We start from the raw sequence: 55,838 nt of genomic DNA, 5'->3' as shown, positions 1-55,838 counted from the left end.
CGATCGTCGCCGGTCTCGGGGCGGTCATCTTGGCCGCACTCGCACCGGCGATCTGGGCGGCGGTCGTGGCGACGGCCGCGTGGACCGTGGCGCTGCTCGCCAACCCGATCACCTGGATTGTGTTGGCTATCGGGGCGCTCGTCGCGGCGATCGTCTGGCTGATCATGAACTGGGACACGGCCGTCGCCTGGATCTCCGAGGTCTGGGGCGGCTTCCTCTCGTGGGTCACCGGAGTGGTCGAGGGCTTCGTCGCCTGGTGGAATTCGATCTGGGCAGCGGTGGGTCAGTGGATCTCCGACGTCTGGAATGGCTTCATCGGGTGGATCCAGGGCGTGTGGTCGGGCTTCGTCGGTTGGCTGATGGGGATCGTCAACGGCATCGCTTCGTGGTGGAACGGACTGTGGTCCGCGATCGGCAACTTCATCCAGGCGGTGTGGTCGGGGTTCGTCGCCTATGTGCGAGGCATCTTCCAGGGGTGGGTCTCCTGGATCATGGGTGCGCTGAATGGCTTCATCGGTTTCTGGTCGGGCATCTGGAACAACGTGAAGAACACTGCGGTGGCTATTTGGAATGGCACGATCGCGTGGTTCCAGTCGATCCCGGACAAGATCATGGCGGTGTTCACCGGGGCGGCGACCTGGCTCTACAACATCGGCCGTGACGTTGTGCAGGGCCTGTGGAACGGCCTCAAGTCGATCTGGCAGTCGGTCTCGGCGTGGTTCCAGGACACGTTCGGCGGAATCGTCGACACCGTGGCGGGGATCTTCGGTATCGCCTCCCCGTCCCGGGTTTTCCGCGAGTTCGGTATCTACATCGGTGAGGGCCTGATCGACGGCCTGGACCGCATGTCGGGTCCGGTCGAGGATGCGTTCGCCGATACGTTCCGCGTGCCTGACCTGGGCGTGGTCGGTTCGGGTGGCGGCGGTGCCGTGGTGAACAACTACTCGAAGGAGATCACCTACGTGGCCGAGCCGAACGCCTCGTTCAGCGCTCAGGAGGAGTTCTTTGCCGCGATGGGCTCGCCGAGGGTTCGCGACTGATGGGCAGGCTTGCAGCAGGGATGTCCGTCCTGCTTCCGGCTGGCGCTTCTGTGACCTCGGAGGAGCTCGCCCCGCTCGGGCCCGTCCTGGCACCCGCGAGTTCGCGGGAGACCCCACCGGACCCCAGGGAGCTGTACTCCAGTCTGATCGAGCAGGTGCATGTCGCAGTCGATAACGGCGCGAATGTGCCGTGTGTCGGATCGGATGCGGGGGAGTGGACTTCTGACGATCCTGCGGACCAGGAGCGCGCAGCTGACCGCTGCTGGGACTGCCCGCTCGTGTTCCAGTGTCGCGCCTACGCGATCGAGGCGGGCGAGCGGGCGGGGGTCTGGGGCGGCTTCGCGCCGGAGCTGGAACGCGCGCAGAATCGCCGAGCGTATCGACCGAGCGAAGAGGCGAAGCAGCGCGCGAAGGAACGGAGGCGTGCCCTCCGTGCTGCTCGGAAAGCTGAGGCGGAGGAGGGGAATTGTGCGGACGCATATGCGTACATTTTGATGGAAGGTGGGGCAGATAAAGCCCAGATCAAACCAGAGATTGGATACCCCACCATGAGTGCCAGAGCCACCGCCACCGAGATCCCCGTCAACACCTGCGCCTGTGGCAACTGCCACGAGCAGGTCGGACCCAAGGCTATCTACAGGCCCGGACATGATGCCGCCCACGTGAGCTACCTGCTCCAGGCGCTCGTGAACTCGTACGCGGACGGGCAACCCGTCACCAAGGCGGTCATCAACGGCCTCGCGAAGGAGCTCCCGAGCGAGCCGCTCCGCGCCAAGTTCCACCGTGCCGCCGCCCGCCTCGTCGCCAAGCACGAGGCCAACGCCAGGGAAACCAAGTGACCCAGCCTGGCGACCACATCGCCTTCGTCAGCACCACCGACGAGTACACCCGCCTCCGTGCGGGTGATACCGGCGTGGTGACCTCGGTCGACGACCTCGGGACGGTGCATGTTGCCTGGGATCCGGACGGCCACGTCCTTGGGCTCGTCCCTGGCATCGACGTGTGGCGACCGCTGCATCCACGTTGGGACGGCGAGCACGCCCCCATGACCGGAGGTGCGAAGTGAGCGCCGTTGTCACCAAGGTCTGTCGTCGGTGCGATCGGAACCTGCCCGTTGGCGCGTTCTCTCGGGTCCGGTCGGACCGGCCGTGGCTTCGATCGAAGTGCAAGGACTGTGAAGCCGCGCGGAAGCGCAACAGCCGAAAGGAGGCACGCCGTGGCGATGCCTGAGCGCCTAACCCTGGACGAGTTCATCGTGGCCACGATGGTCTCCCAAGGACCCGTGGACCCCGGCCAGACGATCCGGAACCTCCGAGAGCTCCGGATGCACCTGTCCCGGGCGGCGGAACTACATGACCCCGACCTCACCCTGGACGACGAGATCCCGCTCGCTCAGGCACTCTCGATCACCCACGACGCGAACGACCTCGAAAGGCTCCGCCATGACCGCTAAGCGCGCCGCCTACTACGCTCGGGTCAGCACCGACCTCCAGATCGACAACACGTCGCTCCCGGAGCAGCGCGAGATCTGCGAAGCAGCGATCAGGGTCCGGGGCTGGGAACTCGTCGGGGCCTACGTCGACGAGGGCCTGTCGGGCACGGACGCGAACCGTCCGCAGTGGCGGCAGATGCTCCAGGATGCTCGCGACGGCAAGATCGACGCGATCGTGGTGTCCAAGCTCGACCGATTCGCCCGCAAGGCAGGTGACGCGATCCGGGAGACCGACCGCTTCGCCGAGATGGGCGTCGACCTGGTGCTGGTCAAAGAGCAGATCGACATGAGTACTCCGCAGGGCAAGATGATGCGGACTGTCATGGCGGGGTTCGCGGAGATGGAACGTGACACCATCGTCGCGCGCACTGCCGCAGGTCAGCGAGCCAAGGGGCGCGCTGGCGGCTGGGCGGGTTCGAAGCCGCCGTTCGGTTGGAAGCTCGAAGGGCTCAAGCGGGAAGCGCGTCCCGTACCGGACGAGCGCGAACGCGAGGTGCTGCGCGCTATACACCGCCTGTTCGTCAAGGAGCGGCTGTCGACTGCTGAGGTTGCCGAGCGGCTCAACCAGATGGGGATGCACCCGCGCCAGGCGGCGCAGTGGCAGTACCAGACCGTCCGCCAGACCGCCACGAACCCCTCGCTGTGGACGGGCGAGACGGAGTGGGGTTCGGCCACCACTGGCAACTATCGACCTCACCGCAAGGTCACCAAGATGAACCGCGACGGGACCCCGAAGTACGGCGACACCGTGAAGGTGCCACTCGGTGACCCGGTTTTCACCCGGCAGGAGTGGCTGGCCCTACAGCGGGCGGTCAACCGCAAGGCATCGATCACGCCCTCAGCACCCCAGCGGCAGATGCTCACCGGTCGTCTGTTCGGCCCGTGCGACATGGACAAGCACTACGACGGCGTGACCACGAAGTCTCGTCCGAACCCGTACTACGTGTGCTCGGGGCGGCGGTATCGGTCGAAGGAGCAGCCGCGCTGCTCGTGCCCGCAGATCAAGGGACCAGCGATCGACGAGCCCGTATGGGCGGAGATCGCGGCGATGCTGGCCGACCCTGAGCGTCTGGAGCGTCTGGCGCGGCAGTGGCTCGAACTGGACGACTCCGCCGACCTGACCGACGAGGCTCCGATGATTGCGGCCCTGCGCAAGCAGGAGGCGACCTTGGAGCGGGCGATGGGCCGCGCGAAGGATCTGTACCTCATGGCCGATGACCCCGAGGAGCACCGGCAGACGATGGAGCGCCTTCGCAGCGAGCTTGCGGACGTCCGGGAGCGACTGGAGGGGCTTGCCTCGATGCGGGCCGTGCGGGGCGAACAGGCCCAGCGAATCACGGATGTGGCGGCGCTCGCGGAGCGTGCCCGTGGCCGTCTGGAGAACGCGTCAGCGGCGATGCGACGTGAGGTCGTGGAACTGCTCGACGTGCGGGTGATCGTGTCGGACATCGTGCAGGGACGACCCCAGGCGATCACCATTCACGGAGTGCTCGACCCGTCGATGTTCCTGCCCGCCGACACCGCAGAACGCAAGCCAACGGAAGCGGCACGCTCCTCCCGCTCGTCTTCCTCATCCTCCCGTTGTCGGTGCTGTTCGCCGTGTACCCGGGACTGTTCATCCTCCGGCTCGGCATCGGCTGAACCCCACGAAAGGACGACCATGACATCACGATCTCTTGCCACCTGGAAGACCCTTCGATCCCTGGCGGCCGCGCGCCTTCGCGCTCTGTTCCACGACGAGGACGGGGACGTTCCGGGCTGGGTGCTCGTCACACTCATGACAGCGGGGCTGGTGGTGCTGATCTGGGCCGTCGCGGGCCCTGCGCTGACCTCGCTGTTCGAGCAGGCGATCCAGCGGGTCTCGGGGCTCTGAGGTGCGCAGGGAGCGCCGTTTCGTCGACGATCGCGGTTCCAGCGCGGTGGAGTTCCTCCTGGTCGGAACGCTCCTCACGGCGTTGACGCTCGCGGTCCTTCAACTCGCCCTCGCGGTGTACGTGCGCAACGTCGTGCACGACGCCGCAGCGGAAGGGGCGTATCACGCGGCGCTCGCTGACACCAGCGAAGAAGAAGGGGTCGAGCGCACGAGAGACGTGATCACGCGTGCTGTCGGTGCGAGCTATGCGGAGGACATCCGCATCGCCACCTCCGGCCCCGAGCGGCAGGCGACGGTCGATGTGCAAGTGCGCTCGACGTTTCCGTTGATCGGCCTGATCGGGATCCCGTTCGCGATGGAGGTGGAGGCGCATGCACCCGTCGAGGCGTTCGGGGATGGATGACGACGGGTCGGCCGCACTCGAGTTCATCGCGGTCGGTGTGATCCTCCTGGTGCCGCTGATCTATCTCGTCATCGCGCTGGGGACCATCCAGGAGCAGACGCTGGGAGCGGAAGCGGCCGCGCGGCATGTGGCGCGCGCGGTCGCGCAGGCTCCGGACGCGGCTGCAGCCGCCGCGTATGGCGACTCGGTGCTCGCGGGAGTCGTCGACGAGTACGGTCTCGACCCCGATGCGGTCGACCTGTCGTTCTCGTGCACTCCCGCGGGCGTCGCGTGCCCGTCACCAGGAGCGGTGTTGACCGTGGAGGTCGACACGCGGGTGCGACTTCCTCTCGTACCCGACCTGTTCGGGCTCGCGCGTTCGGCTGCCGTGCCTGTTCACGCCGAGGCGGTGCAGAAGGTGTCGCGGCTGTGGGGTGCGCGATGAGGGCGAGCAGGACCTGCCTTCCGCGGGGTGCCGCGCATGACGAGGGGAGCGTGATGCTGTTGACACTCGGGTATGTCGTGCTCGCCCTGGCGGTGATCTTCGTCTGCGTCTGCGCGACCGACCTCTACATCGAGCAGAAGCGGTTGGATGCGCTCGCCGACGCCGCCGCGCTCGCCGGAGCCGACGGCTTCACGGTCGTGGTGGACGGCGCCGATCACGCCAGGGCGCAGCTCACGGACGACGGTGTCGAGGAACAGGCATCCGCGCTCCTGGACGAGGTCCCGGGGGAGGCCGCCCTCGTGACGGCGCGCACGCCGGACGGGGTCTCGGCACGCGTCACGGTCGCCGTGGAGTGGCATCCACCGCTGCTCTCCTCGTTCGTCCCGGACGGGGTGTACCTCGAGTCCACGGCGACGAGTCGCACCGTGCTGCGGTGACGCGCGATCAGTCGATGGGTGTCGCTCGCGCGCTGCGCGTCAGGGGGACTCCTCCGCAACCGGGGCGTCGTCCGGCCGCTGCCGCGGGACGAACCGCGGGATCCATCGCAGGAATCCCGCTGCGCCGACGAGCCCGATCACGCCCATCGCCGCAGCGGCGAAGGGGAGTGCGGCGATCGCGGTGATCGCCGACACGAGGAGGGGAGCGACAGCACCGCCGGCATCCGTCAGGGTCCGCCACGATCCGAGGAACGCCGCGGGTTCACGCTTCGGGGCGACGTCCGCGCCGAGCGTCAGGAGGATCCCGCTGGAGAGGCCATTCCCCACGCCCAGGACCGCGGCGAACATGCCGAACCACAGCACCGCGGCGTCGAGATCGTGTGTGAGCGACAGGGCGAGGAATCCTGCGCCCATGAGCACCATCGCGGGCATCGCCGCCCAGAGCCTGCCGAAACGGTCCATCACCTGGCCGCTCGCATAGAAGAGGGCGAAGTCGATGGCGCCGGAGACGCCGACGACGAGGGCGATGGTCGAGGCGTCCAACCCCAGTGACAGTCCCCACAGCGGAAGCACCACCTGCCGCGCAGAGCGGACGGCGGACAGCGACGCGGCGGCGAGTCCGAGGCGCCCCAGCACCGCGCGCTGGCGCCACATGGTCTGGAAGATCCCGACGCGTTCGACCGTGGGGATCGACCCGCTGACGGCCTCGCCCGAGTCCTCCAGGTAGCGCTCGTGGGTGGTCGACGCGACAGGGGGGATCGTCTTCTCCGGGTCGGGACCGAACAGGACCAGCACGACCATGACCACGAGGCAACCCAGGAAGAACCAGATCGCCGCATTCTCGCTGCCGAAGAGCTGCAGGAGTCCCGCGGCGACGAAAGGCCCGATGAAGATGCCGAGCCGGAAGCTCCCGCCGAGCAGCGAGAGCGAGCGCGCCCGGAATGCGACCGGCACCCGGGTGGTCATGAAAGCGTGCCGTGCGAGTCCGAAAGCCGCCGCGCATATTCCGAGGAGGAAGACCGCGGCCGCCAGCACCGCGAGCGACGGCGCGAACACCATCCCGACGCCGGCGACGATCGCGACCACACCGGCGATCACCATCGTGAGCCGTTCGCCGATCCTGCCCACCGCCCATCCGGCCGGCAGGTTGCCGCACAGCTGGCCGATGACGAGCGCTGACGCCACGAGCGCGGCGAACGCCACGTCGGCGCCCATGGATGCGGCGATGACGGGGATGAGGGGGATGACGGCGCCCTCGCCGAGTGCGAAGAGGATCGTCGGCAGGTACACCATGGGTCCGAACTGCCGGAGGACCGTCGATGCACTGCTCACACCTTCACGCTACTCCCGCTGATCACGAGTCCCGGACGACGGGTCCCCGCGTAGGCAGGCGGCACGTTAGGCTGAGGTGTCATGCTCGAACTAGATCTCTCCGCCGAAATCCAGGCGCTCAGGCACACCTTCGGCGACATCAGCGAGGTCGTCGATGTCTCCCGTCTCCGCGACGACATCGCGCGTCTCAGTGAGGAGGCCGGTGCCCCCGACCTCTGGGACGACACCGAGAACGCGCAGAAGGTGACCAGCGCGCTCAGCCACCGTCAGTCCGAGCTCGCCCGCATCACCGGCATCGCTCAGCGTCTCGACGACCTCGAAGTCCTCGTCGGCCTCGCCAACGAGATGGGTGACGAGGAGTCCGCTCAGGAGGCGCGCACCGAGCTCGCCGCGCTGACCGACCAGATCAACCAGCTCGAGGTGCAGACCCTCCTCGACGGCGAATACGACGAGCGGAGCGCGATCATCACGATCCGCTCCGGCGCGGGCGGCGACGACGCCACCGACTTCGCCGAGATGCTCATGCGGATGTACCTGCGCTGGGCGGAGCGGCACAAGTATCCGGTCAAGGTCATGGACACGTCCTACGCGGAAGGCGCGGGGATCAAGTCAGCGACCTTCGAGATCGACGCCCCCTATGCGTTCGGCACGATCTCGGTCGAGGCGGGCACGCACCGCCTCGCCCGCATCAGCCCGTTCGGGTCGGCCGACAAGAGGCAGACGTCGTTCGCCGCCGTCGAGGTGATCCCGCTCATGGAGGAGGCGACCGAGGTCGACATCCCCGAGAGCGACATCCGCGTCGACGTCTTCCGCTCCTCCGGCCCCGGCGGGCAGTCCGTCAACACGACAGACTCCGCCGTCCGCCTCACGCACCTCCCGACCGGCATCGTCGTGTCGATGCAGAACGAGAAGTCGCAGATCCAGAACCGCGCCGCCGCGATGCGCGTGCTGCAGACCCGTCTCCTGCTGCTGCAGAAGGAGCAGGAGGCCGCGAAGAAGAAGGAGCTGGCGGGGAACATCACCGCGAGCTGGGGCGACCAGATGCGCTCGTACTTCCTCTACGGCCAGCAACTCGTGAAGGATCTCCGAACGGGCCAGGAGTCGGGAAACCCCGCCGCTGTGTTCGACGGCGACCTCGACGACTTCATCTCGGCCGGCATCCGCTGGCGCAAGCGCAGGGACGACGACGACTGATCGCACGAGACGGGCCCCTGATCGATCAGGGGCCCGTTCCGTGTCTGCGGACGTCGCTCAGTAGCCGGCGTTCCGGAGAGTGCCGGTGACGTCGTCGTAGCTGAAGAGGATGCACTGCACGGTGCGGTCGTCAGCGCGCGTCCAGGACCCCTTCGTGGGCTGATACGTGTAGAAGTCGATCGTCGAATCGTCGTAGGGGATGCCGACGTAATCGTCGAACTGCGCGAGGCACCCGTCCCACGCGGTCTCGCCGAGGGCATCGTCGCCCGGGAACGCGCCGTCCTCCACCTCGAAGATGAAGTAGACCTCGTCGGTGTGCGGGCGATCACAGGAGACGACCGGCAGCTCATAGATCTGCTCCACGTCCTCGTACTCGACGAAGGGGAGACAGTCACCCACCTCGAGCTCCGCGAAGGGCACCATCTCCGCGCCCTCGATCGACTCGGGATCCTGTGGGGCATCGGCCTCAGGGCGCTCGCTCGGAGCCGTGAGCGGAGGGGTGTCGTCCGTCGGCACGGGGGGAGCGGCCACCACCAGCGTGATGAGCGACACCGCGACGGCGAGCATCGCGCCGACGGCGCCGATCACGAGCCCCGTGATCCCCGGCCACTTCCGCCCGCGCAGGAACAGAGACACGATCGAGAGCACGATCCCGACGACCAGGATCGCCCAGCCGACCACGGCGATCACGGGGATGCACGCGCACACGACGCCGACCACCACGACGGCCAGACCGATCACGCCGAGCACCGACACCCCGGCGGCGGGCTGCGGCGTGGGCGATGCGCTCCCGGGGACGACCGGTGAGCCTGCCGCCGGTGGGTAGCCATGGACGCCGGCGCCGGGCATGGTGCCCGGAGCGTCGGTCGACCGCGACGGCAGCGTGTACGGCGGCGCGAAGCCGTCCGCCGGGGGCGACGCTGCCGGGGAAACGGTCGAGTCGGACGGCGCGGTTCCGGGCGCTGCCGGAGGCACCGCAGTCCGCACGTGCGCGGTCCACCGGGTGCCGTCCCACCAGCGCAGACTGCCTGAGCCGTCGTCGTACCATCCGGCGGGTGTGGTCATGCGCTCGTCCTGCTCGAGTGTCGGATCAGGGGACGAAGCACGCCGTGAGTGCCTCGGTGTCTCCGAGGACCTCGGCGAACCCGTATGCGGCATCGACGTCCGTGAGGGTTCCATCGCTCTCGGCGATCGCGCGCAGAGCATCGTTGTCGAGCTCGGATGCGACGAGGAGGTCGGCGAGGCAGGTGATCTGCTCCTCGGTGTAGATGTCGGTGTCTTCGGCGGCAAGGATCGCCGCCAGGCCGACGGCCACCTCGGCCGAGGTCGGGCGCACGCCCTGGTCGGTGCCGTCGGCGTCGCCCGTGTCGCTCGGCTCGGTGGCCTCGACGGAGGGCGAGGAGCTGGGAAGGTCGTCGATCTCGTTGCTCACGCCCTGCGCCACGGCGAAGAGGAACACGAACGACACGATGACGCCGATGATCGTGCCGACGACCGAGAGGGCGAGCCCGGTGATCCCGGGCCACTTCTTGCCCTTGAGGAACAGCGAGATCAGGGAGACGATGAAGCCGGCGGCGAGAAGGAAGAAACCGACGACGCCGATCACGGGGATGAACACCAGGATCGTTCCGAGCGCGGCGAGCCCGAGCCCGACGAGTCCCAGGACCGAGACCTTCACCGGGGCGTCAGGCCCGGTCGGTCCGGCCGGCGCAGTGCCCGGGTAGCCGTTGGCAGCCCCCGTGTAGGCGCCGGGGTAACCCGGGGCGACGCCCTGGGGCTGAGCTGCAGGGTCCGTTGGCGAGGCCGCGGGGGGCGCGTACGCGCCGAAGTCGTCTCCGAGCGGGGTGGTCGCTGCGGTCGCGGACTCCTCGGAAGGACGGATCACGGTGTCTTCGACGGTCGGCGTCTCCGGCGCGGCCGCTGACGTCTGGTCGGCGGGCGCTGCGGCGTCCGGTGCGAAGTGCTCGGTCCACTGCTGGCCGTCCCACCACCGCTGGCGTCCGGAGCCGTCGTCGTACCAACCTGCAGGTGTCGTGGTCATGATTCCCCCGTCGAAGATGTCCGGCCGCACACTGGAGCGCCCGCACCTTCATGTATAGCAGTGGGATGTGACGCGGCAGGGGCCGCGCGTCGACGATCACGCGCGGCGGAATCCTCGACGCGGACGAGCCGTGCGGGGTGTCGCTCGCGGTCAGCCGGAGGGCCGCGCTTAGGCTCGAAGCGCCATGATTCGGTTCGAGAACGTCACGAAGCGCTACCGCGGGACGTCGAAGCCCGCCCTCTCCGGCGTCGACTTCGAGGTGCAGCGCGGGGAGTTCGTCTTCCTCGTCGGAGCGTCCGGCTCCGGCAAATCCTCCTGTCTGCGCCTCATCCTGCGTGAAGACGTGCCAACGTCGGGTCGCGTCGCCGTGCTCGGGCGGGACCTGCGCGCGCTGGCGAACCGCAAGGTGCCGTACTTCCGGCGCCACATCGGTTCGGTGTTCCAGGACTTCCGGCTGCTCCCGTCGAAGACCGTCTTCCAGAACGTCGCCTTCACGCTGCAGGTCACCGGTTCCTCTCGCGGCTTCATCCAGCAGGCGGTGCCCGAGGCCCTCGCCCTCGTGGGCCTCGACGGCAAGCAGAAGCGCATGCCGCACGAACTCTCGGGCGGCGAGCAGCAGCGCGTCGCGATCGCCCGCGCGCTGGTGAACCGTCCGCAGGTGCTCCTCGCCGACGAGCCGACCGGCAACCTCGACCCCGCGACCTCCGTCGACATCATGCAGCTGCTCGCGCGCATCAACGCGGGAGGGACGACGGTGTTGATGGCGACCCACGAGGCAGGCTTCGTCGACCAGATGCAGCGTCGCGTGATCGAGCTGCGCGACGGCGAGATGGTGCGCGACGAGGTGCACGGCGGGTACGGAGACACCTCCAACATCCCGCGGCTCGTGCCGGAGGAGGTGCGCGGGGCCGCTGCAGCAGCCGCCCTCACCGCCGTGCAGGAGGTGCAGCGCCAGACCGCCGATCTCTCGGTCGTCCGCGCCGCCCTCGCCGAGGAACTCAGTCTGCAGCGCAAGGCCGCCGCGGCCGGTGAGCGCGAGACCGACGACCCGGGCACCGCGCCGACTCCCGCTCCTGCGCAGACCGTCGAGCCGCCGGAGCAGCCGACGGCGCCAGACGGCGCCTCACCCGCGAACGTCGTGGAACCGCCCGAGGCGACCCCTCCGGCTGTGATCCGGCCTCGCACCCACCCCATCACGCTGCCGACCGTCGACGTCGCAGAACTGGGGGTCGCGGACCGCCTCGGCCTCTCCGACGAAGACGACGAGGAAGTGGGCCCGACCTCATGAGATTCGGTCTCATCCTGACCGAGGCCCTCGGCGGGCTCCGGCGCAACATCTCGATGGTGATCTCGGTCATCCTCGTCACCTTCGTGTCGCTGACGTTCGTCGGCGCGGCGATCCTGATGCAGGCGCAGATCGGTGTGATGCGCGGCTACTGGGCGGAGCGCGCGCAGGTCGCCGTGTACATGTGCTCATCGGTGTCCGAATCCGACACGTGCATCGACGGCGCGGCCAGCGAGGAACAGGTCGCCGCCGTCCGCGCACAGCTCGAAGGCGATGCCCTCGCGCCCCTCATCAGCTCCATGACCTTCGACACGAAGGAGGAGACGTACGCCAAGCTCGTCGCCCAGCTCGGCGAGGACCAGGCGAGCGTGCTCACCCCGGATCAGGCGTTCGAGGTGTTCTTCGTCACGATGAAGGACCCCGGTCAGTCGCAGGTGCTCGCGGAGGCCTTCAGCGGGCAGGCGGGTGTCGAGCAGGTCAAAGACCAGCTGCAATACCTCGAGCCCCTGTTCTCGGCGCTCACGGTGGCGACGTACATCGCCGTCGGCATCGCGGTGCTCATGCTCATCGCTGCGACACTGCTCATCGGCACGACCATCCGATTGTCGGCGTATGCGAGACGCAAGGAGATCGGCATCATGCGGCTCGTCGGCGCGTCGAACCGCTTCATCCAGACGCCGTTCGTCCTCGAGGGCGTGTTCGCCGCGTTCCTCGGATCGGCACTCGCCAGCGCCGCGGTCGTGGCCGGCATGCACTTCGGGGTCGACGGCTACCTGAGAGGGCGGGTCCCGTTCATCACGACCTGGGTGACGATGCAGGATGCGGTCCTCGTCGTACCGGTGCTGATCGGGATCGGCATCGTGCTCGCCGCGCTGTCCGCCGGCTTCGCGATCCGGCGCTGGCTCCGCACCTGATAGCCTGAAAGGCTGCTCGACCGGAGAGATCGGCCGAGCTCATCACGGCAACAGGAGAGCATCATGCCCAGGGAACGCGGAGAGAAGGTCGTCGCGACCAATCGTCGCGCACGTCACGACTACACGATCGAGAAGTCGTACGAGGCGGGGATGGTGCTCACCGGCACCGAGGTCAAGTCGCTGCGCCAGGGCCGCGCGAACCTCAGTGACGGGTACGCGTTCGTCAAGGGCAACGAGGTCTTCCTCGACGCCGTGCACATCCCGGAGTACTCCCAGGGGCACTGGACGAACCACTCGGCCAAGCGCATCCGCAAGCTGCTGCTGCACCGCGAGGAGATCGCGAAGATCGCTCACGCCGTCTCCGCGGGGGGATACACGCTCATCCCGATGAAGCTCTACTTCTCCGACGGTCGCGCGAAGGTCGAGATCGCCCTCGCGAAGGGCAAGCGCGAGTACGACAAGCGGCAGACCCTGCGTGAGCGTCAGGACACCCGCGAGGCCGAGCGCGCCATGCGCCTGCGTAACCGCGTCGGGGAGTAGGTCGAGCGCGTCACAAGCGCGGTTCGAAGCCGAACACCCGTCCGAGGAAGGTCAGCTCACGTTCGAGCGCATCGATGATGTTCTCGGCGCTGCGGAAGCCGTGACCCTCGGTCGGGTACAGCACGTACTCGTGATCGATGCCACGGGCGACCAGGGCGTCGCGGATGGCCTCGGACTGCGTCGGCGGCACCACGCGGTCTTCTCCGCCCTGCAGCAGGAGCACCGGCACGGCGATCCGGTCGGCGTGGGTCAGCGGCGACCTCTCGATGTACACGTGCTCGTACGAGGGCAGCGGTCCGACCAGGCCGTCGAGGTACGACGCTTCGAAGTCGTGGGTCTCCGCCGCCAGCATCCGCAGGTCTGCCACGCCGTAGCGGCTCATCCCGGCCGCGAACGCCCCGCCGCGCACGAGGGCGGACAGCACGGTCCAGCCTCCGGCTGAGCCGCCGCGGATGGCGATGCGCGACGCGTCGGCGAGGCCCGCATCCGCGAGGCCGCGGGCGGCGGCGATCACGTCGTCGACGTCGACGACGCCCCACTGCCCGTCCAACCGCTCCCGGTAGTCGCGGCCGTATCCGGTCGAACCGCCGTAGTTGACGTCGAGCACCCCGATGCCGCGGCTCGTGTAGAAGGCGATGGCCGCCGAGGATGCGCCGGTGACGTGCGCAGTCGGTCCGCCGTGCACCAGCACGACGTACGGGGGCAGCTCGTCATCCGGCGCTTCCGCCCCCGGGTTCGCGGGTGGATAGGCGAAGGCATGCACGGTGCCGTGCGGTCCCTCGACCTCGATCGGCAGGGCGCGGGGCATCCAGTCCGGCTCGACGGGCTCGCCGCCGCGCACCGCGACGACCTCGCCCGAGTCGACGTCGACGCACCAGAGCCCGGGCGCCACGACGGAGCCGTTGCCGGAGAGGAGGACGCGCGTGCCGTCGACATCGTCCACGCTCACGTGGCCGTCAGCGGGAACATCGAGAGGGCGAGCCGCACCATCGGGGTCGATCACGACCACCGCGTCGCGGCCGTTCGTGCGGACGGCGACGACGCGTCCGTCGTCCAGCAGCTGGTACCAGCGGTTCCCGAGGACCCAGAGCCCGTAGCCGGTGTCTGCGTCGACAGCCGCGAACGGTTCGGGATCCGCCGCCGCTCCGTTCCCGTCGATCGTGACACGGTGCAGGGCCCAGCGCCCGGTCGGGTCGTCGGCGAACAGGAGCTCCGCATCCGTCCGCCATTCGGGCTGCAGTGCCGCGTGCGAGGCGATCGTGCGGGCTTCTCCTCGTGCGAGTTCCGCGACGCGCACACGGGCGGATTCCCACGGCATGCGGCCGCGATCCCATGCCACCCAGGCGACCCGCTCGCCGTCCGGGGACAGCGCGGGGTGGGCGAAGAACCCGTCGCCCTCGGAGACCACCCGGATCGCCGAGGCGTCTTCGGCGGCCGAGCCGTCGACCGGGATCTCGACGATCGCGCGGGTGTGCGGCTCCGTCGAGAGGTCTTCGCGCACGGCGAGGAGGCGGCCGCCCTGAAGGCGCAGACCGCCGTGCGAGGGGCCGGGAGGCGTGAGCGGAACCGGCTCGGCCCCCGGCGTGAGCCGCCACACGCGCTGGTCACCTGCATCCACGAAGTACAGGCCGCCGACGGCATCGCTGGTCCAGGCGCCGCCTCCGTACTCATGCACCCGGGATCGCGCGCTCCACGGAGCGGGCAGGATCTCCGCGCCGGACGAGCTGCGCACCGTGACCCTTCCCTTCTCTGACGGGACGGACTCGCCCCACCAGATCTCGGAACCGACGAAGCGGGCACCGTCGATCCGAGGGGAGGAGGCCGCGACGGACGCGGCGGAGAAGGGCGAGGACCAGGAACCGTACGGGGACGACATGCCTCGAGCCTATGCGGCGATGACACACGACGTCACACACGTGCAGGGACCGTCCGCCGTGTTCTAGGTTTCTGGAAACGCACCGGTTCGCCCCGGAGCGTGGAGCGACAGCCGAGCCCGGCACCCGCCCGCGAACGACGCCCTTGTGTCGTGCGCGGTCCCCGGCCCGCCTTGTCCCCAGGAGAGAAGATGTCTTCCGAGACTGAGACCTCAGGCATCCCTCGAGTGCCCTTCTCCTTCGAGCTCTACCCTCCGCGTTCGGAGTCGAGCGAGGAGGCGCTGCACGAGACCGTCCTGCGCCTCGCCGCAGCAGGACCCGACTTCCTGTCCGTCACCTACGGCGCCGGCGGCTCGACGGGCGGACGCTCGCTGGATGTGCTGCGCTTCATCAGGGAGCACACGGATGTCGAACCGCTCGCGCACCTGACCTGCGTCGGCAACACCTATGCGGGCGCGGCGACGCTCATCCGCGAGTTCCTGGACGCCGGCATCCTCAGCTTCCTCGCGCTGCGCGGCGACCCTCCCGTCGGCCAGACCGAGGGGTACCTCGGCGACCTGGAGAGCGCGGCTCAGCTCGTACAGCTGATCGACCGCGTGCAGGCGGAGCGGGCTCCCTACGAGGAGTCCCCGGTGCCGGGCTTCCCCCGTGCGGCGCGTGTCGATCCGCGGCGCAAGGTGAACATCGCGGTCGCCGCGTTCCCCAAGGGGCATCCGCGTGCGACGCACCGCACGCAGGATGTCGAGGCCCTCCTCGCCAAGCAGGCCGCGGGTGCGACCTTCGCGATCACGCAGCTCTTCTTCCACCCCGACGACTACCTCGCGTTCGTCGAGCGCGCTCGTGCCGCCGGGGTCACGATCCCGATCCTTCCCGGCATCATGCCGATCACCTCGCCCGCCCGGCTGAAGCGCGTGCTCGAGCTCACCGGAGAAGACCTCCCGAGCGAACTCGCGATCGCGCTCGACGTCGAGCCGACGGCGCCTGGCCGCCGCGAGATCGGGATCGAATGGGCCGCCCGGCTCGCCCGCGACGTCGTTGCCGGCGGCGCGCCCGGCGTGCACCTCTACGCGTTCAACCAGCACGAGACCGTCCTCACCGTCCTCGCAGAAGCCGGCATCCTCCCGGCTCTGCGCCACTGAGCCCCGCCGAAAGGAAAGACCATGACCGCATTCCCCGAGGGCACCATCCTCGGCTACCCCCGCATCGGCCGCCGCCGCGAGCTCAAGAAGGCCGTCGAGGCGTTCTGGGCGGGTCGCATCGACGAGCAGGAGTTGGAGCGCACCGCCTCCGAGTTGCGCGCTGCGACACGCGACCGTCTCGCTGCGCTCGGGCTCGGACGCGACGACTCGGCCATCCCGGAGTCGTTCTCGTACTACGATCAGGTCCTCGACGCCGCCGTGACCGTCGGCGCGATCCCTGCGCGCTTCGAGAGTCTGCGCGCCGCAGACGGCACCGTCGGTCTCGCCGCGTACTTCACGATCGCCCGTGGTGAGGGGGAGCGCGCGCCGCTCGAGATGACCAAGTGGTTCGACTCGAACTACCACTACCTGGTGCCCGAGATCGGTCCGGAGACGGTGTTCTCGCTCTCCAGCGACAGGCTGGTCAGGGAGGTCGCCGAGGGCGTCGCCTCCGGTTTCGTGACCCGTCCGGTGGTCGTCGGTCCGGTGACGCTGCTCGCGCTCGCGAAGGCGTCGGACGATGCCCCGGAGGGCTTCGACCCGCTCTCGCGCCTCGAGGATGTGCTCCCGGTGTATGTCGAGCTGCTCGCGAAGCTTCGGGCCGCAGGTGCGGAGTGGGTGCAGCTCGACGAGCCGGCGCTCGTGAGCGAGTCCCTCCCCGCGGGGGTCGCGCAGCTGTCGGAAGCGGCCGAGCGGGCTCTGGCCGTGCTCGGCGGTGCGAGCGATCGCCCGTCGATCCTGGTCGCCGCGCCGTACGCCGAGCTCGGAGCGGTGTTCCCCGTGCTGGCGGCGGCGCCGATCGAGGCCATCGCGGTCGACCTCGTGCGCGGGGGTGTTCCTGCCGCGGCAGCCGGGCTCGAGGGCAAGACCCTCGTCGGCGGTGTCGTCGACGGACACAACATCTGGCGCGGTGACCTCGCGAAGGCCTTCGGCGCGCTCGAAGACCTCCGTGCGCTCGGTGCGCCTGTCGCGGCCGCCACGTCGACCTCGCTGCTGCACGTGCCCCACGATGTCGCGGACGAGTCGCAGCTCGACGCTCGACTGGTCTCCTGGCTGGCGTTCGCGGACCAGAAGGTCGAGCAGGTCGGTGTGCTCGCCCGCGGTCTCGTGGCGGGACGGAGCGAGATCGCCGCGGAGCTCGACGCGGCATCCGCAGCACTCGCGGACCGTCTCGGCGCCCCCGGTGTGCGTGACGGAGCGGTGCGTCAGCGTGTGCTCGGCGATGCCGACTTCTCGCGGGTCTCCTACGAGGAGCGGGAGATCGCACAGGAAGCACTCGACCTTCCCGCCCTGCCGCTCACGACCATCGGCTCGTTCCCCCAGACCGGCGACATCCGTCGAGCGCGCGCCCGCTTCACACGCGGCGAGATCCCGGCAGAGGACTATGACGACTTCCTGCGCCGTGAGGTCGCCAGCGTGGTCTCGCTGCAGGAGGACCTCGGGCTCGACGTGCTGGTGCACGGCGAGCCGGAACGCAACGACATGGTCCAGTACTTCGCGGAGAACCTCGACGGCTTCGCGGTCACGGAGAACGGCTGGGTGCAGTCCTACGGCTCCCGTGCCACGCGTCCGTCGATCCTCTGGGGCGACGTGTCGCGACCCGCGCCGATCACGGTGGACTGGTCGAGCTACGCGCAGTCGTTGACGACGAAGCACATGAAGGGCATGCTCACGGGGCCCGTGACGATCCTCGCGTGGTCGTTCGTGCGCGACGACCAGCCACTCGGCGAGACCGCGAACCAGGTGGCTCTCGCCCTGCGTGACGAGATCACCGACCTCGAGAAGGCCGGTATCGCGATCATCCAGGTCGACGAACCCGCACTGCGCGAGCTCCTCCCGCTGAAGAAGGCCGACCAGCCCGCCTACCTCGACTGGTCGGTGGCGTCCTTCCGCCTCGCCACGGGCGGCGCAGCGGCCGGCACACAGGTGCACACGCACCTGTGCTACTCCGAGTTCGGCGTCGTGATCGATGCGATCCGCGCCCTGGATGCCGACGTGACCTCGATCGAGGCGGCCCGCAGCAGGATGGAGGTCGTCGCCGACATCGCGGAGGTCGGTTTCGACCACGGCATCGGGCCCGGCGTGTACGACATCCACTCGCCGCGCGTGCCCACGGTGGAGGAGGTCGAGTCGCTCCTGCGCCGGGCGGTGGAGGAGATCCCGACCCGTCAGCTCTGGGTGAACCCGGACTGCGGCCTGAAGACCCGTGGATACGACGAGACCACCGCGTCTCTGCGCAACATCGTCGAGGCGACCCGTCGTGTGCGTGAGGACGTGAACGTCACGGCCTGATTCCGCCTGTACCGCTCGAAGGCCCTCCCGGATCCCGGGAGGGCCTTCGTCGTGAAGCGTGAAGGGTCAGACGGCGCGGAGCACCGCCACGACCTTGCCCAGCACCACCGATTCGTCGCCGAGGATCGGTTCGAAGGAGGAGTTGCGGGGGAGGAGCCAGGTGTGGCCGTCGCGGCGGCGGAGCACCTTGACCGTGGCCTCGCCGTCGAGCATGGCGGCGACGATCTCGCCGTTCTCCGCATTGTTCTGCGAGCGGACGACCACCCAGTCGCCGTCGCAGATGGCGGCATCGATCATCGACTCGCCCGACACCTTGAGCATGAACAGGTCGCCTTTGCCGACGAGCTGCCGCGGGAGGGGGAAGATCTCCTCGACCTGCTGGTCCGCCGTGATCGGCACGCCGGCCGCGATCCGGCCCACCAGGGGGACGAGGGCGGCGTCTCCGACCGGCGTCGCCACGTCGGCCGGGTTCTCACCGCTCGCCCCGGGGAGATCGATCAGCACCTCCATGGCCCGCGTCTTGCCGGGGTCGCGGCGCAGGTAGCCGCTCAGCTCGAGCTGCCCCAGCTGGTGCGTCACGCTCGAGAGGGACTTGAGGCCGACGGCGTCTCCGATCTCGCGCATGCTCGGCGGGTAGCCGTGGTGCGCGATGGAGTTCTGGATGACCTCGAGGATCGCCATCTGCTTCGGGCTCAGGCTCTTGCGACGGCGCGTCCGCGGTGCCTCCGACTCGGGGGCCGAGTTCTCGCTCATGGTGCTCCTTAAGTGCGGTGATCCGACGTCGCTCTTCGAATGTCGGAGGCCCGTGGTGGGGTGTTCTTATCGAAACCGTATCCGAGAATCGGCGCGATCTGGTAGATCTGTTCGAGCGTGTCGCCCGAAAAGCGGAGGTGGTTTCGAAGAATACTTGACAGATGTTCGAACTCGAAGATATCTTCGGTACGTAGCTTCGCATTCACGGCTCCCGGCCGAGTCGGGAATGCGAACGCTACGCCAACTTCCCCGAGGCTCCGGCCGAGGGACAGGCTAAGGAGCACGACATGAGCAGCATCAGCTTCAGCACCGCAGCGATCATCCCGGCGCAGGCTCGTCCGGCCACGCGACTCCGACTGACCGCGCGTGGACGTGGCGTGCTGCTCGCTCTCGCCTCCCTCCCTCTGGCCGCCGGCATCGCGTTCGCGGCACTCAGCGGAGGCAGCGCCGCCGCCTCCGGTGCGGACACCGCCGTCGCGGCGGTCGAGACCGTGACGGTCATGCCGGGAGACACTCTCTGGTCGATCGCCACCGCCGTCGCTCCGAACTCCGACCCCCGTGACGTCATCGGCGAGATCAGCCGCATGAACCTGCTGCGCAGCGGTGGACTCCAGGTCGGGCAGGAGCTCGCGATCCCGGCGGAGTACGCGGACTGAGGCGGCGCGGGAGACGAGGCGACGTTTCGTCATCCGCCCGACCAGCCGCTTAACATGGGGAGGGTGACCCTCTCCCTCAATGATCTTCCTCTTCGTGATGATCTTCGCGGTCTGACGCCCTACGGTGCACCGCAGGCGCCCCTCCCGATCGCGTTGAACGTGAACGAGAACACGCATCCGATCCCGGATGCCGTCGCGAGCGACATCCTCGACGACATCGCGGTGGCGATCCACGAGGTCAACCGGTACCCCGACCGGGAGTTCACGGCACTTCGCGAGGCCTTCGCCGAGTATTTGGGGCACGGCCTCTCCGCCGACCAGATCTGGGCAGGGAACGGTTCGAACGAGGTGCTCCAGCACATCCTCCAGGCCTTCGGAGGGCCGGGGCGCACCGCGTTCGGCTTCGCACCCACCTACTCGATGTACCCGCTCATCACGCAGGGCACCGGTGCCCGTTGGATCGCAGGCACGCGGCAGCCCGACTACACGATCACCCCCGAGGAAGCCGCGGAGCAGGTGCGCGCCGCCGACCCCGACGTGATCATCCTGTGCACGCCCAACAACCCCACGGGCACTCCGCTCGGACTCGATGTGGTCGAGGCCGTGTACGAGGCCGCCCGGGGGATCGTGATCGTGGATGAGGCGTACCAGGAGTTCGCACCGCACGACGCGCCCTCGGCCTTGACGCTCCTCGAAGGGCGTCCTCGCCTCGCGGTCTCCCGCACGATGAGCAAGGCCTTCGCCTTCGCCGGCGCCCGTGTCGGATATCTGGCGGCCGATCCCACGTTCATCGATGCACTGCGCCTGGTGCGCCTGCCGTATCACCTGAGTGCGCTCACGCAGGCGGCCGCCGTCGCGGCACTGCGCAACGCCGACGTCATGCTCGGGATGGTCGAGGAGATCGTCGAGCAGCGCGACCGGATCACCGCGACTCTCGAAGCGCTCGGCTACACCCCGCACGAGTCGTGGTCGAACTTCGTCCTGTTCGGCGGGGTGGCGGATCCGCACTCGACGTGGCAGCAGCTGTACGACCGCGGTGTGCTGGTGCGCGATGTCGGGATCCCCGGACACCTCAGGGTGAGCGCGGGCACCGAGGCCGAGACCACGGCGTTCCTCGACGCTCTCGCCTCGATAGGATCGGCATCATGAGCACCCCCGGAACGACACCGCGCACCGCCAGCCGCGTCCGCAGCACGTCGGAGTCAACCGTCGAGCTCGAGCTGAACCTCGACGGCACGGGTGCGAGCCGCATCGACACCTCGGTGCCCTTCTTCGACCACATGCTCACGGCCTTCGCGAAGCACTCGCTCACCGACCTCACCGTGCGCGCTTCGGGCGACACCGACATCGACGCGCACCACACCGTGGAAGACGTCTCCATCGTGCTCGGACAGGCGATCCTCGAGGCTCTCGGCGACAAGTCGGGGATCTCCCGCTACGGTGACGCGCTCGTGCCGCTGGACGAGGCTCTCGCGCAGGCGGTCGTCGACATCTCCGGACGCCCGTACCTCGTTCACACGGGCGAGCCCGCGGGGTTCGAGCACCACCTGGTCGGGGGGCACTTCACGGGGTCGCTGGTGCGTCACTCGTTCGAGGCCATCACGTTCAACGCGGCGTTGACGGTGCACGTGCGCGTGCTGGGCGGACGCGACCCGCATCACATCGCCGAGGCGGAGTACAAGGCCTTCGCCCGGGCGTTCCGCCAGGCCAAGGCTCTGGATCCGCTGGTCGATGGCATACCCTCCACCAAGGGGGCACTGTGAGCAGGACGCCCCGGGTCGCGGTCTTCGACTACGAGTCGGGCAATGTCCACTCCGCGGTCAAGGCGCTGGCCGCGGCCGGAGCGGATGCGGTGCTGACGCGCGATCGCACGGCGGCGCTCGAGGCCGATGGACTCCTGGTTCCGGGCGTCGGTGCGTTCCAAGCCGTCCGCGATGCGCTGCATGCGCACGGCGGCGACGAGATCATCGACCGTCGGCTGGCCGGAGGCCGCCCGGTGATGGGCATCTGCGTCGGCATGCAGGTCCTCTTCGCGCACGGCGTCGAGCGAGGGCACGACACGGAGGGCTTGGGGGAGTGGCCGGGAGCCGTCACCGAGCTCAATGCGCCGGTGCTTCCCCACATGGGGTGGAACACGGTCGCGCCCGGAGCCGACAGCGTCCTGTTCCGCGGACTCGAGGAGGAGCGCTTCTACTTCGTGCACTCCTACGCGGCGCAGTCCTGGGAGCTCGACGTCATCCCCCCGTTCCCCGAGCCTGTCCTCACCTGGACGACGTACGGCGATCCGTTCCTCGCAGCCGTCGAGAACGGGCCGTTGTCGGCGACGCAGTTCCACCCGGAGAAGTCGGGTGAAGCGGGCATCCAACTGCTGCGCAACTGGGTCGGGAGTCTCTGACCCCGACCGTCGACGTCATCCGTTTTGTCAGCCGCCCGTCGGCCGACTACCCTCGGTTCTCGTGCCCGGTCCGGGCCGCAGACCTTCCCGATGCAAGGACCCCATGAACGACTTCGCGCAGTCCCCCTCGCTCACGCTCCTTCCCGCGGTCGATGTCGCCGGGGGCAAGGCCGTCCGCCTGACCCAGGGTGAGGCCGGCTCCGAGACGAGCTACGGCGACCCGCTCGACGCCGCAGGGGAGTGGGCAGCGCAGGGCGCGAAGTGGATCCACCTCGTCGACCTCGACGCGGCGTTCGGGCGCGGCAGCAATGCACCGATCCTGCGCAAGGTGATCAAGCAGTTCAAGGGCGTGAACATCGAGCTCTCCGGTGGCATCCGCGACGACGCGACGCTGGAAGCGGCACTAGAGAGCGGCGCCACCCGGATCAACCTGGGCACCGCAGCGCTGGAGAACCCCGAGTGGGCAGCCGACGTGATCGGCCGTTACGGCGAGGCGATCGCGGTCGGCCTCGATGTGCGGGGCACGACGCTCGCCGCACGCGGCTGGACCAAGGAGGGCGGCGACCTCTGGGAGGTGCTCGAGCGCCTGGAGGACGCCGGCTGCAGCCGCTACGTGGTCACCGACGTCACCAAGGACGGCACGCTCCGCGGACCCAACCTCGAGCTGCTGCGGGAGGTCACCGCGCGCACGCCGAAGCCGGTCGTCGCGTCCGGCGGCATCTCGAACCTCGACGACATCGCGGCCCTCCGCGATCTCGTCCCCCTCGGTGTGGAAGGTGCGATCGTCGGCAAGGCTCTCTACGCCGGCGCGTTCACCCTGGCTGAGGCACTGGATGTCGCCGGAGACTGACGGACACGCCTGCGGGCCGGAGTCGCACAACCACGGCGACTCGGCCGGAGTCCCCTGGGAGGGACGCAGCTTCGAGTCGAACCCGCACGCGGCGGACGACGGCTCCGCCGATCCCGCACTGCTCGCCGCGCTCCTGCGTTTCCGCGCGGGGGAAGGCAGCCAGGTCGAGGTCGTCGACGCCTTCCGCTCCGCGCGCGTGCTGATCCCGTTGATCGCCGAGAAGGGCGAAGAGGGCGTCGCACCGAACGGGCTCGCCGTCGACAAGACGCAGGAGCTGTCGATCGTGACGGTGGCCGCTCCGGATGGCCGCCGCGTGCAACCCGTCTTCTCGTCGGTCGACGCGATGCGGAAGTGGGATCCCGCCGCGCGGCCCATCCCGGTCGAGGCGCTGCGCGCCGCGCTGGCCGCCTCTGCGGAGGACACCGATCTCATCGTGCTCGACCCGACCTCCGACACGGAGTTCGTGATCCGGCGGCCCGCGGTGTGGGCGATCGCCCAGGAGCACCCGTGGGAGCCGAGCTTCCTCTCGACCGAGGTGTACACCGCGCTCCAGGAGAGCGTGGCGCACGAGTTGGCGGTGATCGACGTCGCCGTGGCTTCCGGTGACCCCGATGCGCGCCTGCGCGGGCCGGAGCTGATCGTGATCCTGGAACTCGTGGACGGCCTCGAGCGCGACGTGCTCGACGCGGTGATGTCTCGCTTGGCTCAGCGCTGGGCAGCCGACGACCGGGTCGCCGTGCTCGCGGACTCCCTCACGGTCAAGCTCCGCCGCAGCGCCTGACTGCAGCCTCTCCAGTCGACGCGCGACCGACGGATCACGTGACCGGGCCGGTCCACTTCTCGCCCGGGCCCTTGCCGATCGGGTCGGGGATCGAGGATGCTTCGCGAAACGCGAGCTGCAGCGACCGGAGCCCGTCTCGCAGCGACCGTGCGTGCATGTCGCTGATCTCCGGTGCGCCGGCGGTGATGAGGCCGGCCAGGGCGTTGATGAGCTTGCGGGCCTCATCGAGGTCGAGCTGTGCCGCGGCATCCGGATCGTCGGCGAGGCCGAGCTTGACGGCGGCCGCGCTCATGAGGTGCACGGCGGCGGTGGTGATCACCTCGACCGCGGGGACATCGGCGATGTCTCGGGTGGCCGACGATGCGGCCTCCTCCTGACGTGCCCAGCGCTCTTCGCGCTCGCGTGCAGCCTCGTCCGATGCCTGGTTCGTCACGTGCCTTGCTTTCTGTTAGACTTTGGCGGGCTTCGGGGCGTCACGCTCCGAATCGAAAGAGGATTCATTTCCCACCCGCGCTTGCCGTTCAAGGCTACCGGGTCTTGCACTCCACCGGTTCCGTCACTGCGACGAAACCGGCAGACAGGGTGTGGAGCCGGCGTCTGAATGCCGGTGGGTGGGGGACGATTCCGATTTCGCCCGTGATGCAGACAGCATCGCGGTGGCCGAGATCACATCGTCTAAGGAGCTCCGCATCAGCGATCCCCGTACCAATGAGCGCATCCGCGTCCCCGAGGTCCGCCTCGTCGGCCCCGCGGGTGAGCAGATCGGCGTCGTCCGCATCGAGGCTGCACTGCGCCTCGCGCAGGAAGCCGATCTCGACCTCGTCGAGGTCGCCCCCAACTCGAAGCCGCCCGTCGTCAAGATCATGGACTACGGCAAGTTCAAGTACGAGGCCGCCCAGAAGGAAAAGGAAGCGCGCCGCAACCAGGCGAACACGATCCTCAAGGAAGTCCGCTTCCGTCTGAAGATCGAGGCTCACGACTACACGACCAAGCTCAAGCGCGCCGAGGGCTTCCTCAAGGCCGGCGACAAGGTCAAGGCCATGATCCTGTTCCGCGGTCGCGAGCAGTCGCGACCCGAGCAGGGTGTGCGTCTGCTGCGCAAGTTCGCTGAGGACGTGGCCGAGTTCGGCACCGTCGAGTCGAACCCGACCATCGACGGTCGCAACATGGTCATGGTCGTCGCTCCGCTCAAGAGCAAGTCCGAGGCCAAGCAGGAGCAGAACGCCGTCCGCGACGCACAGCGCGCTGACAAGAAGCAGGCCGCGCGCGAGGCGAAGAGCGAGTCCGCAGCCACTCCCGCGGAGTAACTCCCGCCCCAGAACTCCCGCACCGCGGGTTGACACCGTCGCCTGAGAAGGCGCCATACGAAGGAAGAGAAGATGCCGAAGCAGAAGACCCACTCGGGTGCTAAGAAGCGCTTCAAGATCACCGGCAGCGGAAAGCTGAAGAAGCAGCAGGCCGGGATGCGCCACAACCTCGAGCACAAGTCGAGCCGTCGCACCCGTCGCCTCAACCAGGACCAGGTGCTCTCGAAGGCTGACACCAAGGTCGCGAAGAAGCTTCTCGGTCGCTGACGCGCCCGACGCACGAATAGGAACACAGGAAAATGGCAAGAGTCAAGCGGGCGGTAAACGCCCACAAGAAGCGTCGCGTCATCCTCGAGCGCGCCTCCGGTTACCGCGGCCAGCGTTCGCGCCTCTACCGGAAGGCCAAGGAGCAGGTCATCCACTCCCTGGTCTACTCGTACCGGGACCGTCGCAAGCGCAAGGGCGACTTCCGTCGTCTCTGGATCCAGCGCATCAATGCCGCTGCTCGCCAGAACGGCATGACCTACAACCGCTTCATCCAGGGCCTCGGCCTCGCGGGTGTCACGGTCGACCGTCGCATGCTCGCCGACCTCGCGGTCAACGACGCTGCCACGTTCACGACCCTGGTCGAGACGGCGAAGAAGGCTCTGCCCTCCGACGTCAACGCACCGAAGTCGGCTGCGTAAGCACCTCTTCACACAGGGCGCTCTCCTTCGGGAGGGCGCCCTGTGGCGTTTCTCGGCATGTCGCCGGCCTTCGCCCGGCTGATGGCGCCGTCGGCCAGAGCCGTCACCGCGACGGCCACGGCGTACACGACGATGTCGCGCGCATCGAAGCCGGAGCCGAGGATGAGCGCGCTCGGAGGGAAGACCGACGCCAGCTCGCGGGGGAGCCCCGTGAGCTGCAGCAGCTCGACGGCGGCGCACACGGCGAACGCGATGACCGCGACGGCAGCGGGATGAGCCCGTGGCGCGACGAGCGCGACCAGCAGGAAGATCAGCACCGCGTACAGCGCGTCTCCTGCCACGTCTCCCGGCACGCCGGTCACGGTGCAATGCACGATCAGTCCTGCGGTGACGGTGACGGCGGCGAGGATGAAGAGGACGATCCGCCGCCGAGTGATCGCCGTCACGGCATTCCCTCTCATGGGGGCATGCTATCTCGATGGTGCGGGAACCCATCGTCGGTTCCCTAGACTGTGATCGTGCTGGAGAACCCCCGCTCGCCCCGAGTCCGTGCCGTCGCGAAGCTGACCAAGCGCAGTGCGCGAACCGAGACCGGACTGTTCCTTCTGGAAGGCCCGCAGTCCGTCCGAGAGGCGCTCGTCTACCGTCCGGAGGCGATCGTCGAGCTGTTCGCGACGCCGAACGGCTGGGAGAAGCATCCCGACATCCGTGCGCGCGCTGCCGAGGCGGACGTCGACGTCGAGTTCGTGACCGAATACGTGCTCAATGCGATGGCCGACACGGTCACCCCGCAGGGTCTGGTGGCGGTGGTGCAGCAGACGCCGACCTCGGTGCGCGACATCTTCGATGCGTCGCCCCGATTGGTGGCGATCTGCGAGGAGGTGCGGGACCCAGGAAACCTCGGCACGATCATCAGGGCCGCAGATGCCGCGGGCGCGGATGCCGTGGTGCTGACCGGTCGCACCGTCGACCCCTACAACCCGAAGGTCGTGCGGGCGACGACAGGCTCGTTGTTCCACCTCCCGGTCTCGATCGGCGGAGATCTCTCCGAGGTCGTCGATCGCGCACACGCCGCGGGTCTGCGCATCCTCGCTGCCGACGTGAAGGGGGACGACCTGCTGAAGGCGCGAGCCGATGGGGTGCTGGCCGAACCCACGGGGTGGCTCTTCGGCAACGAGGCGCGCGGGCTCGAGGACGATGCTCTCGCGCTCGCCGACCAGGTGCTGCGTCTGCCCATCTTCGGCAAGGCCGAGTCCCTCAACCTGGCGACAGCTGCGAGCGTGTGCCTGTACGAGAGCGCCTTCGCTCAGCGGGCGCTGTCGCTCGACTGACGTTCCGGTCGACGAAGGAAGCGGGAAGCGGGGTCGATGAGGATTCTGATCGTCGAGGACGACGACCGGGTCGCCGGTGCGCTGGAGGCTTTCCTCGCGCGTTCCGGGTATGCCACGGTGCGGGCCGCCGACGGGGCAGCCGCGTTGGAGCTCCTCGGTGCGGACACCGAGGTCGTCCTCCTCGACCTGGGACTGCCCGACATCGACGGTGTCGACCTCTGCCGTCGGATCCGCGGCCGTTCCGAGGTGCCGATCGTGATCGTGACGGCACGCAACCAGGTCGCCGAGCGCATCAAGGGGCTGCGCGCCGGTGCCGACGACTTCGTGGTCAAGCCCTACGACGTGCATGAGCTGCTCGCCAGGATCGAGGCGGTGACGCGCCGGTCGCGGCCGATGCGTTCCGAGTCCGACGCGCGGGTGCGGCTTCTCGACGGCGCGCTCGAGATCGACCTCGTGTCGCGTCAGGTGCTGGCAGAGGGTGTGCCGGTCGACCTCACCCGCAAGGAGTTCGACATCGTCGCCGTCCTTGCGCGGTATCCCGGTGTGGCGGTTCCGAAGGAGCGCCTGATCCGCGAGGTGTGGAACACGGATTGGCGTGGATTCGGGCATTCGCTCGAGGTGCACGTCGGTGCGATCCGGAAGAAGACCGGCGCCCGCAGCGTCATCGAGACGGTCCGCGGCGTCGGCTACCGGCTCGCAGGATCCTGAGTCATGCGTCGTCGTCTGGTCATCGTGTTCCTCGTGCCGCTCGTGGCGATCCTGATCGCCCTCGGCGGAGCGGCCGGCTGGAGCGCGGCCGGGAGCGTGCGGCAGTCGTTCTACACGCAGCAGCTCGGAGACCTCGGTTACTTCGTCACGAGCGCGCGCCAGGCGCTGCGGTCGGGGAGCGCGACGGTGATCGACGCCGAGGTGACGCGGTTCCGAGAGGTGTACGACATCGACGTCACCGTGTTCGACCTCGGCGGTGGCGTGTGGGCCTCCGGCGATCAGGACGCCGCGGCGCTCACGGAGGAGGACGCGGAGCGCGTCAGGCTCGCTCTCTCGGGGCGTCGGGCGGAGCAGCCTGCGGCGGTGTACCCCTGGTCGGTCGCCGACGCCGCGCTCGCCGAACCGGTGTTCGACGACGGCGACGTGATCGGTGCGGTGATGGTCGCGGGCGATGTCGAGGCTCCCCGTGCCGCCATCCTGCAGCAGATCCTGGTGATCTCCGCGATCGCGCTCGTCCTGATCGCGCTCGGGGTGCTGCTGGTGTTCCGCCTCGCCCGCTGGGTGCTGTCGCCGGTCGGACGACTCGACGAGGCGATGGTGGCGATCGAGCGCGGCGAGATGGACGCGCGCGTCGCGGAGGACGCGGGTCCGCCCGAGCTGCGGCGGATGGCGCGGGTCTTCAACGGCATGGCCGACGAGATCGAGAGGGTGATGACGCGGCAGCAGGAGTTCGCGCTGAACGCCTCCCACGAGCTGCGCAATCCGCTCAACGCCCTGCTGCTGCGGGTCGAGCATCTGGCCACGGGACTGGGCACGGAATGGCGTGAGGATGTGGAGGAGACGAGGGAGGAAGGGCGACGGATGACGCGCATCCTCGAGACGCTCCTCGGACTCGCCAGAGGCGGCAGGGGTGATTCGCCGATGTCCGCGGTCGATCTGTCGACCCTGGCCGCTCGTCGCCGTGACGCGTGGCGGGATGTCGCCGGGAACCGGGGCATCGTCCTGATCGGATCGGGGGAGACATCGGTGATGAGCGTGACCGACAGGACGATCGTCGAGAGCGCCCTCGACGCGGTGATCGACAACGCCGTGAAGTTCTCCCCGGATGGCGGGCAGATCGAGATCGGCGCGCATCGGGAGGGCGGAGCCTGCCGCATCACGGTCCGCGATCACGGCCCAGGGCTCAGCGAAGAGCAGGCGGCGGCGGCGACCGGCCGGTTCTGGCGAAGCGCCGAGAACGAGGACACGCCAGGCACGGGGCTCGGACTCGCCATAGCGAGCGACCTGCTGGAGACGGTCGGCGGCGCACTGACGGTCGCGGCGGCCGCGGACGGTGGACTCGTCGTCGCGCTGCAGCTGCACGACAGGACCACCCCGTGAACGTCAGGGCGCGTCGGGTGATGGCCGGGGTCGCGACGCTCGCGCTGCTCGGGGCCTTGGCGGCGTGCACCCAACGAGCGAGCGAATGGACCGACGGGGAGTACGCGATCGCCAGCGGCGGGTCGACGGGCGTCTACTACGACTACGGAAGCCATCTCGCGTCCGAGCTCTCGAGTGAACTGGACATCCGGGTGACGGCCCTCGAAACGGCGGGTTCGGTGGACAACCTGCTGCGCGTGAGCTCGGGAGACGCGCTGGTCGGCTTCGCACAGGGCGACGCCGCCGCAGACGCCGTGGCAGGTGCCGGGGCGTTCGAGCATCCGCTGGAGGTGCAGGCCGTGGCCCGTCTGTACGACGAATACGTGCAGGTCGTGGTGCGCGGCGACTCGGAGATCGCGGACGTCGGTGATCTCGCCGGGCGCACGATCTCGCTCGGCGCCGAGAACTCCGGGGTGAACGTGATCGCGGCGCGCGTCCTCGATGCGGCCGGCGTCGACCTCGAGTCGGTCCGCAACCCGAGGTTCGACCTCGGAGAGTCGATCCGTGCGATGGAACGCGGGGACATCGACGGCTTCTTCTGGGTCGGGGGAATCCCCACCCCTGGCGTCTCGGAACTCGCCGAGGTGACGGCGGTGCGCCTGCTGCCGATCGAACAGGAATGGGTCGACCGCGTCAACGAGCGGTACTCCGATGCGTATCGCCCTGCCGATGTGCCGGCCGGCACCTACGGTCTGACCGAGGCTGCGACCACGATGGCGGTTCCGAACTATCTCGTCACCTCGTCCTCCACCCCCGACGGCGTGGTCCGTGACCTCCTGGCAGGGCTGTTCGACGCCCGGCTGCGGATGGCAGGTCAGGTCCCGGCGGCCGCCCTGCTCGACCGCCGGTCGGCGATCTTCACGGGCCCTGTCCCGCTGCATCCCGGAGCGATCGACTACTACCGAGACCATCGAGGCTGACGGCTCAAGAAATCCTCAAGAAGTCTGACACGACGGCCGCCTTCTGCCAGTGTGAGGGCGATCGCACACGATCGGAGGCCTGCCGCTTCGCTGTCGCTGGGAGTGCAGCAGCAGGATGATCCCGCGGCCCGAGGGGGCGGGCCGTGGGGTGCCCATGCAAGGCAGCATTGGCGCCGCGATCAGGTGATTACGAACGTGTAAATCTCACCGGAGTGCCTGGAACCACGCGTACGACGTGGCTAGTTTGGAGAAATGATGACCTCTGGTACACCCCTCGTCGTTGTCGAGAACGTTCAGAAGCACTACGGCGACTTCCAGGCGCTTGCCGACATCGATCTGACGGTCAACTCCGGTGAGGTCGTCGTCGTGATCGGCCCGTCCGGTTCCGGCAAGTCGACGCTGTGCCGCACGATCAACCGGCTCGAGACCATCACGAGCGGATCCATCCTCATCGACGGCAAGGAACTGCCGGCGGAGGGCAAGGGGCTCGCGCACCTTCGTGCCGACGTCGGCATGGTCTTCCAGTCGTTCAACCTCTTCGCCCACCTCACGATCCTCGAGAACGTGACCCTCGGTCCGATCAAGGTCCGCGGCCTCAAGAAGGCGGACGCCGAGGCCGAGGCGATGATGCTCCTCAAGCGCGTCGGGGTGGACAAGCAGGCCTCGAAGCTGCCGGCACAGCTGTCCGGCGGACAGCAGCAGCGCGTCGCCATCGCGCGTGCGCTCGCGATGCAGCCGAAGGTGATGCTGTTCGACGAGCCGACCAGCGCGCTCGACCCCGAGATGATCAACGAGGTCCTCGACGTGATGGTCGAACTCGCCCATGAGGGCATGACCATGATCGTCGTCACCCACGAGATGGGCTTCGCGCGCAAGGCGGCCGACCGCGTCGTCTTCATGGCCGATGGGCGGATCGTGGAGGAGGCGACTCCCGAGGAGTTCTTCACGCATCCGAAGAGCGACCGCGCGAAGGACTTCCTCTCGAAGCTCCTGACGCACTGAGTTCTGCGCTCAGCCCCCGTACCCCCAAGACCCTGCACACACAGCACACGAAGGAGACGCACATGCGACGCACACGGACACTGGCAGGCATCGGAATCGCTGCGACAGCCCTGCTGGCGCTGACGGCCTGCAACAGCGGCAGCCCGTCGAACCCCGGCAGCACCGACGGCGGTGACGCGGGCGAGGACAGCACCTGGTTCGAGGTCGCGACCGACGTCCAGCTCGAGGGCAGCCCCACATTCGATGCCATCACGGATCGCGACAAGGTCGTCATCGGCGTCAAGGAGGACCAGCCCGGTCTCGGCTACCTCGACGTGACCACCGGTGAGCGCACCGGCTTCGACGTCGACATCGCCCGCTGGATCGCCGCTTCCCTCGGATACGACGAGGACAAGATCGAGTTCAAGCCGATCGCCTCCGCGAACCGCGAGCAGGCGATCGTGAACGGCGACGTCGACTACTACGTCGGCACCTACTCGATCACCGACAAGCGCAAGGAGCAGATCGCCTTCGCCGGTCCGTACTTCATCACGGGTCAGGGCCTCCTGGTCGCCGCCGACAACGAGGACATCAAGAGCGAAGACGACCTGACCGCCGACACCACCGTGTGCTCGGCGACGGGTTCGACCCCGATCCAGAACATCCGCGACAACTATCCGGATGTCCCGACCAAGGAGTTCGACCTGTACTCGGCCTGCGTCGAGGCGCTGCTCTCGGGCGAGGTCCAGGCGGTCACGACCGACCAGGCCATCCTCATCGGCTACGCCGCACAGGATCCCGACAACCTGAAGGTCGTCGGTGAGCCCTTCACAGAGGAGCGCTACGGCGTCGGCCTCGCGAAGGACGACACGGCGCTCCAGGAGCACATCAACACGCTGTTCACCGACGGCGGCGACATCTGGCAGGCGATCTTCGACAAGAACCTCGGATCGTCCGGCATCGAAGTCACCCAGCCGGCCGTCGACTGATCGACCAGAGGGGGCGGCTGCACAGCCGCCCCCTCTCCGAATCCTGAAGGGGAGGGTGGCGTGGACGTCATCTTCGGAAACCTCGATCTGTGGGGCGAGGCGCTCAAGAACACGCTGATCATCTTCTTCGGCGGTGGGCTGCTGGCGCTCGTCCTCGGGATCATCGTCGGAGCGGCGCGCGTCTCGCCGGTGCCGATCGCGCGCGGGGTCGGCACGGTGTACGTGAACCTGATCCGCAACACCCCGCTGACCCTCGTCTTCTTCTTCTTCATCTTCGGCTACCCGCAACTCGGGCTGCCGAAGCTCAGCACCACGGTGCTCGGCATCCTCGCGATCGGCATCTACACCGCCACCTACGTCGCCGAGGTGCTGCGCGCCGGCATCAACACCGTCCCGGTCGGGCAGGCGGAGGCCGCGCGGGCGATCGGTCTGCCGTTCGGGCAGGTGATGACCCTCGTCGTCCTCCCGCAGGCCTTCCGCTCCGTCGTCCCTCCCATGATGAGCGTGTTCATCGCGCTCCTGAAGAACACGACCGTCGCCGCAGGCTTCTCCATCGTCGAGCTCGGCGCCGTCCGGTCGTACCTCAGCGAACGCGGTGAGAACGCGCTCGCTGTCCTGCTCTGGGTCGCCGTGATCTTCGTCGCTCTCGTCCTGCTCCTCAGCTGGCTTCAGCGGTATCTCGAGAACAAGTGGAGGATCGCGCGATGACTTCCGTCCTGTACGACGTCCCCGGCCCGAAGGCGATCCTGCGCAACCGTCTGATCGGTGTCGCGACGGTCGTCGTGGTGCTCGCGCTGCTGGGCTTCATCGGCTACCGCTTCTACGAGAGCGGGCAGTTCGACGCGTCTCGCTGGTACGTGTTCACCTTCAGCGCGGTGTGGGAGCAGATCTTCGGCGCACTCGGGCGCACGCTCGCCGCCTTCGGGCTCGCTGCGGTCCTGAGCATCGCGCTGGGCTTCGTGCTCGCCATCGGCCGCATGTCGGAACATGCGTGGGTGCGCGTTCCGGTCACCGTGATCACGGAGTTCTTCCGGGCCGTCCCTGTGCTCGTCTTCATGATGCTGCTCTACTACGGGCTCCCCGTCATCGGCGTCAAGATGGATCCGTACTGGGCCGTGGTGCTGGCGCTCATGGCGTACAACGGCTCGGTCCTCGCAGAGGTGCTCCGCGCCGGAGTCGAATCGCTGCCCCGGGGGCAGAAGGAGGCCGGCTACGCGATCGGTCTGCGCAAGAGCGGCGTGATGCGCTTGATCCTGCTCCCGCAGGCGATCCGCGCGATGCTGCCGGTCATCGTCGCGCAGCTGGTCGTGACGATGAAGGACACCGCGCTCGGGTTCATCATCACGTACCCGGAACTGCTGTACTTCGCGAAGCAGCTCACCTCGCAGCAGGGGCGTCCGGTGCTCCAGTCCGCCTTCGTGATCGGCGGCATCTACATCATCATGTGCCTGATCCTCTCCGGCATCGCCAAATGGCTCGAGATCCGCACGAGGCGCTCTCCGCGGCTCAAGGGGTACACCCCGGACGCCGGCGGCGGCGACCCGCGGATCCACGGCGACTCCACGGTCACCGAGGTCATCGCGCTGCAGCGGGGCGCAGGCAAGTTCGACGGGACGAGCGGCGGTCCTGCTCCGCTCTGACCGCACGGTGACGCGGTGCAGCCCCGGTAGACTCGATTCTCGTGTCAGAGTCTCCTGAAATCACCCCGGAAGCGGTCGAAGCCGCCGTCGCCGACGCCCTCGCGGCGATCGCGGCCGCAGCCGACACCGCAGAGCTGAAAGCAGCGCGTGCCGCCCATGTGGCCGAGGGATCGCCGCTCGCGGTCCTCAACGCCTCGATGCGCCAGGTCGCGCCAGAGAACAAGGCAGCGTTCGGCAAGCTCGTCGGCCAGGGGCGTGGGCAGGTCACCCAGGCGCTCGCCGCCAAAGAGGCCGAACTCGCCGCCCAGGAGGTCGCGGTGCGGCTCGAGGCGGAGCGCGTCGACATCACCGCCCTCCCGTCGCGCACCCGCGTCGGCGCCCGTCACCCGCTCACGCTGCTCCAGGACCAGGTGTGCGACATCTTCGTGGGCATGGGTTGGGAGATCGCGGAGGGACCGGAGCTCGAGCACGAGTGGTTCAACTTCGACGCCCTGAACTTCGACGTCGACCACCCCGCGCGTCAAGAGCAGGACACGTTCTACGTCGACCCGACCTCACGCCACCTCGTGATGCGCACGCACACGAGCCCGGTGCAGGTGCGTTCGATGCTCGACCGCGAGGTGCCGATCTACGTGCTCTGCCCCGGCCGTGTCTACCGCACCGACGAGTTCGACGCGACGCACCTCCCGGTGTTCACGCAGTTCGAAGGCCTCGTGATCGACAAGGGCATCACGATGGCGCATCTCAAGGGCACGCTCGACCACTTCGCGCGCCAACTGTTCGGACCGGAGGCGAAGATGCGCTTCCGCACGAACTACTTCCCCTTCACCGAGCCCTCCGCCGAGCTCGACCTGTGGCACCCGACCTTCAAGGGCGGCGCCCGCTGGATCGAGTGGGGCGGCTGCGGCATGGTCAACCCGAACGTGCTGCGTGCGGCGGGGATCGACCCCGAGGAGTACAGCGGCTTCGCGTTCGGCATGGGCATCGAGCGAGGACTCATGTTCCGCAGCGACGTGCAGGACATGCGCGACATGGCAGAAGGCGACGTCCGATTTAGCGAGCAGTACGGGATGGTGGTGTGATGCGCGTCCCGCTTTCGTGGTTGCGTGAATACGTCGATGTGTCAGCGGATACCACGCCGGAGGATGTCCTCGCGGCGCTGGTGACCGTCGGCTTCGAAGAGGAGGACATCCACCGCTTCGACATCACGGGTCCCGTCGTCGTCGGCCAGGTCGTCTCGCTCGAGGCCGAGCCGCAGTCCAACGGCAAGACCATCAACTGGTGCCAGGTCGATGTGGGCGAAGCGCACGGCGGCGTCCGCGGGATCGTCTGCGGCGCCCACAACTTCGTCGCCGGGGACAAGGTCGTCGTGACCCTCCCCGGTGCGGTGCTGCCCGGCCCGTTCCCGATCGCCGCGCGCAAGACCTACGGTCACGTGTCCGACGGCATGATCGCCTCGGCACGTGAGCTGGGCCTCGGCGACGAGCACAACGGCATCGTCGTGCTGTCGGACCTCGGCATCGACGCACCCGTCGGCACCGACGCGATCGCCCTGCTGGGCCTGGACGACGTGGCGGTCGAGATCAACGTCACGCCAGACCGCGGTTATGCCTTCTCCCTGCGCGGCGTCGCCCGTGAGTACGCGCACGTCACGGGGGCGGCCTACCGCGACCCCGCGGAGCGCGACTTCGCCGAGCTGCAGCCGGGCACGGGACACACCACCGTCGTCGACGACACCGCGCCGGTGCGCGGTCGCGTCGGCGCGAGTGAGTTCGTGACGCGCGTCGTCCGGGACGTCGATCCGTCGCGCCCCACTCCGCCCTGGATGATCGCGCGCCTCAGCCTCGCCGGCATGCGGTCCCTCGGTGTGCTCATCGACATCACCAACTACGTCATGCTCGAGCTCGGCCAGCCCTTGCACGGCTACGACCTCGACAAGCTCGCCGGCGGCATCACGGTGCGCCGTGCGACGGCGGGGGAGAAGATGACCACGCTCGACGGCGTGGAGCGGGAACTGCATGTCGAAGACCTGCTCATCACCGACGAATCGGGGCCCATCGGTCTCGCCGGCGTCATGGGCGGCGGCACCACGGAGATGGGCGACACGACGAAGAACGTGCTCATCGAGGCGGCGACCTTCGACCCGACGACCATCGCCCGCACCGCGCGCCGACACAAACTGCCGAGCGAGGCCTCCAAGCGGTTCGAGCGCGGTGTCGACCCGCTCATCCCGTTCGTGGCCGCCCGTCGTGCCGCCGACCTCATGGTCGAGCTCGCCGGTGGGACGCTCACGGACGAGGGCGGAGCACTGTTCGCCGAGATCTTCGTCCCCGAGATCGAACTGCCCGCCGAGTTCGTGCCGGAGCTCATCGGGGTCGACTACACCGACGAGGAGATCCTCGGTGCGTTGACGACGGTCGGAGCCGAGGTCTCGGACACGGACGGCGGCTGGACCGTGATCCCGCCGACCTGGCGACCCGACCTGACCGACAAGTGGACGCTCGCCGAGGAGGTCGCTCGCATCCACGGGCTCGAGCGCATCCCGTCGGTCCTGCCCACCCCGCCCTCCGGACGCGGCCTCACCGCGCATCAGCAGGGTCGACGCCGCGTGGCCGATGCCCTGGCCGCTGCCGGACTCGTGGAGACTCCGGCCTTCCCGTTCACGACCGAGGCGCAGAACGACCTCCACGGCTCCGCGACGGGCGAGCACCTGCCGAGCATCCGTCTGGCGAACCCGCTCGACGGACAGGCCCCGTATCTGCGTCGCTCGCTGATCCCCGGGCTGCTGCAGACCGCGCACCGCAACATCTCGCGGGGGCTCGTCGACCTCGCGATCTTCGAGACCGGCGTCGTGTTCGTCCCCGAGCCCGGCGTCGAGTACGGCACCGACGACGTTCCGCCGCTGGGGGCACGTCCGTCCGACGAGACCCTCGCCGCGCTGAACGCATCGATCCCGCCGCAGCATCGACACATCGCGGCTGTGCTGACCGGACACATCGCGCCGCGCCAGCCCGGCCGCCCCGCCGAGGCTGCGGGGATCGTCGAGGCCTTGGACGCGGTCCGGGTGATCGCTGCCGCTGCGGGCGTCGACATCGACGTCGTGCAGTCAGAGCGTGCCGCCCTCCACCCCGGTCGGACGGGCTCGCTCCTGGTCGCCGGCGAAGAGGTCGGCTACGTCGGCGAACTCCACCCCGCGGTCGCGGAGGACGCAGATCTCCCCGGACGCGCGACCGTCTTCGAGCTCGACCTGGATCGTGTGCTCACGCTCGCGAGCGGTCGGGTCGTCGCCGCCTCGCTGTCGACCTTCCCTGCGGCGACGCAGGACGTCTCTCTCACGCTCCCGGCCGACGTGGCCGCCGCGGATGTCCAGGCGGCGCTCGCCGAGGGCGCCGGTGCGCTTCTGGAGGCCGTGCGACTCGTCGACGACTACCGTGGCGAGGGCGTGCCGCAGGGGTCGAAGAGCCTGACCTTCGCCCTGCGCTTCCGCGCCGATGATCGCACGCTCACCGCGGCCGAAGCGACAGCGGCCAAGCTCGCCGGTGTCGAGGTGGCTGCGCAGCGCTTCGGGGCCGCCCTGCGCGACTGAACCCGGCACAGAGTGCGCGGCGCCCCGGACGGGTGCCGCGCACTTTCGCGTGGAAGGGCTCCGCTCTGAGCGGAGCCTCTTCCCCTGACGCCTCGTCGCTGGTGTTATGAGGTCATGACGGATGTGCTGATCCTCGGAGGGACCGGATGGCTGTCGGGGAGGGTCGCTGCGCACGCCCTCGGGGCAGGGGCGACGGTGACGTGCCTGGCCCGCGGCGAGCGGCCGGCGCCGCCGGGGGCGAGCCTCGTCCTCGCCGACCGCGAGGACGAAGACGCCTACGACGTCGTGTCACGGACGGAGTGGGACCACGTCGTCGATGTCTCGTCCCGGGCGGATCACGTCTCCGCGGCGGTGAGCGCTCTCCACGACCGCGCCGCGCGATGGACCTACGTGTCGTCGATGTCGGTGTACCGGGACGACGAGACCAGCGGCGCGGACGAGTCGGCTCCGCGGCTCCCCGCGGCCCAGCAGGAGGACGACGACTACGGCCCCCAGAAGGTCGCGGCGGAGGACGCGGTGATGGCGGGTCTCGGCGACCGGTCGCTGATCGTGCGTCCTGGTCTCATCGTCGGAGAGGGCGACCCGAGCGACCGCTTCGGCTACTGGGCGGCGGCGTTCCTGAGAGCGCCGGACGAGCCCGTGCTGGTTCCGCCTCTCGAGTCACGTTCGGCGCAGGTCATCGACGTGGACGATGCGGCCGCGTTCATCGTGTCGGCCGAGGTCACCGGAGCCGTGAACGCGATCGGCGAGGTGCACGGTCTGGCCGAGGTGATCCGGACCGTGCGCGATGCCGCGGGCCACACCGGGCCGATCGTCGTCGGCACGGAGGAACGTCTCGTCGCCGAGGGCGTCGCGTACTGGTCAGGGCCGCGATCGCTGCCCCTGTGGCTGCCGCCCGAGATGACCGGGTTCATGACCCGCTCGAACATGCGGTACCGACAGAACGGCGGCACCCTCTGCTCCCTCGCCGACACGGTGGAGCGGGTGGTGGCGGACGAGCGCGAACGCGGCGTCGATCGCGGTCGGCGCGCGGGACTCACCAGGGCGGAGGAGCGCGCGCTGCTCGACGCTTTCGCCTGAGCGTCGCGAACGGTCGGTCGTGGCTCATCGCTAGACTGCCAGCAGTGACACGGGGTGCCGCGACCTGCGGCTGAGAACAGACCCGTCGAACCTGATCTAGTTCGTACTAGCGAAGGGATGTCGCGATGAGCGATCTTCTGCGTCCTGAAACCACCATCGACCTCGCCGACGGGGCTGCCGCACTGTTGGAGGTGCTGCGCGCGGCGCCCCCGTTGACCCACTGCATCACGAACGCGGTCGTCACGGGCTTCACCGCCAACGTGCTGCTGGCTCTGGGAGCCGCTCCCGCCATGGTCGACATCGTCGACGAGGCAGGCATGTTCGCGGGTGTCGCCTCCGGGTTGTTGATCAATCTGGGGACGCCCACTCGGGAACAGCGCGCCGCGAGTCGAGAGGCGGTCGCCGGTGCCACCGCATCCGGGACGCCGTGGGTGCTCGACCCCGTAGCCATCGGCGCCCTCCCGGTGCGCACGGCGCTCGCGCACGAGCTCGTCGAACAGCGCCCGACCGCGGTCAGGGGCAACGCCTCCGAGATCCTCGCCCTCGCCGGACTCAGCGCCGGTGGCCGCGGGGTGGACTCCACGGACAGCACCGAGGCCGCCGCCGATGCCGCCGTCTCCCTCGCGCGCCGGACGGGCGCGGTGGTCGCGGTCTCGGGGCCGATCGACTTCATCACCGACGGTGCGCGGACACTGCGCGTGGCCAACGGGCATGAGCTTCTGACGCGGGTCACGGGCGGAGGGTGCGCTCTCGGTGCAGTGATGGCTGCTTTCCTCGGGGCCGCCGGGGCCACGGAGCACGACGATCTCACGGCCGTCGCCGCCGCCGGTCTCGTCTACACGGTGGCGGCCGAACGGGCTGCCGCGACCTCCTCCGGTCCCGGCAGCTTCGCCGTCGCGCTGCTGGACGCGCTCGCCGCGGTGACCGCCGAGGACATCAGGGCGGCCGCGCGCGTCGAGGTCGTCGCGCTGTGATCGCCGACCTGTCGCTGTACCTCGTCACGGATCCCGACCTCTGCAGTCGACGAGGCGTGATCGAGACCGTCCGGCGCGCCGTCGACGGCGGCGTGCGCATCGTGCAGTTGCGGGACAAGACCGCGACGGATGCCGAGACTGTCGAGCAACTGCTCGCGCTGTCCGCAGTCATCGACGGGCGGGCGCTCCTCGTGGTGAACGACCGTCTCGACGCCGCCGTGGCCGCCCGCGCACGCGGAGCCAGGGTCGACGGAGTGCACGTCGGGCAGAACGATGCGTCTGTGCTCCGTGCGCGCGAGGTTCTGGGGCCGGATGCGCTGATCGGTCTCACCGCGAACAGCACCGTCCACCTCGAGGCCGTTCGCGCGCTCCCCGAGGGCACGGTCGACTACCTCGGCGTCGGCGTCATCCGCCCCACGGCCACCAAGCCGGACCACCCCGCACCGCTCGGCATCGAGGGGTTCCGGGAGTTCGCTGCCCGCTCACCGCTGCCGTGCGTGGCCATCGGCGGCGTCGGCATCGACGACACGGAACACCTCAGCGCTGCCGGAGCGGCCGGGCTCGCCGTGGTCTCCGCGCTGTGCACCGCCGAGGATCCGGCAGCCGCAGCGGCCGAGTTCCGCAAGCGGTGGCTCGCCGCGTCCGTGCCGCGGGTGCTGAGCATCGCCGGCAGCGACCCCTCAGGAGGCGCGGGTATCCAGGCCGACCTGAAGTCGATCGCGGCGAACGGCGGATACGGGATGGCGGTCCTGACGGCGCTCACTGCGCAGAACACCCGCGGCGTGCGTGCGGTGCACGTGCCCCCGGTGGACTTTCTCCGCTCGCAGCTCGAGGCGGTGTCGGACGACGTCGTGATCGACGCCGTGAAGATCGGGATGCTCGCCGACGCCTCGGTGATCCGGACGGTCGCAGCCTGGCTCGATGCCGTCCGTCCGCCCGTCGTCGTGCTCGATCCCGTCATGGTCGCCACCTCGGGCGACAGGCTGCTGGAGCCGGATGCCGAGCGGGAACTGCATGCGCTGCTGAGTCGGGCGACCCTCATCACCCCGAACCTCGCCGAGCTCGCGGTGCTGTCCGGCCGCGCGACCGACGACTGGGCCGAGGCCGTGTCGGCCGCGGAGCAGCTGTCCGACCAGGTCGGGGTCGCTGTCCTCGTCAAGGGTGGGCACCTCGGCGGGGAGCATGCGCCGGACGCGCTGCTGGATGTCCGCAGGGGACTGCGCCGGGAGTTCACGGGTCCCCGCATCCCGAGTCGGAGCACACACGGCACCGGCTGCTCGTTGTCATCCGCCCTCGCGACCCGGCTTGCTCGCGGCGACACCCCGGAAGACGCCGTCCGCGCCGCCAGGTCCTGGCTGCGCGAGTCGCTCCATGCGGGGAAGTCGCTGCGCGTCGGCGGAGGTAACGGACCGATCAGCCATTTCGCGGGACTCTGGCGTCGCGGCGGCACGGAGGCGCCGGGGGACGCCGCCGACATCGTCGCGTCGTGGTGGCGGGACACGGCGGAGATCCGCGCCGACATCGACGATCTGCCCTTCATCCGCGCGCTCGCCGACGGGACCCTGGAGCGCCGACCGTTCCTGTCGTACCTCGCGCAGGATGCGCTCTACCTGCGGGAGTACGCGCGTGTCCTCGCCGAGGCCTCGCGCCTTGCGCCCACCTCGGCGGAGCAGGCCTTCTGGGCCGAGTCCGCGCGCAGCTCGATCGCGGGCGAGCTGGAGCTGCACGCGTCCTGGCTGACGCCGGCGCAGGGCGTGAGCGCCGCGACCTTCGCCGCGGAACCGGATGCCACGACGACGGCGTACCTCGATCATCTCCGCTCCATCGCGTTCGGCGGCGACTACGCGGAGATCGTCGCTGCGGTCCTTCCGTGCTTCTGGCTGTACACGGACCTCGGGCGCCGCCTGCACGCAGGGGAGTTCGGCGACTATGCCAAGGACCCGGAGCATCCCTTCGCGTCCTGGCTCGCGACCTATGCGGATCCGGCGTTCGAAGGCGCGACCCGCACCGCGATCGCCTATGCGGGCGCGGCTGCAGCATCGAGCAGCGCCGATGCCGCGGAGCGGATGCGTCGGGCGTTCACGACGTCGAGCGCGCACGAGCGCGCCTTCTTCGCCGCGCCGATGGAGTCGCAGCGCCCCGCATGACGGGCCGGATTTGCGGTGGTGGCCGAGCCCGCGCTACTGTCGCGACATGCCTTCGGCCGCCACCGCTCCTTCGACGCTCGCTCCGAGCGTCATCGCTGTGCGCCGACGCCGCGGCCGCCGACTCTAGGCGACCCCGCCCTTCTGCCTGCGCATGCGCGGCGGTCGAGTGCCGGTGTCGCCGCCTCCGGCCCCGCCCCCGGTCCTCCCATCGCGGAAGGACCCGACCGTTAAGGTAGAAGCATGACGTATTCCGTCGCCGTGTCCGGCGCATCCGGCTATGCGGGAGGCGAGATCCTCCGCCTCCTGGCCGATCACCCCGACATCGAGATCCGCACCGTGACGGCGCACTCGAACGCCGGTCAACCGCTCATCGATCACCAGCCGCATCTGCGCTCGCTCGCCCACCTCACCCTGCAGGACACCACGCCGGAGACCCTCTCCGGCCACGACATCGTGTTCCTCGCCCTCCCGCACGGCCAGTCCGGGCAGTACACCGACGCGCTCGGCGATGCACCCCTGGTGATCGATGCGGGTGCCGACCACCGGCTCACGTCGTCCGCCGCCTGGGACGCGTTCTACGGCGGGGAGTTCCACGAGCCGTGGACCTATGGCGTCCCGGAGCTTCTCGTCGCAGGGACGAAGCAGCGCGAGCACCTCCGTGCGGCCACCCGCATCGCGGCGCCGGGTTGCAACGCGTCCACCGTGAGCCTGAGCCTGGCCCCCGGGGTCGCCGCCGGGGTGATCGACCCCTCCGACATCGTCTCCGTCCTGGCGGTCGGACCCTCCGGTGCCGGCAAGAGCCTCAAGCCGAACCTGCTCGCGAGCGAGATCCTCGGCTCGGCGAACCCCTACGCGGTCGGCGGTACGCATCGCCACATCCCCGAGATCCGTCAGGCGCTCGCTGCGGCATCCGGTGCGGACGCCGACGGCATCCGGATCTCGTTCACCCCGGTGCTGGTCCCGATGTCGCGGGGGATCCTCGCGACCTCGAGCGCGCCGATCGTCGAGGGCGCGTCGGACGAACAGATCCGCGCCGCCTGGCAGGACGCCTACGGCGAGGAGACCTTCGTGCAGCTGCTCCCAGAGGGGCGCTTCCCGCGCACGGCCGACGTGCTCGGGGCGAACACCGCGCTGATCGGCCTCGCGATCGATCGCGCCGCGAACCGCGTGACGGTCGTGACCGCCGTCGACAACCTCGTCAAGGGCACCGCCGGCGCTGCCATCCAATCCATGAACATCGCGCTGGGCCTTCCCGAGACCCGCGCCCTCTCAGTGAACGGAGTCGCCCCGTGAGCGTCACCGCCCCCGTAGGATTCGAGGCGGCCGGTGTGGCCGCAGGGCTCAAGTCCACCGGCAAGCCCGATGTCGCCGTCGTCGTCAACCGAGGTCCGCGCAAGGTCGGTGCCGCCGTGTTCACGAGCAACCGCGCCAAGGCGAACCCCATCATCTGGTCGCAGCAGGCCGTCGCCGACCGTGTGGTCGAGGCCGTCGTCCTCAATTCCGGAGGGGCGAACTGCTTCACGGGGAGCTTCGGGTTCCAGACGACGCATCAGACCGCCGAGAAGGCGGCAGAGCTCCTCGGGGTCAGCGCCGGTGATGTCCTGGTGTGCTCCACGGGGCTCATCGGTACCGGCGACGAGGTCTTCCGCGCCAAGGTTCTGGACGGCACGGCGCAGGCGATCGCCGAGCTCAGCCCGGACGGCGGAGACTCGGCCGCTCACGCCATCATGACCACGGACACCGTCGCCAAGACGGCGGTCGTGCAGCGGGACGGCTGGACCATCGGCGGGATGGCGAAGGGCGCGGGGATGCTCGCGCCCGGTCTCGCGACGATGCTCGTCGTGATCACGACCGACGCCGTGCTCGAGCCCCTCCAGGCCGACGAGGCGCTGCGCCGTGCAACGGGGAAGACCTTCGACCGGCTCGACTCCGACGGCTGCATGTCCACCAACGATCAGGTGACCCTGCTCGCGAACGGCGCATCCGAGGTCGTGCCCGATCTGGACGACTTCGCCGCCGCCCTCACCGAGGTGTGCCAGGAGCTGGCCGTGAAGCTGCAGGGCGATGCCGAGGGCGCGAGCCACGACATCACGATCGAGGTGCAGCAGGCGGTCTCGGAGCAGGAAGCCGTCGAGGTCGGACGCTCCGTCGCGCGGAACAACCTGTTCAAGGCCGCGATCTTCGGCAACGACCCGAACTGGGGCCGAGTGCTCGCCGCGATTGGCACCACCGGCGCGCAGTTCGACCCGTACGACGTCGACGTGTGGATGAACGGCGTGCGCGTCTGCACGGCGGGCGGCCCCGACCGTCCGCGCGACGAGGTCGATCTGACCCCCCGTGCCATGCACCTGGTGATCGACCTGAGGGCGGGAGACGCGACAGCGACCGTCCTCACGAACGATCTCACCCACGATTACGTGCACGAGAACAGCGCCTACGCCTCATGACCGACATCCAGGACACCACTCCGGACATCGCCGCGCAGAAGGCGACGACGCTGATCGAGTCGCTGCCGTGGCTGAAGAAGTTCCGCGACCAGATCGTCGTCGTCAAGTACGGCGGGAACGCCATGGTCTCGGACGAGCTGCAGGAGGCGTTCGCGCAGGACATCGCCTACCTCCGCTACGTCGGCGTCCAACCGGTCGTGGTGCACGGCGGCGGCCCGCAGATCTCGAACATGCTCGAGCGCCTCGAGATCCCCAGCGAGTTCAAGGGCGGCTACCGCGTCACCAACACCGAGGCGATCAGCGTCGTGCGCATGGTGCTCACCGGACAGGTGAACCCGCAGCTCGTGTCGAAGATCAACTCGCACGGGCCCATCGCCACGGGACTCAGCGGGGAAGACGCCGGGCTCTTCGGCGGACGTCGTCGCGGAGTCGTGATCGATGGCGAAGAGGTCGACCTCGGCCGGGTCGGCGATGTCGTCGAGGTCGATCCGACGCCCGTGCTCGATCACCTCGCCTCCGGTCGCATCCCGGTGGTGTCGAGCATCGCGCCGGACCTCGACCATCCTGGGCAGTCGTTGAACGTCAACGCCGACGCGGCCGCTGCGGCACTCGCCGTCGCCCTGAAAGCCCGCAAGCTCGTGATCCTCACGGACGTGCCCGGGCTCTATGCCGACTGGCCCAACCGCGACTCGCTCGTGTCGCATCTCACGTCGGAGGCGCTCGTCGAGATGCTGCCGACGCTCGAGTCGGGGATGATCCCGAAGATGCGCGCGTGTCTCGACGCGGTCGAGGGCGGCGTCGACGCGGCCGCGATCATCGACGGGCGGGTGCCGCACTCGGTGCTCGTCGAACTTTTCACCAGCAAGGGAATCGGGACCGAAGTGGTCCTGGGAGCGAAGGGAGCGACGGCATGACCGTCTGGCAGGACGACGCGGCACGTGATCTCGTGCTCAACGCGGGGGAGCGGCTCGCGCTGCTGGTCCGCGGTGAGGGCTCGTACCTGTGGGATGCCGACGGCCGACGCCACCTCGACTTCCTCGCCGGCATCGCCGTCACCTCTCTCGGTCACGCCCACCCGGCGTTCGTCGCCGCGGTGTCGACGCAGGCGGCCACGCTCGCGCACGTGTCGAACTACTTCGCCACGCCTCCGCAGCTCGCGCTCGCCGCGCGACTCAAGCGCCTCGCGGGGGCCGGCATCGACGGACGGGTGTTCTTCTCCAACTCGGGCGCCGAGGCCAACGAGGCCGCGTTCAAGCTCGCCCGCCTCCACGGCGGTGCCGAGCGGCCGCGCATCCTCGCGCTGGAGAACGGCTTCCACGGACGCACCATGGGCTCGCTCGCCCTCACCGCGAAGGAGTCGATGCGCGCGCCGTTCGCGCCGATGCCGGGCGGCGTCGAGCACATCCCCGCCACCATCGAAGCGCTCGAGACCGCGATCGACGACCGTGTCGCCGCGGTCATCGTGGAGCCCATCCAGGGCGAGGCCGGCGTCGTCGAGCTGCCGGACGGGTACCTCGCGGCCGCGCGGTCGCTGACCCTCGCGCACGGCGCCCTCCTGATCGTGGACGAGATCCAGACCGGCGCCGGGCGCACCGGTCAGTGGTTCGGTTTCAGCCACGAGGGCATCACGCCCGATGCCATCACCCTCGCGAAGGGCATCGGCGGAGGCTTCCCGATCGGGGCGCTGGTCACCTACGGTGCGGCCAGCGCGCTGTTCACCCCGGGTTCGCACGGCTCGACCTTCGGTGGCAACCCGCTGGCGACCGCCGTCGCGGACGCCGTGCTCGCCGAGATCGAGAGCGCAGGACTCGTCGAGAACGCCGCGCGCCGCGGGGCAGAACTGCGCGAGATCCTGCTCGACATCGACTCCCCGCTCATCGAGGGCGTGCGCGGGCGGGGCCTCCTCGTCGGCGTCGCCCTCAGCCAGCCGGTCGCGGGTGCGGTCGTCGCCGCCGCGCAAGAGCGCGGCCTCATCGTCAACGCCGCCAACCCCGAGACCGTGCGCATCGCTCCGGCTCTCACCATCGGCGACGCCGAGCTCGCCGAGTTCCGCGAGCTGTTCACCGCCGCCCTCGCCGATGTCCAGGCCTCTGTCGCCGGAAAGGTATCCGCATGACCCGCCACCTCCTTCGGGACGACGACCTGACCCCCGCCGAGCAGGCGGAGATCCTCGATCTCGCCCTCGAGCTGAAGAAGGACCGGTGGGCCGACAAGAGCCTCGCCGGTCCGCAGACGGTCGCGGTCATCTTCGACAAGTCCTCCACGCGTACCCGCGTCTCGTTCGCGGTGGGCATCGCCGATCTCGGGGGATCGCCCCTGATCATCTCGACCGCGAGCAGCCAGCTCGGCGGCAAGGAGACCCCGTCGGACACCGCCCGCGTGCTGGAGCGCCAGGTCGCGGCCATCGTGTGGCGCACCTACGCGCAGTCCGGACTCGAGGAGATGGCCGCGGGCACCCGGGTCCCGGTCATCAATGCGTTGTCCGATGACTTCCACCCGTGCCAGCTGCTCGCCGATCTGCTGACGATCCGCGAGCACAAGGGCGACCTGAAGGGCCTCACGCTCACGTTCTTCGGCGACGGCCAGAGCAACATGGCGCACTCCTACGCGCTTGCCGGCGTGACCGCGGGTATGCACGTGCGCATCGCCTCCCCGGAGGACTACGCGCCCCGCGCCGACGTCATCGAGGCGGCCGACCGCCGCGCCGCCGAGACGGGCGGCTCGATCACGCTCTTCACCGACGCGGTCGAGGCCGCGGCCGGCGCCGACGTCGTCGTCACCGATACCTGGGTCTCGATGGGCAAGGAGGAGGAGAAGATCGCGCGTATCCGTGATCTCGGCGGCTACAAGGTCACGCCCGAGACCATGACGCTCGCCGATCCCGAGGCGATCTTCATCCACTGCCTCCCGGCGGATCGCGGCTACGAGGTCGACTCCAGCGTGATCGACGGTCCGCAGAGCGTCGTGTGGGACGAGGCCGAGAACCGCCTGCACGCGCAGAAGGCCCTGCTGGTCTGGCTCCTCGGCAAGAAGGACGCGTGATGGCCGACTCGACCCACGAAGGCACCAACGAGGGAGCGCTCTGGGGCGCCCGCTTCGCCACCGGCCCGGCACCCGAGCTGGTCGAGCTCAGCCGGTCCACGCACTTCGACTGGATCCTGGCGCCGTACGACATCGCCGGGTCCCACGCACACGCCACGGCGCTCGAGGCCGCAGGTTACCTCGAACCCGACGAGGCGCGGCGGATGCACGAGGGACTCGACGCCGTCGCCCGCGCGGTGGCCGACGGAACACTGCGCCCCGTGCCGACGGATGAGGACGTGCACGGTGCGTTGGAGCAGGCGCTGATCGCCGAGCTCGGACCGGAACTGGGGGGACGACTCCGGGCCGGACGCAGCCGCAACGACCAGATCGCCACGCTGGTGCGGATGTACCTGATCGACCACGCTCGCGTGATCGCGCGCGACATCCTGCGGGTGATCGATGCGCTGGTCGCTCAGGCAGAGGCGCATCCCGAGGCGATCCTGCCCGGCCGCACCCACTTGCAGCACGCGCAGCCCGTGCTTCTCGCGCACCATCTCCAGGCCCACGGCTGGCCGCTGGTGCGCGAGCTCGAGCGCCTGGTGGACTGGCGTCGCCGTGCCGGTGTCTCGCCGTACGGTGGGGGAGCCCTCGCCGGCTCGACTCTCGGTCTCGACCCCGCGCTCGTCGCGACGGAGCTGGGCCTCGATCGCCCGGCCGAGAACTCGCTCGACGGTACCGCCGCCCGTGACGTCGTCGCCGAGTTCGCGTTCATCACGGCGATGACCGGCGTCGACATCTCGCGGCTCTCCGAGGAGATCATCCTCTGGAACACCCGGGAGTTCGGCTTCGTGACGCTCGACGACGGGTATTCCACGGGGTCCAGCATCATGCCGCAGAAGAAGAACCCCGACATCGCGGAGCTCGCCCGCGGCAAGTCGGGGCGCCTGATCGGCAACCTCTCCGGGCTGATGGCCACGCTCAAGGGCCTCCCGCTCGCGTACAACCGCGACCTGCAGGAGGACAAGGAGCCTGTCTTCGACTCGGTGCAGACCCTCGAGGTCGTGCTTCCCGCATTCGCCGGGATGATCGCGACGCTCCGTTTCGACACGGCGCGGATGGCGGAGCTGGCCCCGCAGGGCTTCTCGCTCGCGACGGACGTCGCCGAGTGGCTGGTCAAGCGGCGGGTGCCCTTCCGCGATGCGCACGAGATCTCCGGCGCGCTCGTGCGTGCGTGCGAAGAGCAGGGGATCGGTCTGGAGGATGCCTCCGACGAGCTGTTGCTGTCCGTGTCGCCGCACCTCGTGCCCGAGGTGCGTGAAGTCCTCACGATCGAGGGGTCCGTGGCCTCACGGACCGGCGTCGGCGGGACGGCTCCGGTCCGCGTCGCCGAGCAGCGCGCCGAACTCGTCGCGCGCGCGCAGGCCGCCGCCCACGCGCTCGGTCTGTAACCCGCTTCGTCGAGTCGGGGGATCGGGTCCCGCAGCGGATCAGTGCAGCTCGGTGTCAGCCGCGGTTCGCTCCCACCGTGTGAAGCGAACCGTCAGACCGGCGCGGGTGGGTGCGGCCAGGAACGGTCCGGCGGAGGCGGCTGCCTGGCCGTCGAACGGGGCGACCCTGACCAGCCTCCAGGCGCCGTCGTCCGCGCGGGCCCGCACGATCAGGGCGTCCGACCACCGGCTCACTCGCATGGTGATCTCGCTGTCACGCCACTCGTCCACCTGGCCGACCGACCAGTCCGAGCGTCCGGCGGTCACCACGGCGCCGAGTCCGAGATGGTCGTCGGCGTACTCCACACCCGTCTTCGCCCAGTGCTCGTCATCGATGCGGACGAAGATGCCCGCCTGGTCGAACTGTCCGTCCCAGGGGGCGCGGAACGACACCTCCATCGCCTCGCCCACTCGGAGGGGCGCGAGGAGTGCGTGTTCGGAGTCGTGCACGAAGCCGTAGGCGGTGTGGCGCCACGCATCGCTTCCCTCGACCGCGGTCGCATCCAGGTGCTCGGCGACGGTGAGGGCTGCAGGGGCGTGGGTCCAGGTCCCGTCGGTCCACGGGATCATGCGTGATTCAGGCATATTTCCATTCCATAACCATATACGGCATAACTCAGAGATATTCGTGATAAGGTTATCGCATGGTCATCGCCGTCATCGCCGACATCGTCGGGTCCCGTGAACTGAGCGATCGCGGAGAAGCTCAGCGGATCCTCGACGAGACCATCGCGCAGGTCGAACATGACCTCCCCCTCGCGGTGCACCCGCTCACACCCACGGTGGGAGACGAGCAGCAGGCCGTCTACGGTGCCCTCCCTGACGCCCTCGCATCGCTCCTGATGATCCAGCTGCGGCTGCCGGACGGGATCGCCTTCCGGTTCGGTCTCGGCATCGGGAAGGTCACCGCGGTCGAGTCGGTGCACGGCGAACTCGCCGACGGGCCGGGCTGGTACGCCGCACGGGCCGCGATCGAGACCGTCCACTCCCGCGAGCAACGCGCCGTTCCCCGCACCCGCACCTGGATTGTCGGTGCTCCGGGGCAGGATGAGGTCATGGAGACCACCGTCGCCGCATCCAACGCCTATCTGCTCGTCCGAGACGAACTGGTCGGCGCGATGAGCGCCCGCGAGCGGCGTCTCACCTACGGCCGGGCGGTCGGTCGGTCCCAGCAGGAGCTCGCGGCGCAGGAGCAGATCTCTCAGCCGAGTGTCTCGAAGTCCCTGCGCAGCGCCGGAGCCGCCGCTCTCCTCGAAGGCCTCGAAGCGCTGAGGGGGGAGAAGGCATGATCGTCGCCGGGTTCATCCTGCTCGCCATCGGAGCCGCCGACCTCGTGCGGCAGTTCGTCCCCCGACGATGGATCGGATATGTCGCAGCAGCGGCCGTCGTCATCCTCCTCGGCATCGGCGGTGACGCGTTGCTCGCGGCGCTCCTCGGTCTCGCGGTCGGCGTCCTCTGGGTCTGGAGCATGCCGGATGAGGGACCGTCGCGCGCCGGATTCTGGCCGGCGGTCGTCCTCGCGGCGGTGAGCGTCGGGTCCGTACTCTGGGCCGGAGCTCGACCGGAAGCCGGGCTCATCGGCGAACTGTGGAGTCTGCGCTCGCCGTTCGGCGTAGTGGAGTTCGATCTCGCCGTGCTCGCGCTCGGTGCCGGCGTGTTCCTCCTCGAGTCGTCGAACCTCGTCGTGCGCGCGGCGCTCGACGGTGAGCACACCTGGCGTCCTGCCGATCCCGCACTGCCCGCCGCGCAGCCGTCCGTCGATCCCGCACCTGCCGACCCTGCTCCCGTGCTCGACACCGCGCCGACCGTCGCCGCCACCGCGCCCCGGGCCGACCCTCGGAACGGATTCAAGGGAGGACGCCTCATCGGGCCCCTGGAGCGCGTCCTGGTCATGATCCTCACGCTCGCCGCCGCCTATCCCGTGCTGGCCGCGATGCTCGCGGCGAAGGGAATCGTGCGGTTTCCGGAGATCTCGCGAGACGGCGACACGGGCGCCAGGGCCGAGTACTTCCTCGTCGGCAGTCTCGTGAGCTGGGTGATCGCGCTCGGCGCCGCCTTCCTCGTATGGTGGGCCGCGCACAGCTGAATCAGTCGAGCTGCCCCCGGTACCAGGTCAGCTTCTCCGAGAGCCGGCGCTGCTGCGCGAGCACCTCGGCCAGCTGACGCTCCACCGTCTCCGCGTGCTCCTCCAAGAGCGCGATCCGCTCGGGGATCGTGTCTTCGCTCCGGCAGAGCTGGCCGTAGCGGCGCAGTCGTTCCACCGGCATGCCCGTCTCCCGCAGGCACTTGAGGAATTCCAGGAGGCCGAGCTCGGTGTCCGTATAGGCGCGATGCCCGCCCGCCGTGCGCGGAACCGCCGGGAGGATCCCCTCGCGCTCGTAGTAGCGCAGCGTGTCGATGCTGAATCCCGAGCGTGCCGCCGTCTCCGCGGGGGTGTAGGTCGTCATGGCGTCGATCCTAGGCCTTGACCTGGAGCGCGCTCCAGGTTGCAGGCTGAACCCATGACCGTTCAGAACACCCCTGCTTCCCCCCTCGTCCTCGGCGCCATGTCCTTCGGGACGCTGGTCGACGAAGACGCCTCGTTCGCCCTGCTGGATCGTTTCGTCGAACGCGGCGGCGTCTGGATCGACACCGCAGACTGCTACAGCTTCTGGGCGAGCGACACCGGGCACGGAGGGGAGTCAGAGGCAGTGATCGGCCGCTGGCTCGCCGCGCGTCCCGGCATCCGCAGCCAGGTGCACCTCTCCACCAAGGTCGGCGCGGAGCCGCTGTGGCCCGGCTCCTGGCCGGAGCACCGCACGGGACTCTCGCCGCGCGCGATCCATCAGGCGATCGAGGGCAGCCTCGAACGTCTCGGCGTCGAGGCCGTCGATCTCCTCTGGCTCCACCAGGAGGACCGCACCGTACCGATCGAGCAGACGGTCGACGGCCTCGCATCGCTGACCTCGAGCGGGGTCGTCCGACGCGTCGGAGCGTCCAACCACCCGGCGTGGCGGATCGAGCGGGCGCGGGCGCACGCCGCATCCATCGGCAGCATCCCGATCGACGCCTTCCAGCTGAACGGCACATACTTGCGGGTCCGCCCTGGCACACTGCCTCCAGGGGTGATCCACCCGTTCGGGGTCCTGAGCGACGAGCAGCGCGACTTCGCCGCCGCGAACGGGCTGGAGACCTGGGTGTATACGCCGCTGCTGTCCGGTGCGTACGACAACGCGGCCAAGCCGGTGCCCGACGTGTATGAGCACCCGGGAACGAGACAGCGACTCGCGGTCCTCACCCGGATCGCCGATCGCCGCGGTGTGCAGCGCGGACAGATCGTTCTGGCATGGCTGCTCGCGCAGGGCATCCGTCCGATCCTCGGCGGCAGCAAGATCACCCAGCTGGACCTCGCCCTCGACGCGGTGCACATCGAGCTCAGCGCAGAGGAACGGGACGAGCTCGACGCACCAGCGTGAGGCGGGAAGGGCGTTCGCGCGCTGATAGCCTGGAGCGCGTGTCAACTCCCGCTCTGACGACCGCGACGCCGGCGATCGACCCCACGTTCGAGAACGTGTGGGACGAACTCGTATGGCGCGGCCTCGTCCACGTGTCCACCGACCAGGAGGCGCTGCGCGCCCTGCTCGCGGGAGACCCCATCACGTATTACTGCGGGTTCGACCCGACGGCGCCGAGCCTGCACCTGGGGAACCTGGTGCAGCTGCTGACGTTGCGCCGCATCCAGCTGGCCGGCCACAAGCCGCTCGGCCTGGTCGGCGGCTCCACGGGGCTCATCGGTGACCCTCGCCCCACGGCCGAACGCACACTGAACACGCGCGAGACGGTCGCGGAGTGGGTCGACCGGCTGCGTGGCCAGGTCGAGCGCTACCTCAGCTTCGAGGGCGAGAACGCGGCCCGCCTCGTGAACAACCTCGACTGGACGGCGCCCCTCAGCGCGATCGACTTCCTGCGCGACATCGGCAAGTACTTCCGGGTCGGCACGATGCTCAAGAAGGACGCGGTGGCGGCGCGGCTGAACTCCGACGAGGGCATCAGCTACACCGAGTTCAGCTACCAGATCCTGCAGGGCATGGACTACCTCGAGCTGTACCGCCAGTACGACTGCGTGCTGCAGACCGGCGGCTCGGATCAGTGGGGCAACCTCACCAGCGGCACGGATCTCATCCGGCGCGCGGAGGGTGCATCGGTGCACGCGATCGGCACGCCGTTGATCACCAACAGCGACGGTACGAAGTTCGGCAAGAGCGAGGGCAACGCGATCTGGCTCGACGCCGAGATGTGCAGCCCGTACCGGATGTACCAGTTCTGGCTCAGTACGGCGGACAACGACGTGATCGAGCGGCTGAAGGTGTTCACCTTCCTGAGTCGCGCCGAGATCGAGGAGTACGCGTCTCTCGTGGAGACCGAGCCGTTCCGTCGTGCAGCCCAGAAGCGCCTCGCGCTCGAGGTCGTCGCGACGGTGCACGGCATCGAGGCGACGGCGGCAGTGATCGCGGCCTCCGAGGCGCTGTTCGGGCAGGGAGACCTCACGGCACTCGATGCGGACACGCTCCGCACCGCGCTGGAGGAGTTGCCGAACGCGACGGTCGCGGCCGATGCTCCGGTGGTCGAGGCGCTCGTCGCCACGGGTCTCGTGGCGAGCCTGTCAGAGGCCCGACGAGCGATCGGCCAGGGCGGCGTCACTCTCGACGGAGAACGCGTCGAAGACGACTCGGCGACGATCCGAGGAACTTTGCCGGGCGGAGTCTCCGTGCTCCGCCGAGGCAAGAAGACCCTCGCCGGCGTCTTCCTCGCCTGAGTCGTCGACGGCATGCCGTTCACTCCGAGCCACGCGGTCGTCGCGCTGCCCTTCGTCCGCACACCCCTGGTGCCTGCGGCGATCGCGATCGGAGCCATGACGCCGGACCTGCCTCTGTTTCTCCGCGGGGTGGGTCTGAACTACGCGTTCACCCACACCTTCGGCAACGTCGTCTGGACCGCGCTGGGGGCGTTCGTGCTGTTCATGCTATGGCGCGTCGTGCTGCGGCCTGCTGTGCCCGAGCTGGCGCCGGCGTGGCTCGCCCGCCTGCTGCCGACGGAATGGGGCGACCGGGGGATGATCGCAGCCGGGAAAGCTGTCGGGGTGGGGGCGAAGCGCTCGTACCCGGTGCTCCTCGCGGTGTCGCTGCTGCTCGGGGTGCTCTCGCACATCGTCTGGGACCTCTTCACGCATGAGGGTCGGTGGGGTGTGGAGCTCTTCCCCGGACTCGACGCGATGTGGGGCCCGTTGCCCGGATTCAAGTGGCTCCAGCACGGATCGAGCGTGATCGGTCTCGCCGTGATCGGGGTGTACGCGCTGTTCTGGCTGCGCGGTCGACCTGCGCGGGCCGATGTCGAGCAGTCGCTTCCCGGCGTCGTGCGCGTCGCGTGGTGGGTGTCGCTGCTCGTGATCCTCGTCGGCGCCTGGGTCTGGGGACTCGTGGCGCTCGGGCCACTGGATGCGCAGTTCACGGTGCAGCACCTCGCCTACCGGGTGCTTCCCCCGGCGTGCGCGCTCTGGGGTGCGTTGACCCTCGTGCTGTGCGTCGTGATATCGCTGCGCGGCGGTCGTCACCAGACGGGCTGATCCCGGCCCCACGGGCGCGGCGCGGCGAAGTCGAAGCCGCTCAGTGCGGGCTTCGATGTCACGAGTTCATGCCCATCCACGACGAAGCGGGCGAGGTGGGGGCGTGGATCGAACGCGGTCTCGGGTTCGGGCTCTCGAACGCGCGCCATGCCCAGGAGCTCCGCGGCGACCCGGCGCAGCGAGGTACGGACCCGCCATGTTCCTCCCTCGACGGCGCGACGTCGCACGAGCGCCGTCACAGCCGCGGCGAGGAGATATCCGGCGCTGTGGTCGAGTGCCTGCGCGGGGAGGACGCCCGGCGTCTCGGCGTCCCGCGATTCGATGAGTGCGATGCCGGACTCCGCCTGCACGAGGCTGTCGAAGCCCGCCCGATGGTGGTGCTCCGCGCCCCACGCGCTGAGCTGAGCGATCACCATGCCGGGGTATCGGAGAGCGAGGTCATCCGGATCCAGTCCGAGCCGAGCGAGTGCGGCGGGACGGTATCCCAGCACCACGGCGTCGGCCTCGCCGAGCAGTTCGTGGATCCGCGAGACACGGGCATCGAGCACCGCGGAGCGCTTGCCCTGACCGGTGTCGAGGTGCTGCCACTCCGGCTCCCGGAGGTGAGGGGGGTCGATGCGCAGCACGTCCGCGCCGAGCAGGGCGAGCGTGCGTGTGCAGACAGGTCCGGCGATGACCCTGGTCAGGTCGAGAACCCGGAGGCCCCGCAGGGGGAGGTGGGGCTGGTCCTCGGGAATGCGCCGTGGCGGACGAACCGGGGCGGGGAACCGGACGATGTCGAGGACGGGAGTGTCCCTCAGTGCGCGGTCTTCAACCGGACGCTCGGTCTGAACGGGAACGGCGAGCCCGCCGGCCGCCGTGACCGCGGAGAGGACATCCGCCTGTGTCCGTCGCTCGATCGCGAGGCGCACGGCGTCGGCGTCGGCGTCGGAGGCGAGCCGCAGGCCGCGGAGCAGGGCCGCCGCGTGATGAGGGTAGTTCCCGTGGGTGCGGATCCAGCCGTCGTCCGTGCGCCAGAAGCCCGAGTAGGGCGACCACACCGGGGGAGCGGTGCCGTCGATCTCCAGATACCTGTCGCTGCGGTAGGCGACGGCGACGCGATGCGGGTCGATCGTGTCGGGCGTCCGGCCGGCGGCGATCTGCGCGGCAGCGACGCAGGTCCAGGCCAGCTCTCCGGTGGCGAGGCGCGAGGGGAGGGGGACGTGGCGCCCGCCGTCGCGGGTCACACCGCGGGCGGGGAGTCCGATCTCCCCCAGGATCCGCGCGAGCAGGGAGGCGCCGGATCCTCGAACGGGGGAGGGCACGACGGGGGACGATGACATGGCGCGATCGTACTCCGAGCAGGCACCGTCGCCCGAAACCTGCGCTGATCCGGCCGAAACCGCACGCAGGGAGTCCGCGACACGCCCGGGGGGTGCGGCCCGATTTGCCAGAACCCCGGAATCCACGTAACTTATTACTTGTTCGCCCCACAGGGAAGCGGAGGAGCCGAGAGCTTCACCCCCCTCAAGCGGAGAACCACTCCCACACATCCTTCTCTCTTGAGAGATCAGACGCTTGCGTCTAGGATGGGAGATCCACCCCTTCTGCGGCTGTCAAAGGCTGCGCAGCGGATCACTGATTCGCCGGGCGCGTCGATTTGACAAGCGAGACAGGGTGGCTAAGATAGAGAAGTTGCCCTGCGGGCCTGGTTGTGATGGCTGGGTCGTGGGAGCATCCGATCCTTGAGAACTCAACAGCGTGCACTTGTCAAATG

Annotated in this window: 56 protein-coding genes, 2 pseudogenes and 1 riboswitch (1 of these 59 running past the window's edge); of the genes and pseudogenes, 48 read left to right on the top strand and 10 right to left on the bottom strand. The window is 69.2% G+C overall.

Going from position 1 to position 55,838, the window contains the following annotated elements; genetic code table 11:
* The 9 genes and pseudogenes from AB0E56_RS18355 to AB0E56_RS18315 form a co-directional block, all read left to right on the top strand.
* Positions 1–1,040, top strand: the 3' portion of a protein-coding gene (locus AB0E56_RS18355; RefSeq protein WP_359801376.1) for a tape measure protein. 811 nt of this gene lie to the left of the window's left edge; 1,040 of the gene's 1,851 nt are visible here — the last part of the coding sequence; its start codon lies beyond the left edge, outside the window; it ends in the stop codon at positions 1,038–1,040.
* Positions 1,040–1,387: pseudogene (locus AB0E56_RS18350) on the top strand (WhiB family transcriptional regulator); the annotation flags it as partial. The gene AB0E56_RS18355 and the pseudogene AB0E56_RS18350, both read left to right, overlap by 1 nt.
* Before the next feature lie 201 nt (positions 1,388–1,588).
* A complete protein-coding gene (locus AB0E56_RS18345) occupies positions 1,589–1,879 on the top strand; it encodes a hypothetical protein (RefSeq protein ID WP_359801540.1) in 291 nt (96 codons plus the stop codon).
* On the top strand, positions 1,876–2,106 hold the full coding sequence (locus AB0E56_RS18340) for a DUF4314 domain-containing protein (protein ID WP_359801374.1): 231 nt from the start codon (positions 1,876–1,878) through the stop codon (positions 2,104–2,106). The genes AB0E56_RS18345 and AB0E56_RS18340 overlap by 4 nt, the downstream gene beginning before the upstream one ends.
* Positions 2,107–2,262: 156 nt before the next feature.
* Positions 2,263–2,493: a hypothetical protein gene (locus AB0E56_RS18335; RefSeq protein ID WP_359801372.1), complete on the top strand. Its 231-nt coding sequence runs from the start codon at positions 2,263–2,265 to the stop codon at positions 2,491–2,493.
* Positions 2,393–3,562: pseudogene (locus AB0E56_RS18330) on the top strand (recombinase family protein); the annotation flags it as partial. The gene AB0E56_RS18335 and the pseudogene AB0E56_RS18330, both read left to right, overlap by 101 nt.
* An 844-nt stretch (positions 3,563–4,406) precedes the next feature.
* Entirely contained in the window at positions 4,407–4,808 is a 402-nt protein-coding gene (locus AB0E56_RS18325; RefSeq protein WP_359801371.1) for a TadE/TadG family type IV pilus assembly protein, read from the top strand.
* Positions 4,801–5,232: a TadE family protein gene (locus AB0E56_RS18320; protein WP_359801369.1), complete on the top strand. Its 432-nt coding sequence runs from the start codon at positions 4,801–4,803 to the stop codon at positions 5,230–5,232. Before AB0E56_RS18325 ends, AB0E56_RS18320 begins: the two co-directional genes overlap by 8 nt.
* Before the next feature lie 53 nt (positions 5,233–5,285).
* Complete coding sequence (locus AB0E56_RS18315; RefSeq protein WP_359801368.1) at positions 5,286–5,669, top strand: hypothetical protein; 384 nt, start codon at positions 5,286–5,288, stop codon at positions 5,667–5,669.
* 39 nt (positions 5,670–5,708) lie between these two features.
* Here the strand turns inward: AB0E56_RS18315 and AB0E56_RS18310 are convergent, their stop codons facing one another.
* A complete protein-coding gene (locus tag AB0E56_RS18310; protein ID WP_359801536.1) occupies positions 5,709–6,962 on the bottom strand; it encodes an MFS transporter in 1,254 nt (417 codons plus the stop codon).
* A 120-nt stretch (positions 6,963–7,082) separates the two neighbouring features.
* On the opposite strand from AB0E56_RS18310, the gene prfB reads away from it, so the two are divergent.
* Positions 7,083–8,195, top strand: a complete 1,113-nt coding sequence (gene prfB / locus AB0E56_RS18305) for a peptide chain release factor 2 (RefSeq protein ID WP_359801366.1) — start codon at positions 7,083–7,085, stop codon at positions 8,193–8,195.
* A gap of 57 nt (positions 8,196–8,252) precedes the next feature.
* On the opposite strand, the gene AB0E56_RS18300 is transcribed toward prfB, so the two are convergent.
* Together AB0E56_RS18300 and AB0E56_RS18295 are read right to left on the bottom strand one after the other, a co-directional pair.
* Positions 8,253–9,260, bottom strand: a complete 1,008-nt coding sequence (locus AB0E56_RS18300; RefSeq protein WP_359801365.1) for a DUF2510 domain-containing protein — start codon at positions 9,258–9,260, stop codon at positions 8,253–8,255.
* A 25-nt stretch (positions 9,261–9,285) separates the two neighbouring features.
* A complete protein-coding gene (locus AB0E56_RS18295) occupies positions 9,286–10,236 on the bottom strand; it encodes a DUF2510 domain-containing protein (protein WP_359801363.1) in 951 nt (316 codons plus the stop codon).
* 184 nt (positions 10,237–10,420) lie between these two features.
* Here AB0E56_RS18295 and ftsE point away from each other — a divergent pair, with 184 nt between their 5' ends.
* From ftsE to smpB, 3 genes are all read left to right on the top strand, one after another.
* Positions 10,421–11,524 carry a cell division ATP-binding protein FtsE gene (gene ftsE / locus AB0E56_RS18290; protein ID WP_359801361.1) on the top strand — a complete coding sequence of 368 codons (1,104 nt, stop codon included), beginning with the start codon at positions 10,421–10,423 and terminating at the stop codon, positions 11,522–11,524.
* Positions 11,521–12,435, top strand: coding sequence for a permease-like cell division protein FtsX (ftsX, locus tag AB0E56_RS18285; protein ID WP_359801359.1), 915 nt, complete (start codon positions 11,521–11,523; stop codon positions 12,433–12,435). The genes ftsE and ftsX overlap by 4 nt, the downstream gene beginning before the upstream one ends.
* 63 nt (positions 12,436–12,498) lie before the next feature.
* Positions 12,499–12,975, top strand: a complete 477-nt coding sequence (gene smpB, locus AB0E56_RS18280) for an SsrA-binding protein SmpB (protein ID WP_183150427.1) — start codon at positions 12,499–12,501, stop codon at positions 12,973–12,975.
* A gap of 10 nt (positions 12,976–12,985) precedes the next feature.
* Here the strand turns inward: smpB and AB0E56_RS18275 are convergent, their stop codons facing one another.
* Positions 12,986–14,851, bottom strand: a complete 1,866-nt coding sequence (locus AB0E56_RS18275; RefSeq protein ID WP_359801357.1) for a prolyl oligopeptidase family serine peptidase — start codon at positions 14,849–14,851, stop codon at positions 12,986–12,988.
* A gap of 189 nt (positions 14,852–15,040) precedes the next feature.
* Here AB0E56_RS18275 and AB0E56_RS18270 point away from each other — a divergent pair, with 189 nt between their 5' ends.
* Together AB0E56_RS18270 and metE are read left to right on the top strand one after the other, a co-directional pair.
* Positions 15,041–15,988 carry a methylenetetrahydrofolate reductase gene (locus AB0E56_RS18270; RefSeq protein WP_359801356.1) on the top strand — a complete coding sequence of 316 codons (948 nt, stop codon included), beginning with the start codon at positions 15,041–15,043 and terminating at the stop codon, positions 15,986–15,988.
* A gap of 21 nt (positions 15,989–16,009) precedes the next feature.
* A complete protein-coding gene (gene metE / locus AB0E56_RS18265) occupies positions 16,010–18,319 on the top strand; it encodes a 5-methyltetrahydropteroyltriglutamate--homocysteine S-methyltransferase (protein ID WP_359801354.1) in 2,310 nt (769 codons plus the stop codon).
* 66 nt (positions 18,320–18,385) lie between these two features.
* Here metE and lexA read toward each other — a convergent pair whose 3' ends face one another.
* Positions 18,386–19,072, bottom strand: coding sequence for a transcriptional repressor LexA (gene lexA, locus AB0E56_RS18260; RefSeq protein ID WP_029262496.1), 687 nt, complete (start codon positions 19,070–19,072; stop codon positions 18,386–18,388).
* Positions 19,073–19,359: 287 nt separating this feature from the next.
* Here lexA and AB0E56_RS18255 point away from each other — a divergent pair, with 287 nt between their 5' ends.
* The 6 genes from AB0E56_RS18255 (at position 19,360) to AB0E56_RS18230 (ending at position 23,754) form a co-directional block, all read left to right on the top strand.
* The gene (locus tag AB0E56_RS18255; protein ID WP_359801352.1) at positions 19,360–19,728 is read left to right on the top strand and encodes a LysM peptidoglycan-binding domain-containing protein; all 369 of its coding nucleotides are present in this window, start codon (positions 19,360–19,362) and stop codon (positions 19,726–19,728) included.
* Between the two features lie 54 nt (positions 19,729–19,782).
* The gene (locus tag AB0E56_RS18250; protein ID WP_359801350.1) at positions 19,783–20,877 is read left to right on the top strand and encodes a histidinol-phosphate transaminase; all 1,095 of its coding nucleotides are present in this window, start codon (positions 19,783–19,785) and stop codon (positions 20,875–20,877) included.
* Positions 20,874–21,491, top strand: a complete 618-nt coding sequence (gene hisB / locus AB0E56_RS18245; protein WP_359801348.1) for an imidazoleglycerol-phosphate dehydratase HisB — start codon at positions 20,874–20,876, stop codon at positions 21,489–21,491. Before AB0E56_RS18250 ends, hisB begins: the two co-directional genes overlap by 4 nt.
* Complete coding sequence (gene hisH / locus AB0E56_RS18240; RefSeq protein WP_359801345.1) at positions 21,488–22,123, top strand: imidazole glycerol phosphate synthase subunit HisH; 636 nt, start codon at positions 21,488–21,490, stop codon at positions 22,121–22,123. The genes hisB and hisH overlap by 4 nt, the downstream gene beginning before the upstream one ends.
* A gap of 103 nt (positions 22,124–22,226) precedes the next feature.
* Complete coding sequence (priA, locus tag AB0E56_RS18235) at positions 22,227–22,973, top strand: bifunctional 1-(5-phosphoribosyl)-5-((5-phosphoribosylamino)methylideneamino)imidazole-4-carboxamide isomerase/phosphoribosylanthranilate isomerase PriA (protein ID WP_359801343.1); 747 nt, start codon at positions 22,227–22,229, stop codon at positions 22,971–22,973.
* A complete protein-coding gene (locus AB0E56_RS18230; protein WP_359801340.1) occupies positions 22,957–23,754 on the top strand; it encodes an SseB family protein in 798 nt (265 codons plus the stop codon). The genes priA and AB0E56_RS18230 overlap by 17 nt, the downstream gene beginning before the upstream one ends.
* Before the next feature lie 34 nt (positions 23,755–23,788).
* Here AB0E56_RS18230 and AB0E56_RS18225 read toward each other — a convergent pair whose 3' ends face one another.
* On the bottom strand, positions 23,789–24,187 hold the full coding sequence (locus AB0E56_RS18225) for a DUF1844 domain-containing protein (RefSeq protein ID WP_359801338.1): 399 nt from the start codon (positions 24,185–24,187) through the stop codon (positions 23,789–23,791).
* A gap of 223 nt (positions 24,188–24,410) precedes the next feature.
* Between AB0E56_RS18225 and infC the strand changes: the two genes are divergently transcribed.
* The 3 genes from infC to rplT all read left to right on the top strand — a co-directional run bounded on the left by infC (position 24,411) and on the right by rplT (position 25,747).
* Positions 24,411–25,061 (top strand): translation initiation factor IF-3, encoded by a 651-nt coding sequence (gene infC, locus AB0E56_RS18220; protein ID WP_359801335.1) that lies wholly within the window; start codon positions 24,411–24,413, stop codon positions 25,059–25,061.
* A 72-nt stretch (positions 25,062–25,133) separates the two neighbouring features.
* Complete coding sequence (gene rpmI / locus AB0E56_RS18215) at positions 25,134–25,328, top strand: 50S ribosomal protein L35 (RefSeq protein WP_017828564.1); 195 nt, start codon at positions 25,134–25,136, stop codon at positions 25,326–25,328.
* 32 nt (positions 25,329–25,360) lie between these two features.
* The gene (gene rplT, locus AB0E56_RS18210) at positions 25,361–25,747 is read left to right on the top strand and encodes a 50S ribosomal protein L20 (protein ID WP_017202428.1); all 387 of its coding nucleotides are present in this window, start codon (positions 25,361–25,363) and stop codon (positions 25,745–25,747) included.
* An 8-nt stretch (positions 25,748–25,755) separates the two neighbouring features.
* Here rplT and AB0E56_RS18205 read toward each other — a convergent pair whose 3' ends face one another.
* Positions 25,756–26,208, bottom strand: coding sequence for a DUF2809 domain-containing protein (locus tag AB0E56_RS18205; protein WP_359801331.1), 453 nt, complete (start codon positions 26,206–26,208; stop codon positions 25,756–25,758).
* Positions 26,209–26,265: 57 nt separating this feature from the next.
* Here AB0E56_RS18205 and AB0E56_RS18200 point away from each other — a divergent pair, with 57 nt between their 5' ends.
* From AB0E56_RS18200 to argH, 19 genes are all read left to right on the top strand, one after another.
* Entirely contained in the window at positions 26,266–27,078 is an 813-nt protein-coding gene (locus AB0E56_RS18200; protein ID WP_359801329.1) for an RNA methyltransferase, read from the top strand.
* A gap of 36 nt (positions 27,079–27,114) precedes the next feature.
* The gene (locus tag AB0E56_RS18195) at positions 27,115–27,786 is read left to right on the top strand and encodes a response regulator transcription factor (RefSeq protein WP_359801326.1); all 672 of its coding nucleotides are present in this window, start codon (positions 27,115–27,117) and stop codon (positions 27,784–27,786) included.
* Between the two features lie 3 nt (positions 27,787–27,789).
* Positions 27,790–29,166, top strand: coding sequence for a HAMP domain-containing sensor histidine kinase (locus tag AB0E56_RS18190; RefSeq protein ID WP_359801324.1), 1,377 nt, complete (start codon positions 27,790–27,792; stop codon positions 29,164–29,166).
* Positions 29,163–30,125, top strand: coding sequence for a TAXI family TRAP transporter solute-binding subunit (locus AB0E56_RS18185; RefSeq protein WP_359801322.1), 963 nt, complete (start codon positions 29,163–29,165; stop codon positions 30,123–30,125). The genes AB0E56_RS18190 and AB0E56_RS18185 overlap by 4 nt, the downstream gene beginning before the upstream one ends.
* A 255-nt stretch (positions 30,126–30,380) precedes the next feature.
* Entirely contained in the window at positions 30,381–31,127 is a 747-nt protein-coding gene (locus AB0E56_RS18180; RefSeq protein ID WP_359801533.1) for an amino acid ABC transporter ATP-binding protein, read from the top strand.
* 62 nt (positions 31,128–31,189) lie between these two features.
* Positions 31,190–32,095: a glutamate ABC transporter substrate-binding protein gene (locus tag AB0E56_RS18175; protein ID WP_359801320.1), complete on the top strand. Its 906-nt coding sequence runs from the start codon at positions 31,190–31,192 to the stop codon at positions 32,093–32,095.
* A gap of 60 nt (positions 32,096–32,155) precedes the next feature.
* Positions 32,156–32,803, top strand: coding sequence for an amino acid ABC transporter permease (locus tag AB0E56_RS18170; protein WP_359801318.1), 648 nt, complete (start codon positions 32,156–32,158; stop codon positions 32,801–32,803).
* Complete coding sequence (locus AB0E56_RS18165) at positions 32,800–33,735, top strand: amino acid ABC transporter permease (RefSeq protein WP_359801316.1); 936 nt, start codon at positions 32,800–32,802, stop codon at positions 33,733–33,735. Before AB0E56_RS18170 ends, AB0E56_RS18165 begins: the two co-directional genes overlap by 4 nt.
* Before the next feature lie 41 nt (positions 33,736–33,776).
* Entirely contained in the window at positions 33,777–34,817 is a 1,041-nt protein-coding gene (pheS, locus tag AB0E56_RS18160; protein ID WP_359801314.1) for a phenylalanine--tRNA ligase subunit alpha, read from the top strand.
* A complete protein-coding gene (pheT, locus tag AB0E56_RS18155) occupies positions 34,817–37,321 on the top strand; it encodes a phenylalanine--tRNA ligase subunit beta (RefSeq protein ID WP_359801312.1) in 2,505 nt (834 codons plus the stop codon). Before pheS ends, pheT begins: the two co-directional genes overlap by 1 nt.
* A gap of 114 nt (positions 37,322–37,435) precedes the next feature.
* A complete protein-coding gene (locus AB0E56_RS18150) occupies positions 37,436–38,401 on the top strand; it encodes an NAD-dependent epimerase/dehydratase family protein (protein WP_359801311.1) in 966 nt (321 codons plus the stop codon).
* Between the two features lie 40 nt (positions 38,402–38,441).
* Positions 38,442–38,536, top strand: a riboswitch (TPP riboswitch).
* Positions 38,527–39,375, top strand: coding sequence for a hydroxyethylthiazole kinase (gene thiM / locus AB0E56_RS18145; RefSeq protein WP_359801309.1), 849 nt, complete (start codon positions 38,527–38,529; stop codon positions 39,373–39,375). It overlaps the preceding riboswitch by 10 nt.
* Positions 39,372–41,522, top strand: coding sequence for a bifunctional hydroxymethylpyrimidine kinase/phosphomethylpyrimidine kinase (locus AB0E56_RS18140; RefSeq protein ID WP_359801307.1), 2,151 nt, complete (start codon positions 39,372–39,374; stop codon positions 41,520–41,522). Before thiM ends, AB0E56_RS18140 begins: the two co-directional genes overlap by 4 nt.
* Positions 41,523–41,762: 240 nt before the next feature.
* Positions 41,763–42,815 (top strand): N-acetyl-gamma-glutamyl-phosphate reductase, encoded by a 1,053-nt coding sequence (gene argC / locus AB0E56_RS18135; protein WP_359801304.1) that lies wholly within the window; start codon positions 41,763–41,765, stop codon positions 42,813–42,815.
* Positions 42,812–43,969 carry a bifunctional glutamate N-acetyltransferase/amino-acid acetyltransferase ArgJ gene (gene argJ, locus AB0E56_RS18130; protein WP_359801302.1) on the top strand — a complete coding sequence of 386 codons (1,158 nt, stop codon included), beginning with the start codon at positions 42,812–42,814 and terminating at the stop codon, positions 43,967–43,969. Before argC ends, argJ begins: the two co-directional genes overlap by 4 nt.
* Positions 43,966–44,883, top strand: a complete 918-nt coding sequence (gene argB, locus AB0E56_RS18125) for an acetylglutamate kinase (protein WP_359801300.1) — start codon at positions 43,966–43,968, stop codon at positions 44,881–44,883. Before argJ ends, argB begins: the two co-directional genes overlap by 4 nt.
* On the top strand, positions 44,880–46,085 hold the full coding sequence (locus AB0E56_RS18120; RefSeq protein ID WP_359801299.1) for an acetylornithine transaminase: 1,206 nt from the start codon (positions 44,880–44,882) through the stop codon (positions 46,083–46,085). Before argB ends, AB0E56_RS18120 begins: the two co-directional genes overlap by 4 nt.
* Entirely contained in the window at positions 46,082–47,011 is a 930-nt protein-coding gene (gene argF / locus AB0E56_RS18115) for an ornithine carbamoyltransferase (protein ID WP_359801296.1), read from the top strand. Before AB0E56_RS18120 ends, argF begins: the two co-directional genes overlap by 4 nt.
* Entirely contained in the window at positions 47,011–48,441 is a 1,431-nt protein-coding gene (gene argH, locus AB0E56_RS18110; protein WP_359801294.1) for an argininosuccinate lyase, read from the top strand. Before argF ends, argH begins: the two co-directional genes overlap by 1 nt.
* 39 nt (positions 48,442–48,480) lie before the next feature.
* Here the strand turns inward: argH and AB0E56_RS18105 are convergent, their stop codons facing one another.
* Positions 48,481–49,065, bottom strand: coding sequence for a DUF1349 domain-containing protein (locus AB0E56_RS18105; RefSeq protein ID WP_359801291.1), 585 nt, complete (start codon positions 49,063–49,065; stop codon positions 48,481–48,483).
* 59 nt (positions 49,066–49,124) lie between these two features.
* Here AB0E56_RS18105 and AB0E56_RS18100 point away from each other — a divergent pair, with 59 nt between their 5' ends.
* Both AB0E56_RS18100 and AB0E56_RS18095 read left to right on the top strand, forming a co-directional pair.
* The gene (locus AB0E56_RS18100; protein WP_359801289.1) at positions 49,125–49,769 is read left to right on the top strand and encodes a SatD family protein; all 645 of its coding nucleotides are present in this window, start codon (positions 49,125–49,127) and stop codon (positions 49,767–49,769) included.
* Positions 49,766–50,566, top strand: coding sequence for a hypothetical protein (locus AB0E56_RS18095; RefSeq protein WP_359801286.1), 801 nt, complete (start codon positions 49,766–49,768; stop codon positions 50,564–50,566). The genes AB0E56_RS18100 and AB0E56_RS18095 overlap by 4 nt, the downstream gene beginning before the upstream one ends.
* A 1-nt stretch (position 50,567) precedes the next feature.
* Here the strand turns inward: AB0E56_RS18095 and AB0E56_RS18090 are convergent, their stop codons facing one another.
* The gene (locus AB0E56_RS18090; protein ID WP_359801285.1) at positions 50,568–50,927 is read right to left on the bottom strand and encodes a MerR family transcriptional regulator; all 360 of its coding nucleotides are present in this window, start codon (positions 50,925–50,927) and stop codon (positions 50,568–50,570) included.
* A 54-nt stretch (positions 50,928–50,981) separates the two neighbouring features.
* Between AB0E56_RS18090 and AB0E56_RS18085 the strand changes: the two genes are divergently transcribed.
* From AB0E56_RS18085 to AB0E56_RS18075, 3 genes are read left to right on the top strand one after another with little or no spacing between them, the layout of a single operon-like run.
* Positions 50,982–51,935: an aldo/keto reductase gene (locus AB0E56_RS18085; protein WP_359801283.1), complete on the top strand. Its 954-nt coding sequence runs from the start codon at positions 50,982–50,984 to the stop codon at positions 51,933–51,935.
* A 38-nt stretch (positions 51,936–51,973) separates the two neighbouring features.
* Positions 51,974–53,275 carry a tyrosine--tRNA ligase gene (gene tyrS, locus AB0E56_RS18080; protein WP_359801281.1) on the top strand — a complete coding sequence of 434 codons (1,302 nt, stop codon included), beginning with the start codon at positions 51,974–51,976 and terminating at the stop codon, positions 53,273–53,275.
* A 12-nt stretch (positions 53,276–53,287) separates the two neighbouring features.
* Positions 53,288–54,082 (top strand): DUF4184 family protein, encoded by a 795-nt coding sequence (locus AB0E56_RS18075; protein ID WP_359801279.1) that lies wholly within the window; start codon positions 53,288–53,290, stop codon positions 54,080–54,082.
* Here the strand turns inward: AB0E56_RS18075 and AB0E56_RS18070 are convergent.
* Positions 54,067–55,404, bottom strand: a complete 1,338-nt coding sequence (locus AB0E56_RS18070; RefSeq protein WP_359801277.1) for a CoA transferase — start codon at positions 55,402–55,404, stop codon at positions 54,067–54,069. The two genes, AB0E56_RS18075 and AB0E56_RS18070, sit on opposite strands and share 16 nt — an antisense overlap.
* Positions 55,405–55,838 lie beyond the last annotated feature (434 nt).

The sequence above is a fragment of the Microbacterium sp. NPDC028030 genome (assembly GCF_040637855.1).
Classification (GTDB): Bacteria; Actinomycetota; Actinomycetes; order Actinomycetales; family Microbacteriaceae; genus Microbacterium.
The sequence above is the reverse complement of the archived record's forward strand: the minus strand, read 5'-3'. Positions and strand labels throughout refer to the sequence as shown.

Coding starts and splice junctions, on each gene's coding strand:
- AB0E56_RS18345 (WP_359801540.1), top strand. CDS start 1,589: ATGAGTGCCAGAGCCACCGCCACCGAGATCCCCGTCAACACCTGCGCC.
- AB0E56_RS18335 (WP_359801372.1), top strand. CDS start 2,263: ATGCCTGAGCGCCTAACCCTGGACGAGTTCATCGTGGCCACGATGGTC.
- AB0E56_RS18320 (WP_359801369.1), top strand. CDS start 4,801: ATGGATGACGACGGGTCGGCCGCACTCGAGTTCATCGCGGTCGGTGTG.
- AB0E56_RS18315 (WP_359801368.1), top strand. CDS start 5,286: ATGCTGTTGACACTCGGGTATGTCGTGCTCGCCCTGGCGGTGATCTTC.
- AB0E56_RS18310 (WP_359801536.1), bottom strand. CDS start 6,962: ATGGTGTACCTGCCGACGATCCTCTTCGCACTCGGCGAGGGCGCCGTC.
- prfB (WP_359801366.1), top strand. CDS start 7,083: ATGCTCGAACTAGATCTCTCCGCCGAAATCCAGGCGCTCAGGCACACC.
- AB0E56_RS18300 (WP_359801365.1), bottom strand. CDS start 9,260: ATGACCACACCCGCCGGATGGTACGACGACGGCTCAGGCAGTCTGCGC.
- AB0E56_RS18295 (WP_359801363.1), bottom strand. CDS start 10,236: ATGACCACGACACCTGCAGGTTGGTACGACGACGGCTCCGGACGCCAG.
- ftsE (WP_359801361.1), top strand. CDS start 10,421: ATGATTCGGTTCGAGAACGTCACGAAGCGCTACCGCGGGACGTCGAAG.
- ftsX (WP_359801359.1), top strand. CDS start 11,521: ATGAGATTCGGTCTCATCCTGACCGAGGCCCTCGGCGGGCTCCGGCGC.
- smpB (WP_183150427.1), top strand. CDS start 12,499: ATGCCCAGGGAACGCGGAGAGAAGGTCGTCGCGACCAATCGTCGCGCA.
- AB0E56_RS18275 (WP_359801357.1), bottom strand. CDS start 14,851: ATGTCGTCCCCGTACGGTTCCTGGTCCTCGCCCTTCTCCGCCGCGTCC.
- AB0E56_RS18270 (WP_359801356.1), top strand. CDS start 15,041: ATGTCTTCCGAGACTGAGACCTCAGGCATCCCTCGAGTGCCCTTCTCC.
- metE (WP_359801354.1), top strand. CDS start 16,010: ATGACCGCATTCCCCGAGGGCACCATCCTCGGCTACCCCCGCATCGGC.
- lexA (WP_029262496.1), bottom strand. CDS start 19,072: ATGAGCGAGAACTCGGCCCCCGAGTCGGAGGCACCGCGGACGCGCCGT.
- AB0E56_RS18255 (WP_359801352.1), top strand. CDS start 19,360: ATGAGCAGCATCAGCTTCAGCACCGCAGCGATCATCCCGGCGCAGGCT.
- AB0E56_RS18250 (WP_359801350.1), top strand. CDS start 19,783: ATGGGGAGGGTGACCCTCTCCCTCAATGATCTTCCTCTTCGTGATGAT.
- hisB (WP_359801348.1), top strand. CDS start 20,874: ATGAGCACCCCCGGAACGACACCGCGCACCGCCAGCCGCGTCCGCAGC.
- priA (WP_359801343.1), top strand. CDS start 22,227: ATGAACGACTTCGCGCAGTCCCCCTCGCTCACGCTCCTTCCCGCGGTC.
- AB0E56_RS18230 (WP_359801340.1), top strand. CDS start 22,957: ATGTCGCCGGAGACTGACGGACACGCCTGCGGGCCGGAGTCGCACAAC.
- rpmI (WP_017828564.1), top strand. CDS start 25,134: ATGCCGAAGCAGAAGACCCACTCGGGTGCTAAGAAGCGCTTCAAGATC.
- rplT (WP_017202428.1), top strand. CDS start 25,361: ATGGCAAGAGTCAAGCGGGCGGTAAACGCCCACAAGAAGCGTCGCGTC.
- AB0E56_RS18205 (WP_359801331.1), bottom strand. CDS start 26,208: ATGAGAGGGAATGCCGTGACGGCGATCACTCGGCGGCGGATCGTCCTC.
- AB0E56_RS18195 (WP_359801326.1), top strand. CDS start 27,115: ATGAGGATTCTGATCGTCGAGGACGACGACCGGGTCGCCGGTGCGCTG.
- AB0E56_RS18190 (WP_359801324.1), top strand. CDS start 27,790: ATGCGTCGTCGTCTGGTCATCGTGTTCCTCGTGCCGCTCGTGGCGATC.
- AB0E56_RS18180 (WP_359801533.1), top strand. CDS start 30,381: ATGACCTCTGGTACACCCCTCGTCGTTGTCGAGAACGTTCAGAAGCAC.
- AB0E56_RS18175 (WP_359801320.1), top strand. CDS start 31,190: ATGCGACGCACACGGACACTGGCAGGCATCGGAATCGCTGCGACAGCC.
- AB0E56_RS18165 (WP_359801316.1), top strand. CDS start 32,800: ATGACTTCCGTCCTGTACGACGTCCCCGGCCCGAAGGCGATCCTGCGC.
- pheT (WP_359801312.1), top strand. CDS start 34,817: ATGCGCGTCCCGCTTTCGTGGTTGCGTGAATACGTCGATGTGTCAGCG.
- AB0E56_RS18150 (WP_359801311.1), top strand. CDS start 37,436: ATGACGGATGTGCTGATCCTCGGAGGGACCGGATGGCTGTCGGGGAGG.
- thiM (WP_359801309.1), top strand. CDS start 38,527: ATGAGCGATCTTCTGCGTCCTGAAACCACCATCGACCTCGCCGACGGG.
- argC (WP_359801304.1), top strand. CDS start 41,763: ATGACGTATTCCGTCGCCGTGTCCGGCGCATCCGGCTATGCGGGAGGC.
- argB (WP_359801300.1), top strand. CDS start 43,966: ATGACCGACATCCAGGACACCACTCCGGACATCGCCGCGCAGAAGGCG.
- AB0E56_RS18120 (WP_359801299.1), top strand. CDS start 44,880: ATGACCGTCTGGCAGGACGACGCGGCACGTGATCTCGTGCTCAACGCG.
- argF (WP_359801296.1), top strand. CDS start 46,082: ATGACCCGCCACCTCCTTCGGGACGACGACCTGACCCCCGCCGAGCAG.
- argH (WP_359801294.1), top strand. CDS start 47,011: ATGGCCGACTCGACCCACGAAGGCACCAACGAGGGAGCGCTCTGGGGC.
- AB0E56_RS18105 (WP_359801291.1), bottom strand. CDS start 49,065: ATGCCTGAATCACGCATGATCCCGTGGACCGACGGGACCTGGACCCAC.
- AB0E56_RS18100 (WP_359801289.1), top strand. CDS start 49,125: ATGGTCATCGCCGTCATCGCCGACATCGTCGGGTCCCGTGAACTGAGC.
- AB0E56_RS18095 (WP_359801286.1), top strand. CDS start 49,766: ATGATCGTCGCCGGGTTCATCCTGCTCGCCATCGGAGCCGCCGACCTC.
- AB0E56_RS18090 (WP_359801285.1), bottom strand. CDS start 50,927: ATGACGACCTACACCCCCGCGGAGACGGCGGCACGCTCGGGATTCAGC.
- AB0E56_RS18085 (WP_359801283.1), top strand. CDS start 50,982: ATGACCGTTCAGAACACCCCTGCTTCCCCCCTCGTCCTCGGCGCCATG.
- AB0E56_RS18075 (WP_359801279.1), top strand. CDS start 53,288: ATGCCGTTCACTCCGAGCCACGCGGTCGTCGCGCTGCCCTTCGTCCGC.
- AB0E56_RS18070 (WP_359801277.1), bottom strand. CDS start 55,404: ATGTCATCGTCCCCCGTCGTGCCCTCCCCCGTTCGAGGATCCGGCGCC.